General features: G+C 65.9%; 52 protein-coding genes and 1 other RNA gene (1 of these 53 only partly in view). 27 read left to right on the top strand and 26 right to left on the bottom strand.

All coding sequences use genetic code 11. The features are described from left to right. Nucleotides 1-311: type II toxin-antitoxin system HicB family antitoxin (locus BW970_RS12260; RefSeq protein WP_083701254.1), on the bottom strand; the 311-nt coding region annotated here is incomplete at its 3' end. Between the two features lie 37 nt (nucleotides 312-348). After that, nucleotides 349-1,257 (bottom strand): glycosyltransferase, encoded by a 909-nt coding sequence (locus BW970_RS12255; protein WP_159441437.1) that lies wholly within the window; start codon nucleotides 1,255-1,257, stop codon nucleotides 349-351. A 332-nt stretch (nucleotides 1,258-1,589) separates the two neighbouring features. Between BW970_RS12255 and BW970_RS12250 the strand changes: the two genes are divergently transcribed. The 4 genes from BW970_RS12250 (at nucleotide 1,590) to BW970_RS12235 (ending at nucleotide 3,544) form a co-directional block, all read left to right on the top strand. Continuing rightward, nucleotides 1,590-2,024, top strand: coding sequence for a hypothetical protein (locus BW970_RS12250; protein ID WP_076531670.1), 435 nt, complete (start codon nucleotides 1,590-1,592; stop codon nucleotides 2,022-2,024). Between the two features lie 228 nt (nucleotides 2,025-2,252). Next, entirely contained in the window at nucleotides 2,253-2,540 is a 288-nt protein-coding gene (rpmB, locus tag BW970_RS12245; RefSeq protein WP_076531667.1) for a 50S ribosomal protein L28, read from the top strand. Between the two features lie 115 nt (nucleotides 2,541-2,655). Continuing rightward, nucleotides 2,656-3,003: a hypothetical protein gene (locus BW970_RS12240; RefSeq protein WP_076531664.1), complete on the top strand. Its 348-nt coding sequence runs from the start codon at nucleotides 2,656-2,658 to the stop codon at nucleotides 3,001-3,003. Between the two features lie 64 nt (nucleotides 3,004-3,067). Further along, entirely contained in the window at nucleotides 3,068-3,544 is a 477-nt protein-coding gene (locus tag BW970_RS12235; RefSeq protein WP_076531662.1) for a copper chaperone PCu(A)C, read from the top strand. Nucleotides 3,545-3,606: 62 nt separating this feature from the next. Here BW970_RS12235 and BW970_RS12230 read toward each other — a convergent pair whose 3' ends face one another. The 4 genes from BW970_RS12230 to moaA form a co-directional block, all read right to left on the bottom strand. Beyond that, a complete protein-coding gene (locus BW970_RS12230; RefSeq protein ID WP_076531660.1) occupies nucleotides 3,607-4,827 on the bottom strand; it encodes a multidrug effflux MFS transporter in 1,221 nt (406 codons plus the stop codon). Between the two features lie 218 nt (nucleotides 4,828-5,045). Then, nucleotides 5,046-5,687, bottom strand: a complete 642-nt coding sequence (locus BW970_RS12225; protein WP_076531658.1) for a DsbA family oxidoreductase — start codon at nucleotides 5,685-5,687, stop codon at nucleotides 5,046-5,048. Further along, the gene (locus BW970_RS12220; protein WP_076531656.1) at nucleotides 5,687-7,222 is read right to left on the bottom strand and encodes a class I adenylate-forming enzyme family protein; all 1,536 of its coding nucleotides are present in this window, start codon (nucleotides 7,220-7,222) and stop codon (nucleotides 5,687-5,689) included. Before BW970_RS12220 ends, BW970_RS12225 begins: the two co-directional genes overlap by 1 nt. A gap of 203 nt (nucleotides 7,223-7,425) precedes the next feature. After that, nucleotides 7,426-8,430, bottom strand: coding sequence for a GTP 3',8-cyclase MoaA (moaA, locus tag BW970_RS12215; RefSeq protein WP_076531655.1), 1,005 nt, complete (start codon nucleotides 8,428-8,430; stop codon nucleotides 7,426-7,428). 94 nt (nucleotides 8,431-8,524) lie between these two features. On the opposite strand from moaA, the gene BW970_RS12210 reads away from it, so the two are divergent. Then, nucleotides 8,525-8,995, top strand: a complete 471-nt coding sequence (locus BW970_RS12210) for a hypothetical protein (RefSeq protein ID WP_076531652.1) — start codon at nucleotides 8,525-8,527, stop codon at nucleotides 8,993-8,995. Nucleotides 8,996-9,099: 104 nt separating this feature from the next. Here BW970_RS12210 and BW970_RS12205 read toward each other — a convergent pair whose 3' ends face one another. The 3 genes from BW970_RS12205 to BW970_RS12195 all read right to left on the bottom strand — a co-directional run bounded on the left by BW970_RS12205 (nucleotide 9,100) and on the right by BW970_RS12195 (nucleotide 11,639). Then, the gene (locus BW970_RS12205) at nucleotides 9,100-9,975 is read right to left on the bottom strand and encodes a branched-chain amino acid aminotransferase (RefSeq protein WP_076531750.1); all 876 of its coding nucleotides are present in this window, start codon (nucleotides 9,973-9,975) and stop codon (nucleotides 9,100-9,102) included. Between the two features lie 76 nt (nucleotides 9,976-10,051). Next, entirely contained in the window at nucleotides 10,052-11,191 is a 1,140-nt protein-coding gene (locus BW970_RS12200; protein ID WP_083701249.1) for an AI-2E family transporter, read from the bottom strand. Between the two features lie 58 nt (nucleotides 11,192-11,249). Then, a complete protein-coding gene (locus BW970_RS12195) occupies nucleotides 11,250-11,639 on the bottom strand; it encodes a MerR family transcriptional regulator (protein WP_076531746.1) in 390 nt (129 codons plus the stop codon). 157 nt (nucleotides 11,640-11,796) lie between these two features. Between BW970_RS12195 and BW970_RS12190 the strand changes: the two genes are divergently transcribed. The 3 genes from BW970_RS12190 to BW970_RS12180 are packed head-to-tail and all read left to right on the top strand — an operon-like array spanning nucleotide 11,797 to nucleotide 14,076. Then, nucleotides 11,797-12,234 (top strand): PaaI family thioesterase, encoded by a 438-nt coding sequence (locus tag BW970_RS12190; protein WP_076531650.1) that lies wholly within the window; start codon nucleotides 11,797-11,799, stop codon nucleotides 12,232-12,234. Further along, nucleotides 12,231-12,758, top strand: coding sequence for a PaaI family thioesterase (locus BW970_RS12185; protein ID WP_076531647.1), 528 nt, complete (start codon nucleotides 12,231-12,233; stop codon nucleotides 12,756-12,758). Before BW970_RS12190 ends, BW970_RS12185 begins: the two co-directional genes overlap by 4 nt. After that, on the top strand, nucleotides 12,751-14,076 hold the full coding sequence (locus BW970_RS12180; RefSeq protein ID WP_076531646.1) for an MATE family efflux transporter: 1,326 nt from the start codon (nucleotides 12,751-12,753) through the stop codon (nucleotides 14,074-14,076). The genes BW970_RS12185 and BW970_RS12180 overlap by 8 nt, the downstream gene beginning before the upstream one ends. Nucleotides 14,077-14,371: 295 nt before the next feature. On the opposite strand, the gene BW970_RS12175 is transcribed toward BW970_RS12180, so the two are convergent. From BW970_RS12175 to BW970_RS12165, 3 genes are all read right to left on the bottom strand, one after another. Next, nucleotides 14,372-15,001: a 3-oxoacid CoA-transferase subunit B gene (locus tag BW970_RS12175; protein WP_076531644.1), complete on the bottom strand. Its 630-nt coding sequence runs from the start codon at nucleotides 14,999-15,001 to the stop codon at nucleotides 14,372-14,374. Further along, nucleotides 15,001-15,705: a CoA transferase subunit A gene (locus BW970_RS12170; RefSeq protein ID WP_076531642.1), complete on the bottom strand. Its 705-nt coding sequence runs from the start codon at nucleotides 15,703-15,705 to the stop codon at nucleotides 15,001-15,003. The genes BW970_RS12175 and BW970_RS12170 overlap by 1 nt, the downstream gene beginning before the upstream one ends. 77 nt (nucleotides 15,706-15,782) lie before the next feature. After that, on the bottom strand, nucleotides 15,783-17,114 hold the full coding sequence (locus tag BW970_RS12165; protein WP_076531640.1) for an amidase: 1,332 nt from the start codon (nucleotides 17,112-17,114) through the stop codon (nucleotides 15,783-15,785). A gap of 267 nt (nucleotides 17,115-17,381) precedes the next feature. Here BW970_RS12165 and BW970_RS12160 point away from each other — a divergent pair, with 267 nt between their 5' ends. From BW970_RS12160 to BW970_RS12090, 15 genes are all read left to right on the top strand, one after another. Further along, nucleotides 17,382-19,349 (top strand): heme lyase CcmF/NrfE family subunit, encoded by a 1,968-nt coding sequence (locus BW970_RS12160; protein ID WP_076531638.1) that lies wholly within the window; start codon nucleotides 17,382-17,384, stop codon nucleotides 19,347-19,349. Then, nucleotides 19,349-19,798: a cytochrome c-type biogenesis protein gene (locus tag BW970_RS12155; RefSeq protein ID WP_076531745.1), complete on the top strand. Its 450-nt coding sequence runs from the start codon at nucleotides 19,349-19,351 to the stop codon at nucleotides 19,796-19,798. Before BW970_RS12160 ends, BW970_RS12155 begins: the two co-directional genes overlap by 1 nt. A gap of 67 nt (nucleotides 19,799-19,865) precedes the next feature. Next, the gene (locus BW970_RS12150) at nucleotides 19,866-20,642 is read left to right on the top strand and encodes an enoyl-CoA hydratase-related protein (RefSeq protein WP_076531743.1); all 777 of its coding nucleotides are present in this window, start codon (nucleotides 19,866-19,868) and stop codon (nucleotides 20,640-20,642) included. Between the two features lie 135 nt (nucleotides 20,643-20,777). Next, complete coding sequence (gene murB / locus BW970_RS12145) at nucleotides 20,778-21,701, top strand: UDP-N-acetylmuramate dehydrogenase (protein ID WP_076531636.1); 924 nt, start codon at nucleotides 20,778-20,780, stop codon at nucleotides 21,699-21,701. 67 nt (nucleotides 21,702-21,768) lie between these two features. Continuing rightward, entirely contained in the window at nucleotides 21,769-22,692 is a 924-nt protein-coding gene (locus BW970_RS12140; protein ID WP_144038945.1) for a D-alanine--D-alanine ligase, read from the top strand. Beyond that, nucleotides 22,680-23,555, top strand: a complete 876-nt coding sequence (locus BW970_RS12135) for a cell division protein FtsQ/DivIB (RefSeq protein WP_076531632.1) — start codon at nucleotides 22,680-22,682, stop codon at nucleotides 23,553-23,555. The genes BW970_RS12140 and BW970_RS12135 overlap by 13 nt, the downstream gene beginning before the upstream one ends. Nucleotides 23,556-23,560: 5 nt before the next feature. After that, complete coding sequence (gene ftsA, locus BW970_RS12130; protein ID WP_076531741.1) at nucleotides 23,561-24,895, top strand: cell division protein FtsA; 1,335 nt, start codon at nucleotides 23,561-23,563, stop codon at nucleotides 24,893-24,895. 184 nt (nucleotides 24,896-25,079) lie between these two features. Continuing rightward, nucleotides 25,080-26,771 (top strand): cell division protein FtsZ, encoded by a 1,692-nt coding sequence (gene ftsZ, locus BW970_RS12125; RefSeq protein WP_076531630.1) that lies wholly within the window; start codon nucleotides 25,080-25,082, stop codon nucleotides 26,769-26,771. A 253-nt stretch (nucleotides 26,772-27,024) separates the two neighbouring features. Beyond that, on the top strand, nucleotides 27,025-27,948 hold the full coding sequence (gene lpxC / locus BW970_RS12120) for a UDP-3-O-acyl-N-acetylglucosamine deacetylase (RefSeq protein WP_076531628.1): 924 nt from the start codon (nucleotides 27,025-27,027) through the stop codon (nucleotides 27,946-27,948). A 132-nt stretch (nucleotides 27,949-28,080) separates the two neighbouring features. After that, entirely contained in the window at nucleotides 28,081-28,923 is an 843-nt protein-coding gene (locus BW970_RS12115; RefSeq protein WP_076531626.1) for an outer membrane protein assembly factor BamD, read from the top strand. Nucleotides 28,924-28,963: 40 nt separating this feature from the next. After that, the gene (gene recN, locus BW970_RS12110) at nucleotides 28,964-30,625 is read left to right on the top strand and encodes a DNA repair protein RecN (RefSeq protein ID WP_076531624.1); all 1,662 of its coding nucleotides are present in this window, start codon (nucleotides 28,964-28,966) and stop codon (nucleotides 30,623-30,625) included. Between the two features lie 62 nt (nucleotides 30,626-30,687). Next, nucleotides 30,688-31,665 (top strand): threonine ammonia-lyase, encoded by a 978-nt coding sequence (locus tag BW970_RS12105; protein ID WP_076531622.1) that lies wholly within the window; start codon nucleotides 30,688-30,690, stop codon nucleotides 31,663-31,665. A 101-nt stretch (nucleotides 31,666-31,766) separates the two neighbouring features. Continuing rightward, nucleotides 31,767-32,090, top strand: a complete 324-nt coding sequence (locus BW970_RS12100) for a 5-aminolevulinate synthase (RefSeq protein WP_076531620.1) — start codon at nucleotides 31,767-31,769, stop codon at nucleotides 32,088-32,090. A gap of 60 nt (nucleotides 32,091-32,150) precedes the next feature. Next, nucleotides 32,151-32,990: a 3-oxoadipate enol-lactonase gene (gene pcaD / locus BW970_RS12095; RefSeq protein WP_076531618.1), complete on the top strand. Its 840-nt coding sequence runs from the start codon at nucleotides 32,151-32,153 to the stop codon at nucleotides 32,988-32,990. Then, complete coding sequence (locus BW970_RS12090; protein WP_076531616.1) at nucleotides 32,990-33,736, top strand: alpha/beta fold hydrolase; 747 nt, start codon at nucleotides 32,990-32,992, stop codon at nucleotides 33,734-33,736. Before pcaD ends, BW970_RS12090 begins: the two co-directional genes overlap by 1 nt. Here BW970_RS12090 and BW970_RS12085 read toward each other — a convergent pair. Next, on the bottom strand, nucleotides 33,691-36,585 hold the full coding sequence (locus tag BW970_RS12085) for a hypothetical protein (protein ID WP_076531614.1): 2,895 nt from the start codon (nucleotides 36,583-36,585) through the stop codon (nucleotides 33,691-33,693). The genes BW970_RS12090 and BW970_RS12085 overlap by 46 nt on opposite strands. Before the next feature lie 158 nt (nucleotides 36,586-36,743). Here BW970_RS12085 and BW970_RS12080 point away from each other — a divergent pair, with 158 nt between their 5' ends. Further along, a complete protein-coding gene (locus tag BW970_RS12080; protein WP_144038944.1) occupies nucleotides 36,744-37,466 on the top strand; it encodes an SIMPL domain-containing protein in 723 nt (240 codons plus the stop codon). Between the two features lie 63 nt (nucleotides 37,467-37,529). On the opposite strand, the gene BW970_RS12075 is transcribed toward BW970_RS12080, so the two are convergent. The 3 genes from BW970_RS12075 to ssrS form a co-directional block, all read right to left on the bottom strand. After that, nucleotides 37,530-38,006 carry a DUF6869 domain-containing protein gene (locus tag BW970_RS12075; RefSeq protein ID WP_076531612.1) on the bottom strand — a complete coding sequence of 159 codons (477 nt, stop codon included), beginning with the start codon at nucleotides 38,004-38,006 and terminating at the stop codon, nucleotides 37,530-37,532. Next, nucleotides 38,003-39,601, bottom strand: coding sequence for a peptide chain release factor 3 (locus BW970_RS12070; protein ID WP_076531737.1), 1,599 nt, complete (start codon nucleotides 39,599-39,601; stop codon nucleotides 38,003-38,005). The genes BW970_RS12075 and BW970_RS12070 overlap by 4 nt, the downstream gene beginning before the upstream one ends. A 187-nt stretch (nucleotides 39,602-39,788) precedes the next feature. Continuing rightward, a non-coding RNA gene (gene ssrS, locus BW970_RS12065) (6S RNA) lies at nucleotides 39,789-39,945 on the bottom strand. 245 nt (nucleotides 39,946-40,190) lie between these two features. Here ssrS and BW970_RS12060 point away from each other — a divergent pair. Then, nucleotides 40,191-41,066, top strand: coding sequence for a DMT family transporter (locus BW970_RS12060; RefSeq protein ID WP_076531610.1), 876 nt, complete (start codon nucleotides 40,191-40,193; stop codon nucleotides 41,064-41,066). A 68-nt stretch (nucleotides 41,067-41,134) separates the two neighbouring features. Here BW970_RS12060 and BW970_RS12055 read toward each other — a convergent pair whose 3' ends face one another. The 4 genes from BW970_RS12055 to BW970_RS12040 form a co-directional block, all read right to left on the bottom strand. After that, nucleotides 41,135-42,463 (bottom strand): omega-aminotransferase AptA, encoded by a 1,329-nt coding sequence (locus BW970_RS12055; RefSeq protein WP_076531608.1) that lies wholly within the window; start codon nucleotides 42,461-42,463, stop codon nucleotides 41,135-41,137. A gap of 113 nt (nucleotides 42,464-42,576) precedes the next feature. Then, nucleotides 42,577-43,878, bottom strand: coding sequence for a histidinol dehydrogenase (gene hisD, locus BW970_RS12050; RefSeq protein ID WP_076531606.1), 1,302 nt, complete (start codon nucleotides 43,876-43,878; stop codon nucleotides 42,577-42,579). 154 nt (nucleotides 43,879-44,032) lie between these two features. Then, nucleotides 44,033-46,585 carry an aminopeptidase N gene (pepN, locus tag BW970_RS12045; RefSeq protein WP_076531604.1) on the bottom strand — a complete coding sequence of 851 codons (2,553 nt, stop codon included), beginning with the start codon at nucleotides 46,583-46,585 and terminating at the stop codon, nucleotides 44,033-44,035. Between the two features lie 63 nt (nucleotides 46,586-46,648). After that, entirely contained in the window at nucleotides 46,649-46,939 is a 291-nt protein-coding gene (locus BW970_RS12040) for an HNH endonuclease family protein (protein ID WP_076531602.1), read from the bottom strand. Between the two features lie 71 nt (nucleotides 46,940-47,010). Here BW970_RS12040 and BW970_RS12035 point away from each other — a divergent pair, with 71 nt between their 5' ends. Next, nucleotides 47,011-47,382: a hypothetical protein gene (locus tag BW970_RS12035; protein WP_076531600.1), complete on the top strand. Its 372-nt coding sequence runs from the start codon at nucleotides 47,011-47,013 to the stop codon at nucleotides 47,380-47,382. Nucleotides 47,383-47,403: 21 nt separating this feature from the next. On the opposite strand, the gene BW970_RS12030 is transcribed toward BW970_RS12035, so the two are convergent. Both BW970_RS12030 and glyA read right to left on the bottom strand, forming a co-directional pair. After that, nucleotides 47,404-48,093: a class I SAM-dependent methyltransferase gene (locus BW970_RS12030; protein WP_076531598.1), complete on the bottom strand. Its 690-nt coding sequence runs from the start codon at nucleotides 48,091-48,093 to the stop codon at nucleotides 47,404-47,406. Between the two features lie 77 nt (nucleotides 48,094-48,170). Continuing rightward, nucleotides 48,171-49,460, bottom strand: coding sequence for a serine hydroxymethyltransferase (glyA, locus tag BW970_RS12025; RefSeq protein ID WP_076531596.1), 1,290 nt, complete (start codon nucleotides 49,458-49,460; stop codon nucleotides 48,171-48,173). A 167-nt stretch (nucleotides 49,461-49,627) separates the two neighbouring features. Here glyA and BW970_RS12020 point away from each other — a divergent pair, with 167 nt between their 5' ends. Continuing rightward, the gene (locus BW970_RS12020; protein ID WP_076531735.1) at nucleotides 49,628-50,389 is read left to right on the top strand and encodes an NAD kinase; all 762 of its coding nucleotides are present in this window, start codon (nucleotides 49,628-49,630) and stop codon (nucleotides 50,387-50,389) included. 39 nt (nucleotides 50,390-50,428) lie between these two features. Here the strand turns inward: BW970_RS12020 and BW970_RS12015 are convergent, their stop codons facing one another. The 4 genes from BW970_RS12015 to BW970_RS12000 form a co-directional block, all read right to left on the bottom strand. Further along, complete coding sequence (locus BW970_RS12015) at nucleotides 50,429-51,436, bottom strand: calcium-binding protein (protein ID WP_076531594.1); 1,008 nt, start codon at nucleotides 51,434-51,436, stop codon at nucleotides 50,429-50,431. A 103-nt stretch (nucleotides 51,437-51,539) separates the two neighbouring features. After that, complete coding sequence (locus BW970_RS12010) at nucleotides 51,540-52,958, bottom strand: nodulation protein NodH (RefSeq protein ID WP_076531592.1); 1,419 nt, start codon at nucleotides 52,956-52,958, stop codon at nucleotides 51,540-51,542. A 3-nt stretch (nucleotides 52,959-52,961) separates the two neighbouring features. Further along, nucleotides 52,962-54,659, bottom strand: a complete 1,698-nt coding sequence (locus BW970_RS12005) for a DUF5927 domain-containing protein (RefSeq protein WP_076531590.1) — start codon at nucleotides 54,657-54,659, stop codon at nucleotides 52,962-52,964. Nucleotides 54,660-54,662: 3 nt separating this feature from the next. Beyond that, nucleotides 54,663-55,096, bottom strand: partial view of a glycosyltransferase family 2 protein gene (locus BW970_RS12000; protein ID WP_076531588.1) — the 3' portion only. Its footprint extends 577 nt past the window's final position; only the last 434 of its 1,011 coding nucleotides appear in the window; the start codon falls outside the window, past its right edge; it ends in the stop codon at nucleotides 54,663-54,665.

The raw sequence follows: 55,096 nt of genomic DNA, 5'->3' as shown, positions 1-55,096 counted from the left end.
GCCCGCAGTAGGCCGCGCTCCATCGAAACGTTGACGCGCTCCAGCGCCGTGTCGGCCGGAATGTAGGGCACCGGCAGCAGAACCGCTCCGGCGGCAATCGCTGCAATCACATCGGCGCGCTGTCGGATCGCATCCAACGGCGCGGGGGCAACGTTTGGTTGGTCGTCGAACCAGAGGTCAAGCGCCTCGGTCGCGGCGGCAGGAATGCCGTTCCAGTCATCAGCGGCGGCAAAGCAGCCGGGCAGGTCGGGGAAGGACAGACCAAAGGCGCTGTCTCCATCCTGGTGAACGATAGCGATGTAGTAGCGCATGGTCAGGGTCCACTTGTTTGCCGGTGTGGTCGGCAGATCAGAAGATTTGAAATCCACCATCTGCATCGGCGCAGATCGAAATGCCGAAACTCTTCGTTACGAGCGCAGCAAGCTCGCGGGGGTCCATTCGGCCTCCTTCGGCCTTGAACCTTTCCCATCGGTCCCCGCTGTCATTGTTGGCGTGGAAGCTACGGATAAACATCGGCCGCCTGGTCGCCAGAAGACATGGGTGTTTCTTCCAGAAGCGATAATGATGGAAGTGAAAGAGCGACAGCCGCGACGGTGACTTCTGGAAGATCACCTGCCCACAGTTCCAGTGTGGGGCGACGACCTCCTTGAGTACACAGGAACTCTCACTGATCCGGGCCGCATATCCGCGGCTGAAGTCAAGTTCTGCGCGTCCTGCTTCGAGCACGAGGGGCTGCAAGGCGCGGAAGTGCCGATGGACCTCGGCTATGAAGTCCAGCGAGACGGTGTCGTCATCGTCGAGCCCGAACTCGCCGATAAAGTCGACATCCGATCGTCGATACAGGCGGAGAACCTTGTTGCAGACCTCGTTATGGATCTGCCCGTCCGCCTCCTCATGGATCACGATCTGCGGGCAGTCTGATACAGCGTCGACGAGCGCCGTACGGATCTCATCTGGCAAGCTGCTGCCGATCAGAACGATGATGGTGAACCGCTTGTCGGTTTGGCCGAGCATCGCTGGAACCCAGAGCTTCTTGAACAAGGTCATCCGCGTTCTCAGGCGGTCGAGATCGCCGACACCGGACTTTACAGCGAACCCCGAGCCATCGCCGGTCGGATAGGAGAACCGGCACAGGCCAACGAGATGAAGGCTATCTGACGCCACGTCAAAATCCACTTCAGGGAACACCGGGTCGAAATCTGTCCAACGGGCGACGTGCCGTAGCTCAAGTTTGCACTGAGCAACACGGCGCTTCAAGGTGCTGCTGGGGGGGCCAATCCACTTTATGCTCCCAGGTTCATTGAACCTGTCGGCATCGGATGCTACTGGAATAATTGGTGGCTAGGTCCAATGCGATCCGCGCCTTTGGCCATTTTTCCGTAGTTTGGCGGGTGCCGGGGTTCTTTACACCGAGAATGTCGGCGGTTCGAGCCCGTCATCGCCCACCATTCCCTCCTTTCAGGCGTCGCTGGATGTGTTCGGTGCTTTTTCGCTGACATTTCCGGCTTTTATGGAACCAGTCGGCCGCTTGCTGCGTTGTCTGGGCATAGTTCCGCTGTCTTGACGCGGACAGGTGAAAGAGGTGTGACATGAACAAGTTCCAGATCGCAGTTGTTGCTGCAACCTTGTCGTTTTCCGGTATTCCGGCGATGGCTCAGGACGCAACGGAAGTTCCCGCCGCAGGCGACGAGATGCGCGCCACGCTGTGCAGCCAGCAGCTTGGATATGCCAATGCCGTGACCGACAAGATCGTGGTCGTCCCGATGGGCGCCGCAGATGTCGGTATTGCGCGCCTTGAAACGGCGACCGCTGGCCCGGTGCAGATCCGTGCCTTTGACATGGCGTCCTGCCAACCCGTCGCGGTGAAGGTCTGGGTCCAGGACCAGATGGGCACAGTCACCGATGAACAGGCCAGCGACATGGCCAGCTTTTCCGCGGCCCGCTTTGTCGAAGGCGTGAATTACATTCGTGCCGAGCGTGCGCTGGACCGCGATCTGGGATTCGTCATTTCCGGCGTGGAATAACAGAATCGGGCCGTGACGCCTCGTCGGCCCGTGGCAGGGGGAACAGGAATTGGTGTCCGTCCAACCGGAAAACCGCCGGTTCCCCCTGAATTCACGGCGAATCCGGCGGGGCGGGCGTGGTCGACGGCTTGACCTTGGCCCGGAATGCCCCTAAACGCCCCCATAAGGAATTGGCGCGCTGCCCTCTCTGGGCGGCGCGGTTCACTGTCGGATCGAAGGATAATCAAGATGTCGCGCGTCTGCGAACTGAGCGGGAAAGGCCCGATGACGGGCAACAACATCAGCCACGCCAACAACAAGAGCCGTCGCCGCTTCTTGCCGAACCTCAACGAGGTGACGCTGCTGTCGGACGTGCTGGGCCAGTCGTTCCGGCTGCGCATCTCGGCACATGCACTGCGCACGGTGGATCACCGTGGCGGTCTGGATGCGTTCATGGCAAAAGCCAAGGATGACGAACTGTCGGAGCGCGCGCTGAAAATCAAGCGCGACATCCAAAAGGCCCAGGCCGCGGCCTGATCCGCCCACGGACCCAAGGTTTCAAGGCCCTGCCAGGTTTGGCAGGGCCTTTTCCGTTTTGCCTTGTATCTGGGCTTGTGCTTGGCCTTGGCGCCGTGCGGTGCTATTCGGAGGCATGAGTTCGCGGTTTAACCTGATCCCATGGCTGCTGTCGGTCGTTCTTGTGCTTGGCACGGGCACGATTGCACAGGCGCGTGGGCAGATGGCGGCTGCGGCATTCATGGAGATCTGCGCCGGTCAGGGCGCGGCGATCATATTGGTGGATGCCAAGAGCGGGCAGCCTGTGTCCGTCCACTCTTGTCCCGATTGCATGGCAGGCCACGGTATTGCGGTATTGCCGGATCCGGTGCCGCCGGTGCGGGCAAGTGGCTGGTCGCGTGTTGTCGGATCGGGCCGTGCGCAGGTGGTGGCCTGTGCGGTATGTACTGGACCTTGGGCGCGTGGGCCGCCGCGTGTGGCGTGATTTCAGATGCCACCCGATACCGCCGGCAGGCCAAGGCCGTCGGCCTTTTCTCCAAGGATAGCCCATGTTTCCGAAATTCCTTCTGACCGCCGCAGTTCTGGCGTTTGCCGCCCCTGCCATCGCCCACGACGCTGTGCATGTTGTCGATCCCTACGCCCGTGCCATGGGGGCGAACGCCCGGACAGGGGCCGCTTTCATGGTGATCGAAAACCATGCTGCAACCGATGACCGCCTGATTGCGGCGGTGTCCGATGTGGCAGAGCGGGTCGAACTGCACACCCACAAGGCCGATGCCAACGGCACCATGAAAATGATGGAAGTCCCCGAGGGCTTTGTCGTTCCGGCCCATGGCAACCATGCGCTGGCGCGCGGCGGGGATCATGTCATGTTGCTGGGGTTGAAACGGTCGCTGGCCCATGGCGACACCTTCAGCCTGACCCTGACCTTCGAGAAGGCAGGCGAGATGACGGTGGAGATCCCGGTTGATCTGGAACGCAAGCCCGATCACGCCGCGATGGGCGCCCAGAAACACTCTCACTAAGATGCAAGGGGGGCGGGCCAGTCTCTGGCCCGCCCCCCTTTGATCCTGCGATTGGTGCGGCCCTATCGCTCTTGCGGAGGCAGGGCCGTCTGGAACAGCACCGCCAGACCGGCCAGCGCCGCAACGCCCAGTGCCAGCGGCCCGATCGTGCCGTCGAAGGCCAGCCCCAGCGGCACGGCCAGCGCCACACCCGCAACCGTCGCAAGCGCCGAAATCAACGAGGCGGCCATGCCCGCCACCCGCCCGAGCGGTTCCATGGCGATGGCGTTGATGTTGCCCAGCGTGAAGCCCGTCATGAAGAACACGCCGCAGACCCACAGCAGGAACAGCGGAAATCCGGCGGCACCCGGCAACAGCCCCCCCAGCGTGACAGCGGCGACTCCTCCCGAAACCACCACCTGTGCCAGCAGCGCCACCCGCACCATGCGACGCATCCCCAGGCGCATCACCAGTTGCGCATTCATCAGGCTGGCCGATCCTGATGCAAGTGCGATCCCGGCGAACCAATAGGGAAAGGTATCGCCATGGCCAAAGGTCTGATCGAACAGAAACTGGATCTGGGACAGCGTGCCGAACAGGGCAGCAAACAGCATGGCCTGCATGGCAATCGACACCTGCACCACGCGATGGCCCATCACCTCGCGCGCTGCCGCAATCAGCGGTGCGGCACGCAACGGGCTGCGCGCCGCCGGCGGCAGGGTTTCAGGTTGCCGGATCACCAGCCATAGCACCGAGAGTGCAGAGAACAGGATAAAGGCCGGAAAGATGCCGCGCCAGCCCCCAAGGGCGATGATCCATGTGCCGATCAGCGGCGCCACCGCCGGTACCAGCGTGAAGATCATCATGGCAAAGGACATGATCCGCGCCATCTGCCGCCCGGCATAGAGATCCCGGACCATGGCCACCGCGACAATCCGTGGCCCTGCGGCGCCCAGCCCCTGGACAAGCCGGCCGATCAGCACCCCTTCCAGCGTCGGCGCGGCCCAGGCGATGGCAGCGCCGACGCAATACAGCGCCGAGCCCGCCAGAATCATCCGCCGCCGCCCGAAGCTGTCCGACAAGGGGCCGGTGATGAAGGTGCCGATTCCCATGCCCAGCACAAAGCTGGTCAAGATCAACTGTGCCTTGTTCGGCGCGTCCGGCGAAAGCTCTGCCGCGATTTCGGGCAGGGCAGGCAGCATGGCGTCGATGGAAAAGGCAATCGTCGCGAACAGCATCGCCATCAGGGCGATGAATTCCGGCAAGGGAAGGCGGGGCGCAGAGGCGGCAACGGGCTGGGTCATGTCCGGTCCTTACGCCCGTTGCGCAACCGGGACCAGAGGGGTTGACGCGCGCTGTCCGAGTAATTTAATCAGGTATTTCCTGATAAAAGGAGTCGGATATGCGCGTCTTCCTTGTCGCCGGTGTTCCGGTGGTGCTGCCCCCGCCACCGCAGGCCACGGCGAGTGCCCCGGACCAGCCGCCACCGGCGGCGCCCGCCCGCTGATCTGGGGCTTAGCCCTCAATCCTGCCGGGCCTGGGCGGCGATATCCGCCGCCACCTTTTCCCACAATTCGGGCGGCTGGGCGCCGGACACCACATATTGCCGCGCAATCAGAAAGGTCGGCACCGCGCGTACGCCCTTTTTCCGGGCATCCAGATCGCGCGCGGCGATGTCATCTGCATCGGCCCCGGATCCCAGCAGGCGCAGGACGACATCGCGGTCCATTCCGGCCTCGGCCGCAATGTCGGCCAGAACCTCGGCCTGCCCGATATCGCGGCCATCGCGGAAGTAGGCGCGGAACAGGCCCGCCACGACCGGGGTCTGCGCACCTTCCAGCCCTGCCCAATGGATCAGCCGATGGGCATCCAGCGTATTGGGTTGCCGTGCGATCCTGTCGATGTTGAACTCCACGCCTGCCGCCTCTGCGGCCTGCTGGACAGTCAGATAGGCCTTGGCCGCCGCCATCTGGCCGCCGAACTTTGCCTCCAGATATTCGCGGCGGTCTGCCCCGCCCTTGGGCAGATCGGGGTTCAACTGGAATGGGTGCCATTCAATGCGGAATGGATGGTCGCCGATACGTTCCAGCGCCCGGTCCAGATGGGCCTTGCCGATCATGCACCAGGGGCAGACCGGATCGGAAAAGATATCAAGCGTAACCATCAGGCGCCTCCTTCGGGCATGATCCATCCCTGACGCAACGCCTTGCGCGCCAGCTTGTTGTTGGCCCCCTTGGGGATCGCGGGCAGGGGGATGAACAGTCGCGGCTGTTTGTAACGGGCCAGTCGAGTTTCGGCAAAGGCGGCCAGGTCGTCGGCCGATGTGTCTTGCCCGGCATAGAACAGCGCGATCACGCCAACACCGGGCCGCACCTCGACCTCGACAGCGGCGGACTCCTCGATCGCCGGATGTCCGTTCATCACGCGTTCGACTTCCAGTGGCGACACGCGATAGCCTCCTGCGTTCATCATGTCGTCGTCGCGCCCCAGATAGGCAATGGCGCCGTCCTCGGCCATGGTAACGGTATCGCCGGTCACGAACCAGTCACCGGCAAATCGCGCGGCGGTCTCGGCCGGCTGGTTCAGATAGCCCAGAAACAACCCCGGATCGCTGCGATGCACGGCAAGCGTTCCGGGTGCCCCGCGTGGAACCGGGATCCCCATGTCGTCCAGTACCGCCAGCCTGCGTCCCGGCTGCGGATATCCGCTGGCGCCGGGCGGTGCAGGGTGGCCGGGCGCCGCCGAAACAAAGGTCGAGACCTCGGACATGCCGAGCGCCTCGCAGATCACCGTTCCTGTCACGGCTTCCCAGCCCTGGCGCACGGCATCCGGCAGCTTTTCCCCGGCCGACAATCCATGGCGCAGCTTTGGCAGGGCTGGCATCGCTGCCCGCAGCATCTGGCGGTACACACCGGGGGCTGCGGCAAAGATCGTCGCATCGAACCGCCGGAGCAGCAGCGGCAAATGCGCGGCGGCCACACCTTCGGCGGGGATCAGCGCCTGCGCCCCGACTGACCAGGGATCCATCAGCCCGGTCCCCAGCGTATAGGTCCAGTTGAAGGCGCCTGCATGCATCAGCCGGTCGGTTTCACGCAGGCCGTACCAGCCCGCATGCATCATGCGCCGGGCCCAGATCGCGCGATGCGCATGGGCGACGGCCCGCGCCCGCCCCGATGTGCCGGATGTATAGATCAGATAGGCCAGCCGGTCAGGATCGCCCATATCCCAGTTACAGGGCGCATGATCGCGCAAGGCGCGCAGCGCCTCCAGCCCCAGCACCGGGCAACCGAGGGTGTCCGGCATTGCGACATCCGGGGCTGCCACCACAAGATCCGGCTCGATCTCGGCCAGGATCCGCTCCACTTCCGGGCGGGTCAACTGGCTGGAGGTCGGCACGGGCACCAGCCCTGCGGCAATTGCCCCGAGGAACACCACGGGAAAATCGACGGTATTGCCCAGCCGCATGACGATACGCGCGCCAGGGCGCAGCCCCATGGCCAGAAACCCCGCCCCCGTCCCGCGAACAGCCGCCGCGAGCCGCGCATAGGACCATCGCTCTGCCCCGGCTGGCCGCACCACCTGAAGCGCGATTCGATCGGGCACCCGATCCGCCGCCGCCAGCACATGCGCGGCCATGTTGAATGGCGCAGGGCAGGGCTGCGCTGTGCCTTCTTCCCAGACCGAGGGTTGCCCGCTCATCACATCCTCTCCGTGATCCCGGCCCCCGCCTACCCAGCCCGGCCTGCCAGCACAAGATCCCGCGCCAATTCGCTCTGCCCGGATAGCCCCGGTCAGAGGCATTCACGGCCTGCCATCCTGTGGGGTCCGGAAGGGGTGGCCCGAGACCGGAAGCTCATCGCATTCGGGGGCGCCGGGCCGCCGTGCCGGGACTGCGGGAAAGGTCAGCCGCCGGTATGGCTCATATGGCGCGACATCTGACCGGCCACCGCCTGGCGGGAATAGTCGAAATCATGGCCCTTGGGCTTGCGGGCGATTGCGGCCCGGATCGCGGCTTGCAGCGCCGCATCGTCGGGGCTGGCCCGCAGGGGCGCGCGCAGGTCGGCCATGTCTTCCTGGCCCAGGCACATGTAAAGCTCCCCCGTGCAGGTCAGCCGCACGCGGTTGCAACTTTCGCAGAAGTTATGGGTCAGCGGGGTGATGAAGCCGATCTTCTGCCCCGTTTCCTCCAGCCGGACATAGCGGGCCGGGCCGCCGGTGCGCTCCGCCAGATCGGCAAGGGTATACCGCGCGGCATAGCGGTCCCGCAGATCACGCAGCGGCCAGTATTGGTCCAGTCGATCCTCGGCGCCCAGATCGCCCATCGGCATGACCTCGATCCAGGTCAGGTCATGGCCTTCGCGCGCGCACCAGTCGGTCAGGGTGAACTGCTCGTCCTCGTTGAACCCTTTCAGGGCGACGGCGTTGATCTTGACGCGCAGCCCCGCCTCTTTGGCGGCTGCGATTCCGTCCAGAACCTGCGGCAGGCGGCCCCAGCGGGTGACGGCGGCGAATTTCGCATCGTCCAGCGTGTCGAGCGAGACATTGACGCGCCGCACGCCGCAATCCACCAGATCGCGGGCAAAGCGGCGCAACTGGCTGCCATTGGTTGTCAGCGTCAGCTCTTGCAGCGCACCCGTTTCAAGGTGCCGCGACATCGCGCGAAAGAACGTCAGGATTCCGCGCCGAACCAACGGTTCCCCCCCGGTGACGCGCAGTTTCTGCACCCCCAGACCGACAAAAGTGCTGCACAGGCGGTCCAGCTCTTCCAGCGTCAGCAGCTCGGCCTTGGGCAGAAAGGTCATATGCTCTGCCATGCAATAGACACAGCGGAAATCGCAGCGGTCCGTGACCGAGATCCGCAGGTAGCTGATAGGGCGGGCAAAGGGGTCGATCAGGGGTGCGTTCATGCCCACAAGGTAAGCCCCGGCAGCAAGGCGCGCAAGTGAGCGCCGATGCGCGCAGGTCGTTGCGCAGCAGGATGCGACAGGGTTAATCTGCGGCATGACACATGTACATGCGCCTGTTCTCGTTCTCTGCGCCGTGGTTGCCTTGGGCGGGTGTGACCGCCTGCGCTCTGTCGGGGACGATCCCGTCGCTGCGGCGCCTCAGGGCACCCAGCCATCTGCTGGTGCTGCCAGCCCAGGGCTTGCGCCCCAGGTTGCCCGGACTGCGACCGCATTTGACCGCACGACCGAGGCGGAAAAAGCCGCAGCCCTGGCCCGGCCAGTGGCGGGGGCCGAACTTGGCAGGCTGGTGGTCAGCCTGGGCAATCCGGCAGAGCAGGGGTTCTGGCTGCGGTCATCGCTGGTGGAGACCGCGCGCCCCGGCGTTGTTCGGCTGGCCTCGGGCAAGACGGCGCAGGTAGAGTTGCTGCCGGCATCCGGCGGCGGCGCGCAGCTTTCGCTCGCGGCCTATCGTGCGCTGGGGCTGGGGCTGACCGATTTGCCGACCGTCACCGTCCTGACGCGCTAGGCGGTGTGCTGCGGCGCCCGGCATCCCGCGGCTTGGGGGGCTGAGCACCGGATGCAGCCCCGCGGATCGGGGCTGCATATGCGCCAAAACCTTGCGGCGCGGCCTTAGCGACGGGCGGCGTCGGTGCGCGCCCAATCCCAGTACAACTCGCGGACCTTGCGCGTGACGGGGCCGGGTGCAGGGTAATGCGTGCCGTCGAATTCCCGCACGGCCAGCACCTTGGCGAAATTCCCTGACAGGAACACCTCATCCGCCTTGTGGAAATCGTCAAAGCTCAGCACGGTTTCATGCACCTTGTAGCCATCGGCCCGCAGGTTTGCGATGTGGCGCGCGCGGGTGATCCCGGCAAGGAAGGTGCCATTGGCGATCGGAGTGAAGATCTCGCCATCCCGCACCATGAACACGTTGGCGGTGGCCGTCTCTGCGACATTGCCCATGGCATCGGCTGCCAGCGCGTTGCCATAGCCCTTTTGCTGGGCCTCAAGCAGCATCCGCGCATTGTTGGGGTACAGCGCCCCCGCCTTGGCATTGCAGACCGCATTTTCCAGGACCGGACGGCGAAACCGGGTCCGGGTCAGGGTCGTGCTGTCCTGCGGACCCGGCAGGGCCACTTCCTCAAGGCACAGGGCAAAGACGGTCGAGGATTCAAGCGGGGCGACACCCAGTTCCGAGCCATGTGCCGCCCAGTACATTGGGCGGATGTAGACGGCGGCATCCTTGGCGTAGGGTTTCAGGCCGTCCAGGGCCATCTGCACCATCGTCTCGGGGGCGATGGTCGGGGTCATCATCATCGCTTCGGCCGAGCGGTTCGCGCGGGCACAATGGCTGTCGAGATCCGGGGCCATGCCATCGAACCACCGCGCACCATCGAAAATGCTTGATCCTTGCCAGATACCGTGGTCGGCCGCGCGCATGACCATGACGTCGCCGTCATGCCACTTGCCGTCGAACCAGGTGCGGATATTCGTGCCGAACGCCATGGCGCCCTCCATTCCCTACTTGCGCGCTCAAAAAATCACCCTTGAGCGGAAAGGTCCAGAGGGTGCGGCATCGTCGTCAGGCTGCGTCTGTCACCGGCGTCTGGTGTGGCTGGTCGATGTCCACTTCGGGAAGCCCCTCGCGCGACAACAGGACGGCCACAGGGCGCAGGCGCGGGATATGCGAGCAGACGATCATGATCGATACCATGATCGGCACGGCAAGGAACATGCCCGGAATGCCCCAGACCGCCGCCCAGAAGGCCAGCGACGCGATGATACCGAAGGAAGACAGCCGCAGCGTCCGGCCCAGGAACAGCGGATCAAGCACCTGCCCGACCACGAACTGGATGGCCACCACAATGGTCAGGACGGCAATCCCGCTGACGGCATCGCCGGTTTGAACATAGGCCACAAGGCCCACGGCGATCGTTGCAAGGATGGAGCCGATGTTGGGAATGAAGTTGAGCACGAAAGTCAGAACGCCCATCGCCATCGCAAGTTCAAGCCCGAAGGCGCTCATCACCAGATAGACCAGCGCGCCAGTCACCAGGCTGACCACCGTCTTCACGATCAGATACCTGTTCACCCGGTGCACGATGGACGAAATGATGCGTTCGACCCTGAGCGCGCTTTCCGCATCGCCCATCAGGCTTACCAGTTTCGGGCGGAACCACAGCCGTTCCAGGAACAGGAAGCCGACGAACAGCGTGACCAGCACGGCCCCCGACGCGATGTTGCCCGCCTGTCCGGCCATTGCCGCCAGCCATGGGCCGATCTGTACGCCCTTCAGCCAGTTGAGCACGGCTTGTTCCACATCGGCGCCCATCCACGAGAACAGGGTGGCCAGTGCCTTTTGTGCCGGGTCGGCATATTGCATCACGGTGAACACGACCGTATTCGCCTGCGACAGGATCAGCACGGACACCGAAATCAGGACCGTTGCGATCAGGATCACGGCAAGCAGGCTGGCAAACCAGACCGATGCCTTGGCCTCGCCAAAACGAAGGCGCTGGATATAGCTGATCGCATCCGAGGTCAGCGAGAACAGCATGATGGCGATCGCCAGCGAGATCAGCAGGAACTTGGCTTGCACCAGCAGGAACAGGATCACGGCAAAGGCGATGATCCCCAGAAACCATACCTCCAGGCGGCGCGAGTCCTCTTTTGGCGGGGGCAGGGGCATTGCCGGAGGAACCTGATTGGTCGGCTCGGTCATCGTGTCTGGCCTGCTTGGGGTGGTTTTCGCCGGACACTAGGGGCGCCCGGCACGGCAATCAAGACTCGGTTGCAGAAATGGCGGCCAGTTCACGCAGGGTTTCCGCGCGCAAGGCCTCCAGATCGGCGCGGGCGGCGGCCAGCTCTGCACTCTGCCGGTCAATCTCGGCCATTTGCCGATCCGCCATGGCGACGAATGCGGCCAATTGCGCGGCGGTCCCGTTCTTTTGGTAGATTTCCAGCCATTGCCGGATTTCCTCCAGGCCAAAGCCGAAGCGGCGGCCGCGCAGGATCAGGGTCATGCGGGCCACCTCGCGCGGGCCGTACAGCCGCGCGCGTCCATCCTTCTGCGGCGCCAGCAGCTCGATATATTCGTAGTACCGCAAGGTGCGGGGCGTCACGTCGAAGCGGGCGCACATCTCTTTGAAGTTCAGGTGTGTTTCGGCCATGCCGGTTTCCTCCACCCCGGCAAGGTAGGCCGATTGCTGCGCCTGCGCAATCGGGCGCGGCACCGGGACGCGCGCATGGTGCCAGCCGCGCATTGGGGGCTTGCGCTGGACTGCGCGCCGATGCTCAATTGCCGGCAGGACCAGCAGGAGCCCCGTCATGGCCAGCCCATTCACCCCGCAGCAGTTTCTGGACGCGCTGCCCCATGCCCGTGCCCTGTCGATGCGCCTGGACAGCGTGACAGAGGATGGCCACGTCACCCTGTCGATGCCGTGGGATGCCCGGCTGGTGGGCGATCCGGCGACCGGCGTCTTGCACGGTGGTGCGGTCTATGCGCTGATGGATACCGCTTGCGGTCTTGCGGCAACGCTGCATCCCAACAGCTCTGGCGGAACGGCCACGCTGGATCTGCGGATCGACTACATGCGCCCGGCCACCCCAGGCCAGCGCGTGCGGGCCGAGGCGTTCTGCTACAACATGACACGCTCTGTCGCCTTTATCCGCGCCGTTGCGACCGACGATGACACTGCCCGCCCGGTTGCCAGCGCAACCGGGGCCTTCACCAACGAACCCAGCCGCAGGAAAGCCGACGCATGACCGCGCGCACTCGCCCCGAACCCGTCCAGGTCGTCAAGCAGCGCCGCGATGCCGCGCTGCGCGCGCTGGTCAACGGCGTGCCCTATATCCAGTTCATGGGCTTTCAGTTCGACCGCCGGGGGGACGAACTGACCGCAGTGATGCCATTCGACGAAAGCCTGATCGGCAATCCGATCCTGCCTGCGCTGCATGGCGGCGCGACAGCGGGGTTTCTGGAAACGACCGCCCTCATCGAACTGGCCTGGCAATCGCTTTGGGAAGATATGGAGCAGGGGCGCCTCGACCCGACGACGCTGCACCCGACGCACCTGCCGCGCCTGCCCAAGACCATCGACTTCACCGTCGATTACCTGCGCTCCGGCTTGCCGCGCGATGCCTATGCGCGCGCGCGGGTCAACCGTTCGGGGCGCCGCTACGCCAGCGTGCATGTCGAGGCATGGCAAGACAACCGCGCGCGGCTGTTCGCACAGGCGACGGGGCATTTCCTGATGCCGGAACGGGGCGAGCCGACCGGCAATGACTGACATCACGCACCGCCGGGTGCTGAAAATCGCGCTGCCCATCGTGCTGTCGAATGCCACCGTCCCCATCCTGGGGGCTGTCGATACAGGTGTTGTCGGCCAACTGGGGCAGGCGGCGCCGATTGGCGCGGTCGGTGTGGGGGCCATCGTGCTGGCCTCGGTCTACTGGATTTTCGGCTTTCTGCGCATGGGCACATCCGGGCTGGCGGCGCAGGCCCATGGAGCGGGCGACACTGCCGAAACCGGCGCCATCCTGTTGCGCGGGCTTGGGATAGGGGCCGCCGCAGGATTTGCGTTGATCCTGCTGCAAGCACCGCTGGTCTGGGGCGCGTTCCAGCTTGCGCCCGCCTCGGCAGAGGTCGAGGGGCTGGCACGGCAATATCTGACGATCCGCATCTGGGGCGCCCCGGCGACGATTTCGCTCTATGCGGTGACCGGCTGGCTGATCGCGCAGGAACGGACGCGCGCCGTTCTTGTCCTGCAACTGTGGATGAACGGCCTGAACGTGGTGCTGGACCTGTGGTTCGTCCTCGGGCTTGGCTGGGGCGTTCCGGGCGTTGCCATCGCAACGCTGATCGCGGAATACAGCGGGCTGGCCCTTGGCCTGTGGCTGTGCCGTGGCGCGTTCGCGGGCGGGGCCTGGGCCGACCGGCACCGCCTGCTGGCGCGGAGCGCGTGGCAGCGGATGCTTGCGGTGAATGGGGACATCATGCTGCGCTCGGTGCTGTTGCAGGGCAGCATGACGACCTTCCTCTTCATCGGCGCAGGGTTCGGGGATGTGACGCTGGCCGCCAACCAGATCTTGCTGCAATTCGCCGAAATCACCGCCTATGCACTCGATGGATTTGCCTTTGCCGCCGAGGCGCTCGTAGGGCAGGCCGTTGGCGCCCGCCGTCCGGCCCAGGTGCGTCAGGCGGCCTGGCGGTCGTCGCAATGGGCCATCGGGGGCAGTGTTCTGTTGGGGGCGGCATTCCTGATCTTTGGGCCTGCCATCATCGACGTGATGACGACTGCGCCGGATGTGCGGGCCGAGGCGCGCGCCTATCTGGCCTGGCTGGCCGTGGTGCCCGCCATCGCTGTGGCCAGCTATATGTTCGACGGCATCTTCATTGGCGCCACGCTGACCCGCGAGATGCGCAACACGATGGCGCTGTCGGTGACGCTTTATGTGCTCGCGCTCCTGATCCTTGTCCCATGGGGCGGAAATCATGGCCTGTGGGCGGCGTTCATGGTGTTGAACCTTGCGCGCGGCGCCACCATGGCGCGCTATTACCCGCGCGCCGAACGTGCGGCGGCCCCGTCGGATGCGTTCGCCCGCTGAGACCGGGACTGGGGCTGCCTCCTCTGGGCCGTGCCAGAGGGTCTGATCGCAGCGATCAGGCCAGGGGGGACGGCCAATCGGTGCAAGGCTGTGGCCAGGGCGCGGGCGGGGGCAACGCAGCGCCTCTGCCTCTCTCGTACGGCTGGATCCAAGGGGGGCTGTCGTCGCTGTGCATCGGGCCGTGATGACGCGCCCGCGGGCAGGCTCCCGCACCTGTCATGCGCGCAGGCGGGGCCTGAATGCAAAAGGGGGCCGCACGTGCGACCCCCCGGAGCGGTTCACGCCAATCCCGTGCTCAGTTGACGATGGTGGCCTCGGTGGCCTTGCGCAGTTCGTCCTCGGTCACGCCATCCGCACATTCGACGATCTTCAGCCCGCCCGGCACAACATCCAGTACGCCCAGATTGGTGATGATGCGGTTGACCACACCCTTGCCGGTCAGCGGCAGGGTACAGTCCTTGAGCACCTTGGAATCGCCGTGCTTGGAAGTATGGTCCATCACCACCACGACGCGGCCGACACCGGCGACCAGATCCATTGCGCCGCCCATGCCTTTGACCAGCTTGCCGGGCACCATCCAGTTCGCCAGATCCCCTTTTTCCGAAACTTCCATGCCGCCCAGAATCGCCATGGCGATCTTGCCGCCACGGATCATGGCAAAGGATTGCGCACTGTCGAAAAAGGCGGTCTGCGGCAGTTCGGTGATGGTCTGCTTGCCTGCATTGATCAGGTCGGGGTCTTCTTCGCCCTCATAGGGGAAGGGGCCCATGCCCAGCATTCCGTTTTCCGATTGCAGCGTGACATTCACGCCATCCGGAATGTAGTTCGACACCAGCGTCGGGATGCCGATTCCAAGGTTGACATACCAGCCGTCCTGCAGTTCCTGGGCGGCGCGTGCCGCCATCTGGTTCCGGTCCCAGCCCATCACACGGCCTCCCGCTTGCGCACGGTGCGCTGTTCAATGCGTTTCTCGTGCTGCCCCTGGATGATGCGATGCACGTAGATGCCGGGCAGGTGGATATGGTCGGGGTCGATCGAACCGAGCGGCACGATCTCTTCGACCTCGACCACGCAGATCTTGCCGCAGGTGGCCGCAGGCGGGTTGAAGTTCCGCGCGGTCTTGCGGAAGACCAGATTGCCCGAGGGGTCCGCCTTCCACGCCTTGACGATGGAAAGATCCATCACAAGGCCGGTTTCCAGAATGTAGGTCTTGCCGTTGAAGTCCTTGTGGTCCTTGCCTTCGGCAATCACCGTTCCCACCCCCGTGGCGGTGTAGAAGCCGGGGATTCCGGCGCCGCCAGCGCGCATCCGTTCGGCCAGCGTGCCCTGGGGATTGAATTCCAGCTCCAGCTCGCCCGACAGATACTGGCGCATGAATTCTGCATTCTCGCCGACATAGGACGAGATCATCTTGCGGATCTGGCGTGATTCAAGAAGGACGCCCAGACCAAAGCCATCTACACCGCAGTTGTTCGACGCAATGGTAATGTCTTTGGTCCCCGCCTCGCGGATTGCCGCGATCAGCAGTTCCGGAATACCGCACAGGCCAAAGCCGCCAGCGGCGATTGTCATCCCGTCGAACAGAAGACCGTCAAGCGCCTCTGTCGCGGATGCATAGACTTTGCTCATAAGTCCTCGCTCCCCAAGTCACTTGTGATGTTGTGACGCGGGGGCAGGCGTTAGTCAATCGCCGCGCTGCGGAAAGCTCAGCGCAGCGCGGCTTCTGCGGCCATGCCAAGGCGCAGCAGGCGCGGTTCGGCCATCGGCGGTGCCAGGAGTTGCAGCCCGCAGGACGGTTCGGAGGTTGGCAGGCTGAGCGCACAGCAGTTCATCAGGTTGCCGATCCGGGTGTTGCGCAGGGTCAGAAGGTTTTCCGTGACGTAATAGTCCGCATCGGCCAGCAACCGCGCGGCATCGGGCGGCATGATCGGCGCAGTCGGCGTCAGGATCGCGTCATATCCAGCGGTGGCCGCCGCCCATTCGACGCGCAGCGCGTTCAGGCGCCGCCAGCCGGCGACGTAATCGGCGGCGCTTACGCCTGCACCGCCACGGAACCTGTCGAGGATTTGCGGGAACATCTTGTGCGGCGCGCGTTCGATGGTGTCGCGCCAGATGCCCCAGGCCTCGCCGGTAAAGAGGGTTGGCGACAGGCTCATCGCCTCGGCAAGGGCAGGAAAGCGGATACGCTCGATCCGGGCGCCTGCGCGGGTCAGCCGGGCAAGCGCATCGTCGAAGCCGCGCGCAGGTTCGGGGCGCAGGTCGTCCAGCGCCACGGTTTCCAGCACGGCAAAGCGGGCGCCGACAAGGCTGGCTCCGGCCAGATCGGGCGCCTTGCCCCCCTCCATCACGGCCAGCAACAGGGCGCAATCCTCGACCGTGCGGCACAGCGGGCCGATGGTGTCGAAGGTTTCGCACAAGGGGACGGCGCCGGTCAGGGGCAGGCGGCCATGCGTGGTCTTCAGGCCGACCAGGTCGTTCCAGGCCGACGGGATGCGCACCGATCCGCCGGTGTCCGACCCGATGGCCGCCGGTGCCAGCCCGAAGGCCACCGAGGCGGCGGCGCCCGAGGACGAGCCGCCCGGCACCGCACGCGGATCGTTGATATTGGGCGGTGTCGCTGTGACGGGATTCAGCCCCAGCCCTGAAAAGGCGAGCTCTGACATATGGGTCTTACCCAGGCACACAAGGCCCGCGCGGGTGGCGCGTTCCAGCACCGTTGCATCGCGGGCCGGGGTGCGGCCCTGAAGCAAGGCGGATCCGGCCTCTGTTGCCACGCCTGCGGTGTCGAACAGATCCTTCCAGCTGAGCGGCACGCCATCCAGCAGACCAAGCCGCAGCCCGGCCTTGGCCCGGCCATGGGCGGCCATCGCCTCGGCCCTTGCACGGTCAGGGGTGGTGCGCGCGTAGATGCGGCTTGTGTCGGGGTGCTGTTCGAGCGCCTCCAGAAACGCCTCGGCCAGTTCGACGGCATGGATCGAGCCATCGCCGATTCCGCGCCCCAGATCGCCTGCCGACATTGCCAGCCATTCGGTGCCCATATCCGTCCCCCGTGCCTGAATGCCGGGCATCTGACACCGGCAGGGCCAAAGGCTCCCGCCCCGGCGGCGGGCAGAGTATGGGCGGACGGATCGCAGGGCAAGGCGGATTGCCGCAGGTCGCAAGGGGCGCGCCTGATCCCCGCAGGTGCGGTCGCGCAGCGGGCTGGCAGCCGCCCGGCGGGCGCCACACGGCGGCGTGAATGCGGGGGGCGCGACACGGGCGCGCAGGGCATTGGCGGGCGCGTATTCCGCAGATATGATCGGCGCATGATCGCAGAACTCGGACATTTCGCCCTGACCCTCGCCCTGGCCGTCGCGCTGGTGCAGACCGTGATGCCGTTGATCGGCGCCTGGAAGGGCTGGCCGGGGTGGATGGCGGTGGCCGATCCGGCCGCCACCACGCAATTCCTGCTGGTGGGCTTTGCCTTTGCCGCACTGACCCATGCCTTTGTGACGTCGGACTTTTCCGTCGCACTGGTGGTCAGCAATTCGCATACGCTCAAGCCGATGATCTACAAGATCTCGGGCGTATGGGGGAATCACGAAGGCTCGCTGCTGTTGTGGGTGCTGATCCTGGCGCTGTTCGGCGCCTGCGCCAGTTGGTTCGGTGGCAATCTGCCCCCGACACTCAAGGCGCGGGTGATCGCGGTGCAGGGCTCTATCGGCGTTGCCTTCCTGATGTTCATGCTGTTCACGTCGAATCCGTTCGACCGGATGCCCTTGCCGCCGATGGATGGGCAGGATCTGAACCCGCTGTTGCAGGATCCGGGTTTGGCGTTTCATCCGCCGTTTCTGTACCTGGGCTATGTGGGGCTGAGCATGGCGTTCAGCTTTGCCGTGGCCGCGCTGATCGAGGGGCGCGTCGATGCCGCCTGGGGCCGCTGGGTGCGGCCCTGGACGCTGGCGGCCTGGGTGTTCCTGACCATCGGCATCGCGCTGGGATCCTGGTGGGCTTATTATGAACTGGGCTGGGGCGGGTTCTGGTTCTGGGATCCGGTCGAGAACGCCAGCTTCATGCCCTGGCTGATCGCCGCGGCGCTGCTGCATTCCGCCATCGTGGTGGAAAAGCGCGAGGCGCTGAAAAGCTGGACGATCCTGCTGGCGATCCTGGCTTTCGGCTTTTCGCTGATCGGCACGTTCATCGTGCGCTCGGGCATCATCACGTCGGTTCATGCCTTTGCCAATGATCCCGAACGCGGCGTGTTCATCCTGCTGATCTTCGCGTTCTTTGTCGGCGGTGCGCTGATGCTGTATGCGATGCGGGCCGGGGTGATGGAGGCCAAGGGCGTGTTCTCTACCTTCAGCCGGGAATCGGCGCTGGTATTGAACAACGTGTTGCTGGCGGTGTCGGCGTTTGTGGTCTTCATCGGCACGATCTGGCCGCTGGTGGCTGAAATGCTGTGGGACCGCAAGCTTTCGGTCGGCCCCCCCTTCTTCGACGCGGCGTTCACGCCCTTTGTGGTCGCGCTGGCGATGCTCTTGCCGCTGGGCGCCAGCCTGCCGTGGAAACGGGCAGAACTGGGCAAGGCCATGCGCCCGCTGTGGGGGGCACTGGCCTTGTCGGTGGCCGGCGGCGCGCTGACCTTTGCGGTGCAGACCGGGCAATCGGCGCTTGGGCCGGTTGGTCTGGCGCTGGGCCTGTGGGTCGTGCTGGGCGCGGCGTCGGATCTGTGGCTGCGTTGCGGGCGTGGCAGCATCGGGCAGCGGCTGGGCCGCCTGACCCGTTTGCCGCGTGCCGATTGGGGCAAGGCCGTGGCCCATGGCGGGCTGGGCATCACCATCTTTGCCGTTGCCGCCCTGACCGCCTGGCAGGTCGAGGATATCCGCGTTGTCAAGCCGGGCGACAGTTTCGAGGTGGCGGGCTATGACATCACCTTGCAGGGTGTGCGCGAGGTGCAGGGCCCCAACTACCGCTCGACCATGGCCGAGATGCGGGTCCGCGACGGGTCGCGCAATTTTACGCTATTTCCCGAAAAGCGGATCTATCCCGTGGCGGGAATGCCCACGACCGAAGCCGCCATCGACTATGGGTTCCTGCGCGATGTCTATCTGGTGCTGGGCGATCCGCAGGCGGATGGGGGTTGGGCGGTGCGCAGCTATATCAAACCCTTTGCCAACTGGCTGTGGGGCGGGTGCATCATCATGGCCCTGGGCGGGTTCATCAGCCTGTCGGACCGGCGCTACCGCATCGCGGCCGGATCGCGCAAGGCGCCGCAGGGGGTGCCCGCAGAATGATGCGGCTTGCCCTGATCCTGATGATGCTGGCCGGACCTGCGGCAGCCGTCCAGCCGGATGAGGTGCTGCCGGACCCCGTCATGGAGGCGCGGGCCCGCGAGATTTCGCGCGATCTGCGCTGTCTGGTGTGCCGCAATGAAAGCATTGACGAGTCGAACGCCGAACTGGCCCGCGACTTGCGGCTTCTGGTGCGCGAGCGGCTGGTCGAGGGCGACAGCAATACCGAGGTGCTGGAGTTCGTTGTCGCACGATACGGCGAATATGTCCTGTTGCGGCCGATGGCCACGGGCTCGACCCTGCTGTTGTGGATCGCCGGGCCGGTGATGCTGCTGGCCGGGTTGGGCACCGCTGCGCTGTATCTGCGCCGTCGCCGAGGGGGCGATCAGGCCCCGGTGGACGCCCTGACCGAAGCCGAGCGGGCACGGCTGGACGAGATCCTGAAAGGCTGACGCGAAGTCGGGGTTTTCCCCGGTGGCGCGTGCGCTAAGACTGTCGCCGTTCAGGACGGAGGGGATGATGGACAGTCAGGTGATCCGCTATGCGGTGCAGGACGGTTTGGCGGTGATCACGCTGAACCGACCCGAGGTGATGAATGCGCTGAACGCCCGCGTGTGCGCGGATCTGGCCAGCGCCCTGCGCCGCGCGGCACAGGAGGCGCGGGCGGTCGTGTTGACGGGGGCGGGGCGCGCGTTCTGTTCGGGCCAGGACCTGTCAGAGGCCGCTGGCGCCGGCGCGTTTGATGCCGAGAGCGTGTTGCGCGACACCTATGATCCGATGATGCTGGCCTTGATGGAATGCCCCGTGCCGGTGATCGCGGCGGTCAATGGACCGGCGGCCGGGGCGGGCGCCAGTATCGCCCTGTCGGCCGATGTGGTGATTGCCGCCGAAAGCGCCTATTTCCTGCAAGCCTTTGCCCGGATCGGCCTGATCCCGGATGCCGGGGCGACATGGTGGCTGCCGCGTCAGGTAGGCCTGCCGCGCGCCATGGGGATGGCGCTGTTCGCCGACCGAATTCCCGCGCGACAGGCTGCGGACTGGGGCCTGATCTGGGAGGCGGTGCCGGACGAGGCATTCGCCACGCATTGGCAGGCCCGCGCGCGATCGCTCGCGCAGGGGCCGACCGAGGCCCTGCGGCGGACAAAGGTCGCGCTGCGGGCGGCAGACGTCAACAGCCATGCCGAGCAACTGGCGCTGGAGGCGCGGTTGCAGGGCGAAAGCGCGCGGACCTGGGATTTTGCCGAAGGTGTTGCGGCCTTTGTGCAGAAGCGCCCCGCGCGGTTTGAGGGTCGCTGAGGCTTGTGGCGGGGCGCGTGCGGGACTAGGTCTGCCGCGCCCCTGGCCCTTGGCGCAGCGGGGGCTTCGCGCCCCCGCACCCCCGCGGGGTATTTGGGGCAAGATGAAACCGCCGGGGTGGCGCAGGAGGGCGATATGGCCGGATTTCCGCAGGTGCGGGGCAGTCTGATCAAGGGCAAGGCGATGTCGGATCTGACATGGCTGCGCGTGGGCGGCCCGGCGGATGCTGTGTTTCTTCCGGCTGATGAGGCGGATCTTTGTGCGTTTCTGGCCGGGCTGGAGCGCGCGGTTCAGGTGTTTCCGCTGGGGGCGGGATCGAACCTGATCGTACGCGATGGCGGGTTGCGGGCCGTCGTGGTGCGTCTGGGGCGGCCCTTTGCCGGTATTGATGTGCTGGGGGATCGCGTGAGTGCCGGTGCGGCGGCGCTGGATGCGCGCGTTGCGCAGGCCGCAGCCGAAGCCGGGCGCGACCTGACCTTTCTGCGCACCATTCCGGGCACCATCGGCGGGGCGGTGCGGATGAATGCCGGGTGCTATGGCAGCTATGTCGCCGATGTGCTGGAGGAGGTGCGGGTGGTGACGCGGGCAGGCGAGGTGATGACGCTTCCTGCGGCGGCGCTGGATCTGCGCTATCGTCATTCCAGTTTGCCGCAGGGGGCTATCGTGGTCTCGGCGGTTTTCCGCGCACCACCGGGGGAGCCGGGCGTTCTGCAAGCGCGGATGGTCGAGCAACTGGCGCGGCGTGATGCCAGCCAGCCGGTCAAGGACCGGACTGCCGGGTCCACCTTTCGCAATCCGGCCGGGTATTCCAGCACCGGCAGGGCGGATGATACCCACGACTTGAAAGCGTGGAAGCTGATCCAGGATGCCGGAATGCAGGGCGCGCGGGTTGGTGGCGCCCAGATGTCGGAGAAACACGCCAACTTTCTGACCAACACCGGCGGCGCGACGGCGCAGGATCTCGAATCACTTGGTGAGCAGGTGCGAAATAGGGTTTTCCAGACGGCGGGAATCTGGCTAGAATGGGAAATCATGCGTGTCGGTGAACCGTCGGCGTGATACGGCACGGCAAGGGGCCAAGACCCCGGTGATATAACAAGGGCCGCAAAGGCCCCAGAGGCAGAAGATGGCGGGCAGTTCGGGCAGGACAGCCGCCAGAGTGGCAGTTCTGATGGGTGGCGCCTCCGCGGAGCGGGACGTGTCGCTCTCCAGTGGGCGCGAATGCGCCACCGCTCTGCGTGCGGCAGGCTATGATGTGGTCGAGGTCGATTGCGGCCCGGATCTGGCTGCGCGGTTGGCGGCGATCGGGCCTGATGTCGCCTTCAACGCCCTGCATGGCCGCTGGGGCGAGGATGGCTGTGTTCAGGGCCTGCTGGAATGGCTGCGTCTTCCCTATACGCATTCGGGTGTGCTTGCTTCGGCTCTGGCCATGGACAAGCAGCGCACCAAGGAGATCTATCGCGCCATCGGTCTGCCGGTGGTTGCCAGCCTGCTTGCGGACAAGGCGAAGGTGGAGGCAAGCCATCTGTTGCCGCCGCCCTATGTGGTCAAGCCCTATAACGAAGGATCCTCGGTCGGGGTCTATATCGTGCCCGAGGGTGCGAACCGTCCGCCGCGGCTTGCCCCCGCGATGCCGGCGCAGGTGATGGTCGAGGCGTTTGTGCCGGGGCGCGAGCTGACCTGTTCCGTTCTGGGCGACCGGGCCTTGACGGTGACCGATATCCTGACCGACGGCTGGTATGACTATGAGGCGAAATATACCCTCGGCGGGTCGCGCCATGTGGTGCCCGCCGAGGTGCCGCCGGCGATTTTTGACGCGTGCATGGACTATGCCTTGCGCGCGCATCGCGCCTTGGGCTGCCGGGGGCTGAGCCGCACCGATTTCCGTTGGGACGCGGCGCAGGGCCTGGCAGGTCTGATCGTGCTGGAAACCAACACCCAGCCGGGCATGACGCCGACGTCGCTTGCGCCCGAGCAGGCCGCGTGCTGTGGCATGTCGTTCCCCGACCTGTGCGCCTGGCTGGTGGAGGATGCCTCATGCGACCGCTGAGAGAGGCGGCCCAGCGTCGTGATCCGGCGCCGTCCCGTTGGGCCTATCGCTGGCACAGGCTGTGGCTGACGCCGATGTTCCGCCTGACCGTCAGGGTGGGGATGCCACTTGCCCTGATGGCCAGTGTGGCGGGGCTTTGGCTGGCGGACGAGGGGCGGCGCACGGCCCTGCATGACACCTATGTGGATCTGCGCAGCCAGTTCCAGAACCGCCCCGAATTCATGGTCAATCTTGTGGCCATCGAAGGCGCCTCGCCGCTGTTGGCAGAGGCGATCCGGGCCGGTCTGGGCTATGGCCTGCCGCTGTCGTCCTTCGAGATCGACCTGCCCGCGACGCGGGCGCGGGTCGAAAGCTATGATGCGGTGGCGCGGGCCGATGTGCGGATCGTTTCGGGCGGCGTGTTGCAGGTGAATGTGACCGAGCGCCTGCCTGCACTGGTCTGGCGTGCCCCGGATGGTGTGTGGCTGGTGGATGCCGGTGGTCATCGTGTGGCGCAGATCGGGGCGCGGTCCTTGCGCGGGGATTTGCCGCTGATCGCCGGGCAGGGCGCGGCGGCCAGGGCGGCCGAGGCGTTGGACCTGGTGCAGGCCGCGGGCCCGCTGGTGCCGCGTCTGCGCGGGTTGGTGCGCATGGGCGAGCGGCGCTGGGACGTGGTGCTGGACCGTGATCAGCGCCTGATGCTGCCCGAAGACAATCCCGTCCGTGCGCTGGAGCGCCTGATTGCGCTGGATCAGGCCGAGGGCATTCTGGCGCGCGACATCACGGCGGTCGATCTGCGCAACGACCGTCGCCCGACATTGCGCCTGTCTGCCGAAGGGGCCGATACCCTTCGCCAGATCCGTCTTGCCCAAACCGGAGGATGAGTGCCGTGACCGACCTGTATCAGTCCCAGCGCGCCATGCGGCAGATGCGAAAGGCCGCCATGCAGCGCGGCGTCATCGCCGTTCTGGACGTGGGCAGCACCAAGATTGCCTGCCTGATCCTGCGCTTTGACGGGCCGGACCAGTTCCGTAGCGATGATGGCGTCGGGCCGATGGCCGGGCAGTCGCAGTTCCGGGTGATCGGTGCGGCCACCACCCGGTCGCGCGGGATCCGCTTTGGCGAGATCGAAGGCGTGCAGGAGGCCGAGCGGGCGATCCGCACCGTGGTGCAATCGGCGCAAAAGGCGGCGGGGCAACGGGTGGATCATGTGATCGCCTGTTTCTCGGGGGCCGGGCCGCGCAGCTATGGCCTGGCCGGGCAGCAGACGCTTGCCGACACCGTGGTCACCGAACAGGATATTGCCCGTGTGCTGGCGGCCTGTGAAATTCCCGACCTTGGCGACGGGCGCGAGGTGCTTCATGCCCAGCCGGTGAATTTCCAGTTGGACAACCGCACCGGGCTTGCCGACCCGCGCGGGCAGATCGGCCACAGCCTGTCGTGCGACATGCATCTGCTGTCGGTCGAGCGTGCGGCGGTGGAATGCCTGCTGCATTGCCTGAAACGCTGCGATCTGGAGGTGGCGGGCATTGCCTCGTCTGCCTATGTCGCGGGGTTGTCGGCGCTGGTGGAGGATGAGCAGGAACTGGGGGCGGCCTGTATCGACATGGGCGGCGGCGCGACGGGCCTCTCGATCTTCATGAAAAAGCACATGATCTATGCCGATGCGGTGCGCATGGGCGGCGATCTGGTCAGCCGCGACATCGCCATGGGGTTGGAGATCCCGCTCGCCATGGCCGAGCGGATCAAGACGTTTCATGGCGGGGTTCATGCCACGGGCATGGATGACCGCGAGATGATAGAACTGACCGCCGATACCGGCGACTGGGAAAAGGACCGTCGCCGTGTCAGCCGGACGGAACTGATCGGCATCATGCGCCCGCGGGTCGAGGAAATCCTGGAAGAGGTGCGGGCGCGGCTGGATGTGGCCGGGTTCGACCATCTGCCCAGCCAGCAGATCGTGCTGACTGGCGGGGGAAGCCTGATCCCCGGCGTCGATGGCCTGGCCGCCCGCATTCTGGGCCAAAGGGTGCGTCTGGGCCGTCCGCTCCGCGTGCAGGGGCTGCCGCAGGCGGCTGCGGGCGCGTCGTTTGCCGGGGCGGTGGGGTTGTGCCTGTTCGCCGCGCATCCGCAGGACGAGTGGTGGGATTTCGAGGTGCCGCCCGAACGCTATCCCGCACGTTCGTTCAAGCGGGCCTTGCGGTGGTTTCGTGACAACTGGTAACCGCAATATCCCGTGTCAGACGGCGAAATCCCGCTGATTTGCCCAGGAATGGCGCAATATTTGGGGGTGTCGGGGCGTTTTTCGCGTGACGCGCCGTGTGGCTGTGGATAGAATCAGACCAATCGCGGCCCGTCGGGACAGGGTCGGGGCTGGCAAGGTCGAAACAAGGGCAGGCGGCAGGACAATGGCTTTGAATCTTATCATGCAAGACGACGGGGCCGAGCTGAAACCCCGGATCACGGTGTTCGGTGTCGGTGGCGCTGGCGGCAATGCGGTCAACAACATGATCGACCAGCAGCTTGAGGGGGTCGATTTCGTCGTTGCAAACACCGACGCCCAGGCGCTGGCCCAGAGCCGCGCCCCGCATCGCGTGCAACTGGGGGCCCGCGTGACCGAAGGTCTGGGGGCCGGTGCCAAGCCGCAGATCGGTGCCGCCGCGGCAGAAGAATCCATCGAGCAGATTGTCGATCACCTGGCCGGTGTGCACATGTGCTTCATCACCGCCGGAATGGGCGGGGGCACCGGCACCGGCGCGGCCCCGATCATCGCCCAGGCGGCGCGCGAACTGGGCGTGCTGACCGTGGGGGTCGTGACCAAGCCCTTCGCGTTTGAAGGCGCCAAGCGGATGCGGCAGGCCGAAGATGGCGTCGAGGCGCTGCAAAAGGTTGTCGATACGCTGATCATCATCCCCAACCAGAACCTGTTCCGGCTGGCGAATGAAAAGACCACCTTCACCGAAGCCTTCGCCATGGCCGACGACGTGCTGTATCAGGGCGTCAAGGGCGTGACGGATCTGATGGTGCGGCCCGGCCTGATCAACCTGGACTTTGCCGACGTGCGCTCGGTGATGGACGAAATGGGCAAGGCCATGATGGGCACCGGCGAGGCCGAAGGCGCCAACCGCGCCATCGAGGCTGCCGAGAAGGCGATTGCCAACCCGCTGCTGGACGAAATCAGCCTGCACGGCGCCAAGGGTGTGCTGATCAACATCACCGGCGGCTATGATCTGACCCTGTTCGAACTGGACGAGGCTGCCGGCCTGATCCGCGAAAAGGTGGACCCGGACGCCAATATCATCGTGGGCTCGACCATGGACCCGACGATGGAAGGCCGGATCCGCGTGTCGGTCGTGGCAACAGGGATCGACGCGACCGCAGCGAATGCCGCGCAGCCCCGCGCCAGCGGTACGCTTGCCCAGCCGCGCGCGGCCGCCAGCTTCGTGGCTCCGACGCAGGCGCCTGCACCGGCCCCCGCGCCGCAACCGGCTGCTCCGGCGGCATTCCAGCCTGCAGCGCCTGCGCCGCAGCAGTACCAGCCGCAGGTCGAGGACGACCTGCCTGCGCAGGATCTGTTCCACGCCGCTGCCGCCCCCGCGCCGCGTGCCCAGCCGGTGGCCCAGCATGTCGAACCCGATGTGCCAGAGCCGGTCTACCGGCCCGAGGCCCGCGCGCCGCAACCGCAACCCGTGGCCCGTCCGGCCCCGCCGTCGATCGAGGCCGATGCCGGTACCTTTGTGGCGCCGCGCCGGTCGCCTGCCGGGACGCCGTCGCCCGAAGCCCTGGCCCGTTTGCGCGATGCCGTCTCCAAGACGCCCGCCGCCGCGCCGATGCAGCAGGCCCGCATGACCGCCGCAGCGCCGCAACCCAGCCAGCCGCGCGTCGAAGAACCGGCCCGGTCGCGCTTTGGGCTTGGGTCGCTGATCGGTCGCATGGCAGGCCAGGCCGGAGCTGCGCCCGAACCGGGGCAGCCGCAATCGGCCCCGCAGGCGGCCCGCGTGCAGCCGCAGCCCCCTGCCCATGCCGCCTATGATGACGAGCAGGACCATGAACAGGACCGGATCGAAATTCCGGCCTTCCTGCGCCGACAGGCCAACTAAGCCAGTGGTGCACCTTGTGGAAAGGCCGGGTTTTCCCGGCCTTTTTCTTTTGAAAACAAAGCGTTGGAAGCGGCCTTGCCAAATGTTTCAGCCCTGTTACACACCGTCGCAAAGCGTGAGTTGCTGACAGAGCCGCTGCAAATTATCTAACATTGGCGCAATAGGTTCGTGGGGACGACCAAGGGCGCGATGCCGGGCCATGCCCGTCGCATCAAGGGATTGAGCGGGCCATCCGGCCCATATGGGGTGTAACGTGCAGAGCAGCCTTATCTCGGCAGTCGTGTTCGACGGTGTCGGCCTGCATTCCGGCGCTCCGGTCCGCATGGTTGTGCGGCCCGCTCCGACCGATCATGGCGTGGTTTTCCTGCGGACCGATCTGCCCGTCGGACAGGCCCGCATTCCGGCGCGGTGGAACGCGGTGGTGCCGTCGAAACTGTGCACCTTGCTGGCCAATTCACAGGGTGCAACCGTTTCCACCATCGAACATGTGATGGCCGCACTGGCGGGCTGTGGCATTTCCAATGCGCTGATCGAGATTGACGGGCCCGAAGTGCCGATTCTGGATGGCTCTGCCGAACCGTTCGTCCGTGGCTTTCTGGCGTCGGGTGTCGCGGCGCAGTCTGCTCCGGTGCTGGCGGTCAAGGTGTTGCGCGCCGTCGAGGTACGCGAGGGCGAGGCCATCGCGCGGCTGGAACCGTCTGACAGCATCGAGATGGATTTCACCATCGACTTTACCGACGCTGCCATCGGCCGTCAGGAAAAACACCTGAATCTGTCGAACGGCACGTTTGTGCGCGAGTTGTGCGACAGCCGCACCTTCTGCCGCCAATCCGATGTGGATGCGATGCGCGCCAGTGGTCTGGCGCTTGGTGGAACGCTGGAAAATGCCGTGGTGGTCGAGGGCGACCGCGTGCTGTCGCCCGGCGGCCTGCGGCACAGGGATGAGCCGGTGCGCCACAAGATGCTGGACGCGCTTGGCGACCTGTCGCTGGCCGGCGGCCCGGTGCTGGGGCGCTATGTCGGTGTCCGTGCAGGCCATGCCATGACCAACCGTCTGTTGCGGCAATTGTTCGCGACACCGGGCGCCTGGGCATGGGTGGAATGCAACAGCCTGTCGGGCGGCAAGCTGCCCGGTGTCGGCGTGACGCCTGCCGACCTTCCCCGCATCACGGCCTGAACCCGCCCGACAAGGCGAAAGGCGTTTTGCGCCCCGGATTTTTATGTGCTAGGGAACGGCAAGAGGCAGCGGCAGGCCCGGTGCAACCCGCGTTTTCCAAAGGGTTGCCTGGCCGCAGGAGCAGACGATACGATGACAGGGCGGGCCAACAGGGCAAGGCTGATCGGTGCGGTGCTGGTGGTGGCGGTTCTTGCGGGCTGTGCATCCTCCAGGCAGCGGCAGGTCGAAATCGAATCGATGTCGGCGCAAGAGATCTTTGCGCTTGGCGAGCAGGCGCTGGAAAGCAGCCCGCGCCAGCCGACCGCCACGCGCTATTTTGCCGAGGTCGAGCGGCTGTATCCCTATTCCGAATGGGCCAAGCGGTCTGTGGTGATGCAGGCCTATGCCGAACACAAGCGCAAGAAGTACGAAGACGCCCGCGCAGCCGCGCAACGGTATCTGGATCTGTATCCCGGCGACGAGGATTCGGCCTGGGCGCAGTATATCCTCGCCATTTCCTATTATGACGAGATCGACGAGATCGGCCGCGATCAGGGCCTGACCTTCCAGGCGCTTCAGGCGCTGCGCGTGGTCATCGAGGAATATCCCGACAGCGAATATGCCAAATCGGCCATGCTGAAATTCGACCTTGCCTTTGACCATCTGGCTGGCAAGGAAATGGAGATCGGGCGCTTTTACCTGCGTCAGGGGCATTATACCTCTGCCATCAACCGTTTCCGCGTGGTGGTGGAACAGTTCCAGACCACGACGCACACACCCGAGGCGCTGCACCGGCTTGTCGAAAGCTACCTCGCGCTGGGTTTGACCGACGAGGCGCAGACAGCGGCGGCGATCCTGGGCCACAACTTCAAGGGCTCTCCGTTCTATGACGACAGCTATCGCCTGCTGACCGGCCGTGGCCTGAATGCCGAAGCGCGCGGACAGGGCTGGCTGAGCCAGATCTACCGCCAGTCCGTTCAGGGCCTATGGCTGTGATGCAACAGGGGCGGGGGGCGACCCTCGCGGGCTGACAGAAATGCTGCGCGCCTTGATGATCCGCGACATGCTGCTGATCGACCGGCTGGACCTTGTGTTCCAGCCGGGCCTCAACGTGCTGACCGGAGAGACGGGGGCAGGCAAGTCCATCTTGCTGGATTGTCTGGGCTTCGTGCTGGGCTGGCGCGGCCGTGCCGATCTGGTGCGGCAAGGCGCCGATCTGGGCGAGGTGGTGGCGGAATTCGACCTGCCGCCAGGGCATCCGGCCCATGCCGTGCTGGAGGATGCCGGGATTACGGTCGAGGATGGTCTGATCCTGCGCCGCACCGTCACGCCCGAAGGCCGCCGTCAGGCTTGGGTCAACGATCGCCGCGCGGGGGCAGAGCTGCTGCGCAACCTGTCCGACGGTCTGGTCGAATTGCACGGACAGCATGATGACCGTGGGCTGCTGGACCCGCGCGGGCATCGCCAGTTGCTGGATCAGTTCGCGGGCAGCGCGGATCTGTTGGTGCAGGTGCGCGCGGCCTGGCAGTCGCTGTCGCAGGCCCGCAAGGCGCGGACCGAGGCAGACGCCCGGCTGGCCGCCCTGCGTGCCGAAGAGGAGTTTCTGCGCCACGCCGTGGCCGAACTGGACAAGTTGAACCCTGAACCCGGCGAGGATGCCGTTCTCGATACCCGCCGCCGCACCCTGCAAGCCGCGGCGAAGGTGCGCGAGGATGTGGCGCGCGCCGTGCAGGCGCTGTCGATCCAGGGGGCCGAGGGGGCGATGCGCGATGCACAGCGTTGGCTGGAAGGCGCGTCGGATCGTGCGGCCGAGGCGCTGGAAGGGCGGCTTGATGCCCCGCTTGAGGCTTTGGCCCGTGCCACCATCGAACTGGCCGATGCCCAGGCCGGCGTCGAACGTGCTCTTGATGCGCTTGATATGGATCCGGCGGAACTGGAACGTGCCGAGGAACGCCTGTTCGCCATTCGGGCACTTGCCCGCAAGCATTCGGTTTTGCCCGACGATCTGGGAGGGCTGGCGCAGGACCTGCGCGCGCGCCTTGGCGCGCTGGACGGGTCTGCCCGCGACATGGCCGCCTTGGAACAGGCCGAGACGCAGGCGTCAGATACACACCGCGCCGCCTGCGCGGCGCTGACGGCCTTGCGGACCGAAGCGGCGGGGCGGCTTGATGCCGCCATGGCAGGCGAGCTTGCGCCGCTCAAGATGGAGCGGGCGGTGTTCCGCACCGTGATCACGCCCGACGCGCCAGGCGGCGATGGGGCGGACACTGTTGCCTTTACCGTGGCCACGAACCCCGGTGCGCCGTCGGGTGCGCTGAACCGCATTGCCTCTGGCGGGGAACTGTCGCGGTTCCTGCTGGCGCTGAAAGTCTGCCTGACCCAAGGCGCCGCAGGGCTGACGTTGATCTTCGACGAGATCGACCGGGGCGTCGGCGGTGCGACGGCAGATGCCGTTGGCCGCCGCCTGCGCCGCCTGGCGGACGAGGCGCAGGTCTTGGTCGTGACCCATTCGCCGCAGGTCGCGGCCCTGGGCGCGCATCACTGGCGGGTGGAAAAGCGGGTGCAGGGGGAAACGACGCGGTCTACCGTCGTTCCCTTGTCGCCGCCCGAGCGGGTGGACGAGGTGGCGCGAATGATTTCGGGCGATCACGTGTCCGATGCCGCGCGCGAGGCGGCGCGCAGTCTGCTGAACGCCTGACACTGGCCCCTGCCGCAAGAGGGATGTAGCCTGCGCGCGAGACTCGCGCAAAGGAACCTGCCATGACCGATATCGCTGCCATCGAAGCCGCCGCAAAGCGGCTGAAGGGCGTTGCGCGGCGCACGCCGCTGCTGTCCTCGCCGTTTCTGGACGAGATCGCGGGGCGGCGTGTGTTCGTCAAGGCAGAGTGTCTGCAACATACCGGATCGTTCAAATTCCGTGGCGCATGGTCCGCCGTATCGGCCTTGGCGCCCGAGGTGCGGGCCAGGGGGGTGCTGGCCTATTCCAGCGGCAACCACGCGCAAGGGGTTGCCATGGCAGCGGCGCGGCATGGGGTTGCTTCGGTCATCATCATGCCCAAGGATGCCCCTGCGCTGAAAATCGCCAACACCCGCGCCCTGGGGGGCGAGGTCGTGCTGTATGACCGCGCCGGCGAGAACCGCGAGGATATCGGCCAGCGTATCGCCAAGGAACGCGGGCTGACGCTGATCCGCCCCTATGACGAGCCCATGGTGATTGCCGGACAGGGCACCTGCGGCCTTGAAATCGCCGAACAGGCGGCAGAGGAAGGGATCGGTCAGGCCGATGTGCTGGTCTGCTGCGGCGGGGGCGGGCTGACCAGCGGCATCGCCCTGGCACTGGAGGCGCGAGCGCCCGGCCTGCGGGTTCGCCCGGCAGAGCCTGCGGGATTTGACGATACCGCCCGCAGCCTTGCCGCCGGGGCACCGCAGCGCAACCCGCGTATGGAAGGCTCGCTTTGCGACGCCATCGTCACGCCAGAGCCGGGCAAGATCACGTTTCCCATCCTGCAACGGCTTGCAGGGCCGGGGCTGGTGGTCTCGGATGCGCAGGCGCTGCACGCCATGGCGCTGGCCTGGCAGCGGCTGAAGATCGTGCTGGAACCCGGTGGGGCGGTGGCACTGGCCGCAGCCCTGTTCCTGCCCGACCAGGTGCAGGGCGACACGGTGATCTGCATCGCTTCGGGCGGAAACGTGGATGTAGAGGTGTTCAATCGCGCCTTGGCGCTGCTTGACGGCTAGGCGCCAGGTCACGAAACCCCACCTTGACGCCCTGTCGCCCCCCGACCTAGCCTTTCCGCATTGGAATGGCAGGCCGCAGATTTGGCGGCGGGGTGGGGTTCATGTCTGTATTTCAACCGGCCACTTTGGCGCTGATCCTGCTGGCAGCACTCGGCTATTCAGGTGCCACGATCGGGATGAAGATGGGGTCCAGCGCGGTAACGGTGCTGGCCATCGTGGTAGTGGCCGCGGGCTTTGTGCTGGCGGCGGTCTCCGAGGTCATCATCTTGCGCAGCGCCGATCTTGGCATCGTGTATATTTCGATCATCGGGGTCGAGACGCTGATCGTGCTGACCTATGCATGGTCCATCGGCGAGGGGTTGAACCTGCGTCAACTGGGCGGTGCGGGGCTGGTGTTGGCGGGGCTTGCGGTCGTGTCGCACTGACCGGGTTGCGCCCGGCGCGGAAACGCGCAGAACTGGCCCCCTGTGGAACGGAGAGGACAGATGGACATCTGCGATCTGGGCGATATCCGGTTGCATTGGCGTCAGGATGGCGATCCTGCCGGGGCACCGGTGGTGTTTGCCAATTCGCTGGGCACCGATCTGCGGCTGTGGGACAAGGTGATCCCGCTACTGCCGCAAGGGTATCGCTATATCCGCTATGACATGCGCGGGCACGGCCTGTCGGATTGCCCGCCCGGCCCCTATGCGATGGGGGCCCTGGTGCGCGATGCGGAACGCCTGCTGGATGCCCTGTCGGTGAAAGCCTGCGTGTTCGTCGGCCTGTCCATCGGCGGCATGATCGCGCAGGGGCTGGCGGTCAAGCGGCTGGATCTGGTCCGCGCGATGGTGATCTCGAACACGGCGGCCAAGATCGGCACCGCAGAGATGTGGCAGGCGCGTATCTCTGCGGCACGGGCAGGCGGGCTGGAGGCGTTGGCAGAACCTGTCATGGAGCGCTGGTTCTCGCGGCGGTTCCGGCAAGAGGCGGAACTGGCGGGCTGGCGCAACATGCTGACCCGGACACCGCTGGAGGGGTATGTCGGCTGTTGCGCCGCCATTGCGGGCACCGATTTCTATACGCCGACCTCTGGTCTGACGCTGCCGACCCTGGCGATTGCCGGATCCGAGGATGGATCGACCCCGGCCGATCTGGTGCGGGAAACCGCCGATCTGATACGGGGCGCCGAGTTCCATCTGATCCGTGGCGCAGGCCATCTGCCTTGTGTCGAGGCGCCCGACGCCTTTGCCGCGCGAGTGACGCAGTTTCTGGAACGGGTCGGGCATATGCAGGGCGGTGGCTGCGGCCACGATCATCACCCGCATCATGGGCATCATCACTGATGGCACGGTTTCTGTTGATTCACGGCTCTTGCCATGGCGCATGGTGCTGGCGCGATACCATTCCGGCGCTGGAGGCTCTGGGCCATCAGGTGCAGGCCATCGACTTGCCGGGCCATGGTCTGGATCCGACCCCGCGCGAGGGGGTGACGCTGGATGCCTATGCCCGCGCGATCTGCGCTGCGCTGCGCGAGCCGACCATCGTGCTGGGCCATTCGATGGGGGGCTATCCCATCACGGCGGCGGCCGAGATGGACCCGACCCATGTTCAGGCGTTGGTCTATCTGTGTGCCTATCGTCCGGTGTCTGGCATGTCGCTGGGGGATATGCGGCGGGCAGGGCCACGCCAGCCCTTGCGCCCGGCAATACGGGTGGATGGCGCCGTCTTTACCTTTGATCCGGCGATGGCGGGGCTGTTCTATCACGATTGCGCGCCCGACACGGTGGCATGGGCCCTGTCGCATCAGACACCGCAGCCCATAGCGCCGCAGGAGACGCCGCTGATGCTGACGGACCGCTCGGCAGCCTTGCCGCAGTTCTATATCCGCTGTGTCGAAGACCGGGCCATTCCGCCAGAGTACCAACTGACCATGGCCGAAGGGCTGCCAGAGGGGCATCTGAGCGATATGGATGCGTCGCATTCCCCGTTCCTGTCGATGCCGGGGGCGCTTGCTGCGCGGCTGGACCGGATCGCCGCTGCGCTTCAGGTGCGGGGCATGGCCAGCCGAACGGTGTTGCTGCCACGCTGATAGGAAAGATCGGCTTGGCCAATGGCGACAACGCGGCCACCGTCCAGCCGGTCGCCGACCTTGACGCGCACCAGACGGCCACTGCTTTCGCGCACCAGCGCATAGCGGCTGTTCGACGTGCCGAACACACCGATCAGGTTGATACGGCCAAGATTCAGCGCCCCGGTCACGGTCGCCTGTCGGGCCACCGACGCCCGCGTCGGGATGCTGGGCGCGGCGCGCGGCGTGTCGGGCTCTCCATCGTCAAAGGCATCGTCGCTGCGGCTGGCCACGGCGGGCGCCACGCGGGGCTGCGCCACGGCTGCGGCCACGGCGGTTTGCACCGTGCTGGAGAAATTGGCCGGGCGCGCTGGTGGGCGACGGGTCGGCGCAAGGGCAGATACCGTCTCGATCTGGGCTGCGGTCGACGCGGCGGCGGCAGCCGCTGCTGCGGCTTCGGCCAGACGGCGGGTCTGTTCTGCCTCTGCGGCTGCGGAGGCTGCGGCAGCGATCGCCGCCGGTCGTGCCGGCGGGCGGCGGCTGGCGAACCCGGTGCCCTCGTCGGTAAAGGCGGGAAGCGCCCCCTCTTGTGCCGCAGGATCGCCGGTCTCGGGCGCGGGCTCAGGGGCCAGACCCGCAGGGCGCGTCCGCGGACGGCTCCGCGCAACAGTGTCGTCGGGCTGAAACGCCCCGGCGACTTCGGGGGGCTGCGACGGCGGGGGCTCTGTTGGCGCGATAACGATCTCTGCAGGCGCGCTGGACGCGGCGTCCGGCTCTGGTTCTGGTGTGGCGGACGCAGGGGCCGGTGGATCGGTTTCAGGACGGGCCGGCGGGATGATTGCCGGGCGCCCTGCAACCAGACGCACCCCATCCGGGGTGATCACGCCTTCGGCTGTGGGCAGGATATTGCCCTCGGCATCGAACTGATACAGCGCCCCATAGGCCGGAAGCACGACCGGAGCTGATGGGGGAAGGTCCGCATTCGCGGCAGAGGTCGCGGCCAGCCGGGCCCGTGGCGTCGCATCCAGCGCCTGATCCGGCAGCGGCAGTGTCAGCTCCTCGACATCGCCGCCATCCGGGCCACGCACCGAGGTGGCGACATCCAGTGCCGCATCGGCCCCTGCGGGCGCGGGATCCGGCGTGGCGGTCTCTGTCGTTGGGGCGCTCTCGGCCTCCGGCTCGGGGGCGGCGACGGGTTCCGGCTCTATCGTCGCGGCCAGCGTCTCGGGGGCGGGATCCTCGGCAGAGGCGGTGGCGGGTTCGGTGACATCCGGGTCGGCCGGGCTGTCCGGGGCGGGATCGGCCGCAATGACTTCGGCCTCTGTCTCTGGCGACAAGGCCGCGTCTTGCGGAGCATCCAGCACCATGGCGGCCCAGACTGCGACCACCAGCAGGATCACCAGAAGCAGCGCCGTCAGGGCCAACCCCAGAAAACGCGGCTTGCCGCCGATGCGGGCCTGTCGCTGGCCAAAGACGGTCATCGCCTCGGCTTCGGACTTGGGATGCGGCACATTCGGCTGGGTCGCCGACGGCGGAAGCGGCGGCGGTGGCGGTGCGCTGACAGGTCGGGCAACCGGGGCTTTGGATTTGCCTTTTGCCGTGCGGGACGACTTGCCAAGCGCCTTTTGCACCTTGTCGCTCAGCGCGGGGGCTGCGCCCCGGTCGGACCGGGCTGCCGCTGCTGCGCGCAGGACCGATTTTGCCGGTGCAGGCGGCACATCATCGCCAGCGGTCGAAACGCCAAGCCTTGCGGGCCATCCGCTAGAGACCGGGGCAGGGGACACATCGGGTGCCTTTGGCGTCAGCGAGGCTGCCAAGGCCGCCTTGGCCGAGGCAAGCGGATCGGGGTCGGTTTCGCCTTGCCAGCCATTCACCGGATCGACGTCTTCGATCATCGGCGCTTCGGGTACCGGATCGGGTGGCAATTCCTGCGGCGCCGGTTGCGGTTGGGGATCGGTCGCCGGAGGCACCATTTCGGGCTCTGGCTCCGGCAGCGGGTCATGCACCGGCGGAACGGCGACAGGCTCCGGCACGGGTGCCGGGTCGGCGGGTGGATTTTCCGGGACAGACGGGGCCGGATCGGGAACCGGCTCTGGCACAGGATCGGCCGGAAGGGGCGCTGGCGCGGGTGCGCCCGGATCAGGCAGATCGGCGGGGGTCGGTGCGTCGGGCGGGCTGGCTGCCGGGCTGGGCGGCGGCCCCTGATCCTCGTCGCTATCCGTGGCTGGGAGGTCGGCATCCCCTGTTGCGTTCGTCGCGGCGCTGATGGCGCCTTCCTCGACCTGTGGTTCGGCAATGGTCGCGTCGTCCGCTACGGGGGACAAGTCGGACACGACCCGGATCGGATCCTGATCGCGCACAACCTTGTCGCCCTCTGCCACGATGGCGGGCGCGGCATCTGTCAGGCCGAACCAGGGTTCCGCGGCGAATCCGCCCGGATCGGGCATCGCCACAAAGGACACGGGGTTGAACCCGTGTTCCACCGCGAATGCCTCTGCCTGTGCCAATGTCTCACGGGCGACGGCCGCAACATGCACCATGTCGCCGGTGCCCGACCAGTCGAAGGCGAGTTCTGACAGGTCATAGGGCGTCTGCCCGTCCAGCGCGGCGGCGATCTGGGCCCGGCGCTGTGCAGCTTTGGGGCCGGGCGCGTGCACCGTCGAATACAGGATTTCGCTGTTCGGGATGACCACCTTGGTGGTGACCCCCTGCGGCTCCAGCTCCAGGGCAGAGCTGCGCAGAAGACCGAGAGCCTCGGTCAGCTCGGGATCGTCCTGAGCGACGGTCCCGATGGAAAGCCAACCGGATGGCGTGCGGTGCAGCAGGCCGATCATATCGTTGGCGAACGTCAAGGCGAAAGATGGCTTCATGCGTCCACTATTTACATGGTCGGGCGGCCTGGCGACAGCGTGAGGGTCGCATAGAGTGTTACCTATAGCAGGAATTCGCCGAATGAAAGGAATTCTGCCAGGGTTTCCTTGCGTATCGGCCTCACAACACTGAAATCCATCCGAAAAGGAGTATGAACATGCGATTGAAAACGGTTTCCGTGCTGGCAATGGGCCTGGCTGCGGCGCTGGCGGTGCAGATGGCCGCGAGTCCGGCGCTTGCCGATACGGCCAAGCCCCGCATCACCGTCATGGGCGAGGGGCGGGTCGATGCGCGCCCCGATATGGCCACGATCACGCTGGGGGTAACGACACAAGGCGATACCGCTGCCGCCGCATTGGCCGAGAACAGCACCCGGCTGGCGGCGGTTCTGGCACAGCTCAAGGCCGCAGGTGTGGCAGAACGCGATCTGCAAACCTCGGGCCTGAACCTGGGCCCCCGCATGGACTATAGCCGCGATGGCGAGCCTCCCAAGGTCATTGGCTACGAAGTCTCGAATCAGGTGACGGTGCGGGTGCGTGATCTGGCGGCGCTGGGGGGCATTCTGGACAAGGCCGTCGGCGATGGCGCGAACACCTTTCAGGGCCTGAGCTTCGGGCTGGCCGATGCCACCAGCGCATTGGATGCGGCACGGGTCAATGCCGTCACAGAGGCGGCACGCAAGGCCGCGATGATGGCCGAGGCTGCCGGTGCAAAGCTTGGCCCGGTGATCGAGATGTCTGAAACGGGCGGCATGGCCGATCCGGTTCCGATGTATCGCAGGGGGGCCGTGGCCATGGCCGCCGAAGCCGTCCCCGTCGAAGGTGGCGAAGTGACCTATACCGTCAACGTCACCATGACCTGGGAACTGACCGCGCCCTGACCCCGGCCCGATGCGGCGCCGGCCCCGGCCGGTTGCCGTATCGCCAGACCGGAACCTGATGGATCAGCCGGGCAGCGGTGCGCCGCTGTCCAGGCCGGGGCCGCTGCGCGCGGCCTCTATCCGTTGCCACAGTGGCGTTCCGGCCGAACCGTCGGCCCAGACCCCGGTCAACGCATAGCGAAAGCGCGGAGACCGGGCGGCCTCGTGCTCGATCCGTTCAATCACCCTGCTGCCGTTTGCCGTGATCACATCTTCAAGCGGGCCGGCGGCGATCAGTGCGGCCTCTTCGGCGCTGGTCGCCAAGGCAAGGCACCCCAAGACCGCGTCCAGGCACAAGTCCGGCGCGTGCCGCGCCAGGGCGCCGAACAGCGCAAAGGTCCAGAACTCTGCATGGCTTTCAGGCGCCTCGGCAGATTGCGTGGCGCGCAGCCAGCCCATCCAGCGTTCGGCAAACCGCGCGACCGGCAGATCGCCCGGCGGCAGGGCATCGGGTGCCACCCCAAGCGCCTCGGCCACCAGGTCGCGCGGAATGGCGCTCACGCCATCATCTCCTTGGTCGCGGTCAGTTTCAGCGCCGGATAATCGCGGATCACGCGGTCGATGTCCCATTGCAGGCGGGTCAGAAAGACCATGTCGCCGTCATTGTCCACCGCGATATGCTGCTTGTTGACGTTGATCAGCTTGTCCATCTCGTCCTGCGGACCGGCGATCCAGCGGGCGGAGGTGAAGCCAGATCCCTCGAAGCGCACCGGGATGCCGTATTCAATTTCGATCCGGCTGGCCAGCACGTCGAATTGCAGAGCACCGACCACACCGACAATGAAGCCGGACCCGATCATCGGCTTGAACACCTTGGCCGCGCCTTCCTCGGCGAATTGCATCAGCGCCTTTTCCAGATGCTTGGCCTTCATCGGGTCGGTGGCGCGCACCGATTGCAGCAACTCCGGCGCAAAGCTGGGGATGCCGGTGAAGCGCAGCGCCTCGCCTTCGGTCAGGGCATCGCCAATGCGCAACTGGCCATGGTTGGGGATGCCGATGATGTCGCCCGCCCATGCCTCTTCGGTCAACTCGCGGTCGGCGGCCAGGAACAGCACCGGGTTGGTCACGGCCATCGGCTTCTTCGACCGTACATGCAGCATCTTCATGCCGCGCTCGAAATGTCCCGATGCCAGGCGGACAAAGGCCACGCGGTCGCGGTGCTTGGGGTCCATGTTGGCCTGCACCTTGAAGACAAAGCCGGTCACAGGCGTTTCCTCGGCGCCCACCATACGCTCGGACGCCTTTTGCGGCTGCGGCTCGGGACCGAAATTTCCGATCCCCTCCATCAGTTCCTTGACGCCAAAGGAATTGATGGCCGACCCGAACCAGATCGGCGTCATCGACCCGTTGAGGAATGCGGCACGGTCAAAGGCGGGCAGCAGCTCGCGCGCCATCTCCACCTCTTCGCGCAGCTTCGCCAGCAGATCCGCGGGGATGTGGTCGGCCAGCTTCGGATCGTCCAGCCCGGTGATCTGGACGGTTTCCGCCACCTTGTTGCGGTCGGCCCGGTCCATGAGTTCCAGCCGGTCGTTCATCAGGTCATAGGCGCCCAGAAACTCGCGCCCCGATCCGATGGGCCAGCTTGCAGGCGCCACGTCGATGGCCAGATTCTCCTGGATCTCGTCGATGATCTCGAATGTATCGCGGCTTTCGCGGTCCATCTTGTTGCAAAAGGTCAAGATCGGCAGATCGCGCAGGCGGCAGACCTCGAACAGTTTGCGCGTCTGGCTTTCCACCCCCTTGGCGCCGTCGATCACCATGATCGCGGCATCCACGGCGGTCAGCGTGCGATAGGTATCTTCCGAGAAATCCGAGTGGCCGGGCGTATCGACCAGATTGAACCGGAATTCGCGGTAGTCGAACGACATGGCCGAGGCCGAGACCGAGATGCCCCGGTCCTGTTCCAGCTTCATGAAGTCCGACCGCGTGCGCCGCGCCTCGCCCTTGGCGCGCACCTGACCGGCCATCTGAATGGCGCCGCCGAACAGCAGGAACTTTTCGGTCAGTGTGGTTTTCCCCGCATCCGGATGTGCGATGATCGCAAAAGTCCGGCGGCGGGCGATTTCGGGCGGAAGGGGGGGGCGATTGTCCAGCATGGCCGGGATATACGGTGCGTGCGCCCACGCGGCAAGATCGCTTGCGCCCTTTGGCTGATGCGGCACGGGCGCAAGCACGCCCCGGCGCGAAACGGCGCATGGCGCACATGGATCGAACATCCCCGGTGCAGGTGGGCGGCATCAGGCCACGCCAGGGCGGATAGCCCCCTTTTCCGGGCGGAATGTGGCGGAAACCGCAGCAACCGTGAAGGCGTGAATTTCCCGAGAGCCTGAGTGATCAGGTGGGCGCCAGATACCAGGACCAGGATCCTGGCAGAGCCAGCCCCCTCGGAAATGCTTATCGGCCACTGGAAAAGGGCCTCGCACGCGAAGAGCAGTAACCGCCACCCCAACAGGTAAGGCGGTGCCTGCCGTGATGCAAGGGGATCGGGGCGCAATATGACGGCTGTCGTCGGCCCGGCGCTGGTCCGGCCGGGCCGGCCGTGATCCGTCACGCTCTGGCGTAGTCAGTCGTGTGGCCTGGCCTGCGTAGCCGGGGCCTGATCTGGCCGCGTCGTGCCGCGACTCCGGCGCTGGTGTCCCTCAGATGAACCGGCTATGCCAGAGCCGAACCGGCAAGGAGGCTGCCTTGGACATTCGCGCAATCCTGATGGGTCTGGTCTTTGCCTTGATGTGGTCCTCGGCCTTTACTTCGGCGCGGATGATCGTGGTGGATGCGCCACCGCTGACCGCACTTGCATTGCGGTTTCTGCTGTCGGGGGTGATCGGCGTGGGGCTGGCGCTGCTGCTGGGCCAGAGCTGGCGGCTGACGCGCCCGCAATGGCGTTCGACGATTGTCTTCGGCCTGATGCAGAACGCGGCCTATCTGGGGCTGTATTTCCTTGCGATGCAACGCATTGGCGCCTCTGTCGCGGCGATCATCGCCTCGACCATGCCGCTGATGGTGGCGCTTGCGGGCTGGGCCGTCTATCGCGACCGGCTGCGCCCGATGGCGGTGGCGGGCCTGATCGTCGGTTTTGGCGGGGTTGTTCTGATCATGGGCGCCCGATTGCAAGGCGGGGTGGATGCGGTCGGCATCGCCTTGTGCATCATCGGTGCGATGGCGCTGACCATTGCCACGCTGTCGGTGCGCGGTGCCTCGGGGGCGCCGGGAAACCTGCTGATGATCGTGGGGTTGCAGATGCTGGTCGGGTCTGCGGCGACCGGCGTTTTTGCCCTGCTGTTCGAAAGCTGGGAGGTGCGCTGGTCGATGCGGCTGGTGCTGGCCTTTCTCTATACAACGCTTGTACCGGGGTTGCTGGCGACCTGGGTCTGGTTTGCCCTTGTGGCCCGGATCGGCGCGGTCAAGGCCGCGACCTTTCACTTTCTCAACCCGTTCTTCGGCGTGCTGATTGCCTGGGTGCTTTTGGGCGAGCGGATCGGCCTGATGGATGTGATGGGGGTTGCCATCATCGCCGCTGGCATTCTTGCCGTGCAGCTGTCCCGTCAGACGGCGGCGCGCTGACCGGGCGGCACCTGGTCCCAAGTCGTGGGGTGGCTCGGGGGCATTGCGGGAATGCCCCCTGCCTTGTGTCAGTCCAAGGCCTTGAGCACATCGCCGAGCGTGCCGATCAACTCGTCGATCTGCGCTTTCGAGATGATCAGCGGCGGTGACATGGCGATGATATCGCCCGTGGTGCGGATCAGGATGCCCTTGTCATAGGCCGCCAGGAACGCGGCAAAGGCGCGTTTGGTCGGCTCGCCCGCGATCGGCTCAAGCTCTACCGCGCCGATCAGGCCCGAGTTGCGGATGTCGATGACATGCCGCACCCCTTTCAGCGAATGCAGCGCATCCTCCCAATAGGGGGCAAGCTCGGCGGCGCGCTCGAACAGGCCCTCTTCCTTGTAGGTTTCCAGCGTGGCGATGCCTGCGGCGCTGGCAATGGGGTTGCCCGAATAGGTATAGCCGTGGAACAGCTCGATCATATGCTCGGGGCCTTGCATGAAGGCATCGTGCACCTCGGCCGAGGTCAGGACGGCGCCCATGGGGATCACGCCGTTCGTCAGGCCCTTGGCGGTGGTCATCATGTCGGGAACGACATCGTAATACTGCGCGGCGAACGGGGCGCCCAGGCGGCCAAAGCCGGTGATCACCTCGTCAAAGATCAGCAGGATGCCGTGCTTTTTCGTGATGGCGCGCAGTTTTTCCAGATACCCCTTGGGCGGCATCAGCACGCCGGTGGAGCCGGCCATCGGCTCGACGATCACGGCGGCGATGGTTTCCGGGCCATGCAGCGCAACGATGCGTTCCAGATCATCCGCCAGATTGGCACCATGTTCGGGCTGGCCGCGGGTAAAGGCGTTCTGGTCGGGCAGGTGGGTATGGGGCAGGTGATCGACCCCGGCCAGCAGCGTGCCAAAGAACTTGCGGTTGTTGACGATCCCGCCCACCGAGATGCCGCCAAAGTTCACGCCATGATAGCCGCGCTCGCGCCCGATCAGCCGGGTGCGGGTGCCCTGACCCTTGGCGCGGTGATAGGCGATGGCCAGCTTCAGCGCCGTTTCCACCGACTCGGATCCCGAGTTGGTGTAGAACACATGCTCGATGCCCTTGGGGGCGATGTCGATGATGCGGTTGGCCAGTTCGAAGGCCGAAGGATGCCCCATCTGGAACGCAGGCGCATAGTCGAGTTCGGCGGCCTGTTTCTGGATGGCCTCGGTGATCTTGGGGCGGCAATGACCTGCGTTGCAGCACCACAGCCCGGCGGTGCCGTCCAGCACCTGCCGCCCGTCGGCGGTGGTATAGTGCATGTCCTTGGCCGCAACGAACATGCGGGGCGATTTCTTGAACTGCCGGTTTGCCGTGAACGGCATCCAGAAGGCGTTCAGGTCATTCGGGGTCTGCTTGCGGTCAAGCGCCATGTGGTCCCTCCGTCGGTTCCGGGGGCGCCCCGGTCAACCGTGCTGCAATCTGACCATGCGGTCAGAACGAGCCTAGCAGAGCCCCCCGGACGCCTCAAGCGGCGCTCAGCCGTTCACCCGTTCAGCCGGTCGAGCCGCGCCCGGACAGAAAGCCCATGGGCCGACAGCGATTCCGATATGGCAAGGCGTTCGGCCGATGGCCCGATGGCCGCCAGCGATTCAGGTGTCATCCGCGCCAGAGTGGTCCGTTTGAGGAAGTCCATCACCGACAGGCCGCTGGAAAAGCGGGCCGAGCGGGCCGTGGGCAGGACATGGTTCGGCCCGCCGATATAGTCGCCGATCGCCTCGGGGGTCCAGGCGCCCAGAAAGATCGCCCCGGCATGGGCGATCTGCGGCACCAGTGCCTCGGGGTCGGCCACGCAAAGCTCCAGATGTTCGGGGGCGAAACGGTTCGAGATCTCGACCGCCTCGGCCAGATCGCGGGTGGTGATCACGACGCCGAAGTCGCGCCAGCTGATACCGGCAATGGCCGCGCGGGGCAGGGTTTCCAGCCGCTTTTCCACGGCAGCGACGACCCGGTCGGCAAAAACGGGATCGGGCGTGACCAGAATGGCCTGGGCGCTTTCGTCATGTTCGGCCTGGCTGAGCAGGTCGAGTGCGATCCAGTCGGGATCATTGTCGCCATCCGCGATCACAAGAATCTCGGACGGGCCGGCGATCATGTCGATGCCGACCTTGCCAAAGACCCGCCGCTTGGCGGCGGCGACAAAGGCATTGCCCGGCCCGGTGATCTTGTCGACCGGCGCAATGGTGGCGGTGCCATAGGCCAGGGCGGCAATCGCCTGTGCCCCACCGATCCGGTAGACGGTATCCACCCCCGAGAGGCGCGCGGCCAGCAGGACCAACGGATTGACGGTGCCGTCCGGCGTGGGGCAGGCGATGACCAGCCGCGCGACGCCTGCGACCTTGGCAGGAATGGCGTTCATCAGCACCGACGAGGGATAGGAGGCAAGCCCGCCCGGCACATAGAGCCCCGCCGCCGAAACCGGCGTCCAGCGCCAGCCCAGCGTTGCGCCGGTGGCATCGGTCCACTGGGCATCCTCGGGCATCTGGCGGGCATGATAGGCCCGGATACGGTCGGCGGCCAGTTCCAGCGCGGCGCGATCTTCGGCCGTGACGCTGGCACAGGCGGCGTCGATTTCGGCCGCACTGAAGGCCAGCGTGCCGGGCGTCAGATCCAGCCGGTCGAACCGGGCGGTCAGCTCTGTCAGCGCGGCATCGCCGCGGGCGCGCACATCGGCGATGATCGCGGCGACAGTGGCATCGACATCGGACGAGTCTTCCCGCTTCATCGACAGGATGGCGGTCAGGCGCGGTTCGAAATCGGCATCGGCGGTGGTCAGGAACTGTGGCATCGGCACCCTCCGGTTTGGGCAGCGGGATAGCGGGGGGGCGGGCGTTGCGCAAGGGGAACGGCGGGGGGCCAGCCCCCCGCACCCCCCGCCAAAGGGGGCCGTCTGCCCCCTTTGGAATCCCCCGAGGGTATTGGGGGCAAGATGAAAGCCCGGATCAGCCCAACATGCGCGCGGTCATTTCGGACAGATCGCGGCTGAGGCCGGGTGTGACCTGGAGGCGGGCGAGTTCCTCGCGGATCAGGTCCTGGCGGTCGGCATCGTAGCGGGCAAGCGTCTCGAAGGCGGTGGACATGCGCGCGGCGGTCTGGGGATTGACCGGATCGAGCCGGATCAGCCAGTCGGCCACCAGCCGGTATCCGCTGCCGTCGCCCTGGTGGAACCCGGCGTGATTGGCGGCCAGCGCGCCGATCACGGCACGGAAGCGGTTGGGGTTTTTCCAGTCGAAATCGGGGCGGCTGGCCAGCCGGGCCGTGGTTTCCACGGCCAGATCGGGTTTTGCATGGCTGATCTGGACGGCGAACCATTTGTCCATCACCAGCCGGTCATGGGCCCATTGCGAGGCAAATTCCGCCAGTTCTGCGGTGCCACGACCGGATTCGATCAGGCAGCCCAGGGCGGCGATGCGGTCGGTCATGGTGCTGGCCTCTGCCCAGGCTGCGGCGGCGTGCCGGCCATCGTCGATCCGGTTCAGCAGGGCCAGAACAGTGTTGCGCAAGGCGCGCGCGCCCGCCGCTTCGGCCGTGGGGGAGAAGGGGCCGCTCTGGCGCAGGGAGGCCCAGAGGGAGGGCAGATCCGCCGACAGATGGCGGGCCAGGGTTTCGGCCATCCGGGTGCGCGCGCGATGGATGCGGTCAGGGTCGGGCACCAGCCCGGCGTCGTGCAGGGTCTGGGCCATGTCATCCTCGCCGGGCAAACGCAGGGCGAGGGCGCGGAAGGCGGGGTCGAGCGTGTCGTCGCGCAGCACGCGGGCCATGCCGTCCAGCCAGTCGGCGGCGGGGCTGGTGCCTTCGGTGATCATCCGGGCCAGAACCTGCTTGGACAGGGCGCGTCCAGCCTCCCATCTGGTGAACGGATCGGTGTCATGCGCCAGCACGAAGGCGCGGGCGGCATCGTCTTGTGGATGGTCCAGGATCACGGGGGCAGAGAAGTCGCGCAGGATGGAGGGGATGGGTCGCGCCGCGAGGCCGTCGAAGACAAACTGCTGTTCCACCTCGGTCAGCTCCAGGATGGTGGTTGGCACAACCTCGTCGCCGTTGGGGCCAAGCAGCCCCACCGCGACCGGGATGTGCAGGGGGCGCTTTTCCGGCTGTCCGGGCGTTGCGGGCAGATGTTGGGACAGGGTCAGCGTGAAGCGGCCATCGCGCCAGTCCTCGCGCACGGAAACGCGCGGCGTGCCTGCCTGTTCGTACCAACGTTTGAACTGTGTCAGGTCGCGGCCCGTTGCATCCTCGAACACCTTGAGCCAGTCCTCGATGGTGCAGGCCTGACCGTCGTGGCGGGAGAAATAGAGATCCAGCGCGCGGGCATAGCCCTCGTTCCCCACCAGCCGACGCAACATGCCGATCAGCTCGGCGCCTTTTTCGTAGACGGTTGCGGTATAGAAATTGTTGATCTCGACAAAGCTTTCGGGGCGCACCGGATGGGCGAGCGGCCCGGCATCCTCGCGGAACTGGCGGGCGCGCAGCACAAGGACATCCTCGATCCGCTTCACGGCGTGCGAGCGCATGTCGCCGGTGAACTGCTGGTCGCGGTAGACGGTGAGCCCTTCCTTGAGGCAGAGCTGGAACCAGTCGCGGCAGGTGATGCGGTTGCCGGTCCAGTTGTGGAAATACTCATGGGCGATCACGGCCTCGATCCGTTCATAATCGGTATCGGTGGCTGTCTCGGGCGAGGCGAGAACGAGCTTGGAGTTGAAAATGTTCAACCCCTTGTTCTCCATCGCGCCCATGTTGAAGTCGTCTACGGCGACAATGTTGAAAATATCCAGATCGTATTCGCGGCCATAGACCTGTTCGTCCCATTCCATCGAGCGGATCAGCGATTGCAGCGCCCAGTCGCAGCGCCCTTCGTCGCCTGGGCGGACCCAGATGTTCAACGCCACATCGCGCCCGGAGCGGGTGGTGAAACGCCCCGAATGCGCCCGCAGATCCCCCGCCACCAGAGCGAAGAGATAGGCGGGCTTGGGCCAGGGGTCGAACCAGTCGGCCCAGCCCGGTCCTTCGGCCAGCAGATTGCCGTTCGACAAGAGCACCGGCATGTCGCCCTCGACGCGGACCCGGAACGGGGCCATCACATCGGGACGGTCGGGGTAGAAGGTGATCTTGCGAAATCCTTCGGCCTCGCATTGGGTGCAATACATGCCGCCCGACATGTACAGCCCTTCGAGCGCGGTGTTCGCCTGTGGTGCGATCTCGACCTCGGCTTCCCACAGGAACGGGCCGGACGGCAGCGCAGTGGCGGGAATGCGCAGGCCGGTGGAGTCGGGCGAAATGGCCAGTGCCGTGCCGTCGATCCTGGCCGAGATCAGCCGCAGCCCTTCGCCATCCAGCCACAGATCGGCCCCCGCCTCCAGCGGGACGAAGCGGATCCGCGACAGCACGCGCGTGGCGCCCGGTGCAAGGCGGAAGGTCAGGTCCACCTCGTCCAGCCGGAACGGATAGGGGCGGTAATCGGCCAGGTGAATGGTCTGGGGCGCGGCGTCCTGCATCATTGTCTCCTTGCGGTCGTACAAGATGTAAGGGCAGGCGCGGGTCTGGGCAACTCGGGCGGTTCAGCGCCGCCGCCTGCCGGGTACGCGCGAGGTGAAGCCGGGCGGGCGCCGGGCGACCCATTCGGCAAATTTTGCCAGCCGGGGGTGGGTGCGCAGCGCCTCGGGTGTGGCATAGCTGCGGGCCAGTTCCGCCTCGGACAAGGCCGCGTGGATTTCGCGGTGGCAGATGTGGTGCATCAGCACGACCGGCCCCCTTGCGCCACCTTTCAGCTTGGGCACCAGATGGTGCAGCGATTGCGGCACGTCGGGCGGGATGGGGCGCAGGCACAAGGGGCAGATCGGGTCGGTCACGCGGGCGGTCCATCCGGCTTGAGCGCCACGCGGCGCCCCTGTAGGCTGCACCGAAAGTTCAGGAGCAGGCAATGGGCGTGACGACCGTGCAGCAGATGGCCGACCGCGTGGCCATGCTGATGGAACAGCGGCTGAAGGTGGGCGGCGCCGACCTTTCGGCCAAGCTCAAGCGCGGGGGGCGCAAGCTGCCGCGCAAGATCCGGCGCGAGGCAGAGTACCTTGCCGGGGTGGCCGAACTGGCCCAGCATCCGCGTGTGCAGATGATGCTGGATGATGCCCGTACCGCGCAGGCCTATGATGCCTGCGTGCGCTATCTCAATCCCTTGGGGGCAGGCGACCGGCTGGCCGGGCGCCTGTTGGGGATTGCCGGGTCGATCGCCTTTGCGCTGCTGGTGGTGGGCGGAGGCCTGATCGGGGTTCTGGTCTGGCGCGGGTATCTGTAGCGGTGTGGCGCTGCGCCGGGCCTAGGCGCGGCCCGTCAGCACGGCAAAGCGCCAGAGTTTGAAGGGGCAATCCACCTCGGAAAACCCTGCCGCGCGCAGCCAGTCAAGCTGTGCGGTGTCGGTTGCGCAACGGTCATGGCGCTGCCGGTCCAGCGAGGCGGCAAGCCCCGCATCGTCGACACCTGCGGCGCGGACATCGGCGGTCCAGAACCGGATATAGCGGTCCTCCTGGTCCGGGGTCGGGCCTGCCACCTGTTCGGCGTTGACGAACCGCCCGCCGGGCACCAGCGCCTTGTGGATCCGGGCGTAAAGGTTGCGCTTGTCGTCGTCGGACAGATGATGGATCGCCAGCGCGGACAGCACCACATCCCACCCGGATCCCAGATCCATCGTGACCAGATCGTCCAGCGCATAGCTTACCCGCGCATCGCCTGCAAAGCGTTGCCGCGCGCCATTCAGCATGGCGTCCGACGCATCGACGAGATGCAGCGCCGAGACATTCAACGCCTCGAGCGCCATGCCGGAAAACAATCCCGTGCCCGCGCCCAGATCCAGCACCCGCAACGGGCGGCCCTGCGCCTCGTCTGCAATCAGCCGCAGGCCGGTGCCATAGAGCGCGTCATAACCGGGCACAAGCGGCCGACGGTCGGCATCATAGACCTGAGCATATTTCGAGAATGTGCCACTGGTGGCGGCGGTGGTATCGGTCATGGCTTGACCTCCTGGAAATGAAACGGCGCGCGCAAGGTGCCCCCCGCGCGCGCCGTCTGGTCAGATGTCTGATCAGATCACAGCGTGGGGTAGAGCGGGAACCTTGCGCAAAGCGCCGCAACCTCGGTCCGGACCTTGGCTTCCACCTCGGTGTTGCCAGCCTCGCCATGCGCGGCAAGGCCATCGACAACCTCGACGATCCAGCGGGCGATCTGGCGGAATTCGGCTTCGGCGAAACCGCGGGTGGTGCCGGCCGGGGCGCCCAGGCGGATGCCGCTGGTCACAAAGGGCTTTTCCGGGTCAAAGGGCACGCCGTTCTTGTTGCAGGTGATATGGGCACGGCCCAAGGCCGCCTCGGCCGCCTTGCCTGTCACCTTCTTGGGGCGCAGATCCGCAAGGCACAGGTGGTTGTCGGTGCCGCCCGACACGATGTCGATGCCGCCCTTCATCAGTTCGTCCGCCATTGCGGCGGCATTGGCCTTGACCTGTGCGGCATAGACCTTGAACGACGGGTCCAGCGCCTCGCCAAAGGCCACGGCCTTGGCCGCGATCACATGCATCAGCGGGCCGCCCTGAAGGCCAGGGAACACCGCCGAGTTGATCTTTTTCGCGATATCCTCGTCATTGGTCAGGATCAGACCGCCACGCGGGCCACGCAGGCTCTTGTGGGTGGTCGAGGTGACGACATGGGCATGAGGAACCGGCGAGGCGTGGACACCCCCGGCGACCAGCCCTGCGATATGGGCCATATCCACCATCAGCCAGGCGCCCACTTCATCTGCAATGGCGCGGAAGGCCGCCCAATCCCATTCGCGCGAATAGGCGGTGCCACCGGCCACGATCAGCTTGGGCTTGTGTTCCAGCGCCTTGGCGCGGATGTCGTCCATATCCAGAAGCTGGTCCTGCTGACGCACGCCATAGCTGACGACGTTGAACCACTTGCCCGACATGTTGACCGGCGAGCCATGCGTCAGGTGGCCGCCCGAGTTCAGATCCAGGCCCATGAAGGTGTCGCCGGGCTTGAGCAGGGCCAGGAACACCGCCTGGTTCATCTGGCTGCCCGAATTGGGCTGGACGTTGGCGAATTTCGCCCCGAACAGGTCCTTGGCGCGTTCGATCGCCATGGTTTCGGCAATGTCCACGTACTGACAGCCGCCATAGTAGCGCTTGCCCGGATAGCCCTCGGCGTATTTGTTGGTCAGCACCGACCCCTGCGCCTGCAACACCGCCAGCGAGACGATGTTTTCCGAGGCGATCAGCTCGATCTCGTCGCGCTGGCGACCGAGTTCCTTGGTGATGGCATCGAACAGGGCGGCATCGCGGTCGGCAAGCGCCTGGGTGAAGAATCCGGTATCGCGGGCGGTCATGGCATTCCCCTGACTTTGGACGGTTGCGCGTTGTCTATCCCGGTCGCGCGGCGCAGGAAAGCAAGGAAAACACGCCGGGCGCCGATTTGCGCGAAAAGGTGGCCCGGCGCCTTGCACCTGCGGCATCACCCGCGCAAGATGCCCCGACCAGACGCCCGGAGGCCCCCTTGTCCCGCAGTATCGCTTTCCGCGCCTCGCCCGTCGAACAGGCACAGGCCGCCCTTGCGGTGCTGAGCGCAAGGTATGGCCAGGCGCCGGAACAGGCGGCCGATGTCATCGTTGCATTGGGTGGCGATGGTTTCATGCTGGAAACGCTGCACGCAACCCAAAGACTGAACCTGCCGGTCTATGGCATGAATTGCGGCACCATCGGGTTTCTGATGAACGCCTATGCCGAAGAGGGGCTGGAGGACCGGCTGGCCGCGGCGGTCGAGGAAGTGATCAATCCGCTTGCCATGACGGCCACCACCGCACAGGGCCGCTCGGTGCAGGCGCTGGCGATCAACGAGGTGTCGCTGTTGCGCGCGGGTCCGCAGGCCGCCAAGCTGCGCATTCTGGTCGATGGGCGCGAACGGATGCCAGAGCTGGTCTGTGACGGGGCGCTGCTGTGCACGCCTGCGGGATCCACCGCCTACAATTATTCGGCGCATGGGCCGATCCTGCCGATCGGGTCGGATGTGCTGGCGCTGACCGCAGTTGCGGCGTTTCGCCCGCGTCGCTGGCGCGGTGCCTTGCTGCCCAAGACCGCCGTGGTCCGTTTCGAAGTGCTGGAGCCGGGCAAGCGCCCGGTGATGTCCGATGCCGATGGAAAATCGGTCCGTGATGTGCTGTCGGTGGAAATACGGTCGGAACCGGCGATCCGCCACCGCATCCTGTTCGATCCCGGCCATGGGCTGGAAGAACGGCTGATTTCCGAACAGTTCACCTGACACGCAGGCCACCCTGGGCGGGTGGCCTGCACCAGTGTGCTAGATGATGTCGATGGCGGCGTGGAAGCCGATCAGATCGTCGGCGTCGGCGGCAAAGATCCGCAGCTTGTCGCCTGTGTCGAAGGTCAGCACCACATTGGTATCGCCTTTGAAACGCGCGAACTGGTTGATGACCTCCATGACGGTCAGGTCGCCATCCCACAAAGAGGCGTCAAGGCGGATGCGGTCGCCGTCGGAGACATTCATGTCGGTGATCTTGTCGGTGTCATAGCCTGCGGCGAAGACAAAGGTGTCGGCCCCCATCCCGCCGGTCAGCGTATCGTTGCCCGTACCGCCATCCAGCCGGTCGCTGCCCTTGTTGCCGAACAGCCGGTCATCGCCATCGCCGCCGGACAGCCGGTCATTGCCCTTTTCGCCCAGCAGCCGGTCGTTTCCGACATCGCCGCGGATCTGATCGTTCTGATCGCCGCCGTACAGGGTGTCGTTCCCGCCGTAACCGCGCAGCACGTCGCGCCCGCCGTAGCCCATGATCACATCGTCGTTCTGCGCGCCGTTCAGCACGTCGTCCTTGTCGTCTCCGGCAATCTGCAAGAGCCCATCTGCCTCGGCCCAGCGGAACGCCCGTCCGGGGCGGAACAGGCCATCTGTCGGCGCGCTCGGCACCGCATCGTTGAGGATGAACTCGTCCCATTCCGCGACCGAGGCAAAGCTGGGCAGCGCCGCCCCGCCAAGCGCGATATAGAAGACGTCAAAGCCGATCACCGCATCGCCGGCGCGGACATGGGCGTCGATCCACAGAACATCGGTCACGCCACCCGACCAGGTCAGGCGCTGAACCTCGACCGGCTCGAATTCCAGCGCATAGGTGCCGTTCGGGCCGAACAAATACAGGCCCGTGCCATCGACATAGTCCCACGCATTGTAGGACACCCGCTCGGCGGTAGACATCAGCACGACTTCGGGCGTGCTGTAGCTGCGGTCGCTTGTGGACCAGTCCGGGCTGAAACGATCCATGATCAGATGGCTTGTGAAGACATAGTTCGTCATGGGAACTCCCCTTTGCTGCTGGCCGATCATCGACCGGACAGTCAGGGCGCGCCGTGATCCTGATCAACGCGGATCGCGGGCGCGCATGATAGACTGAGGGGGGTCAGTTTACCCAGGCACCAAACCCAAAGGCCAGATAGTCGCGCGCATAAGCCTCTTGTGCTGCGGCTTCGTGCTCGGGCGTCGCTATATCGGCCAGCGCGTGGCCTATCTGCACATGTTCGGGTGACAGGGCAGGGGAAACCGCTCCGATCTCTGCGGCCAGAAAGCCCAGCCCTTCGGCCAGCCGATCCTCGCGCAGCAGGGCATCTGGAGGCACCTGCGACGAAAAGCCCTGCACCACAGCCAACTGGCTGGCCCAGGAGGCATCGATTCGCACCGAGGTCTGGCCAGCGATATTGCCCTTGAGAAAGCCCAGGAACTTGAGAAACGCCTCGGCCTGCATCTCGGGCGTTAGCCGGTCCAGCCGGTCAGGCGGGGGCAGGTCGATTTTCCAGGCGCGTTTCAACACCCCGCGCACCTCGCCCGCCGCACCAGACAGGATGCGTTCGCAAAAGGCGGCATGGGCACGGGCCAGCGGATGGCGCAGGACAGTAAAGCTGCGCGCCGGGGCGTTGGCCTTTTGCCATTGCTTCAACGCCTTCTGGTTCATCCCCTCGATCAGGCCCGGCGCGCGGCCGACCTGCGCCAGCCACCCGCGCACCCGCGCCTCTGGCCCGCCCTTGATCGGCAGATACAGCAGCGGCGCCCCGGCCGCGGCCACAAAGCTGGGCACCGCCGCACCGCGCCGTGGTTCGAAATTGGGGGTGCGCGACAGGTTGAAACGGTCCAGCCGGGCCAATCCCTGTGCCATCTCGGCCGAGTTCTCGACCAGATCTTCCAGCGGCTCGGGGTTTTGCTTCTTGACGCTGTCGTCCGGCGCCTCCAGCCGCCCGGCGACGCCCAGAAAGGCGGCCAGCCCGTTCAGCACCGCCACATCGCCGACATCCTCGTACCCGATCCAGAAGGCGGATTGCCCGCTGGTCTGCAAGGCGCGCAGAATGTGCAACTGAAAATCCTGCAAGGCGGCCACATGCGCCTCGAATTCGGTGGCATCAAAGCGCGCGCGCCCTTCGCGGCGGCGGCGGGCGTCGCCCAGCTTCCATTGGCCCGTGGCCTGCGCGATCTTGAGCGAGACATAGCTTTCCAGCGGGTTGCGCGTCAGCACCACCTTGGCACAGCGCGGATCGGCCAGCATCCGGTCCAGAACGCGCGCGTCGTGATCGTGGAAAAAGCGAAAGCCCGACAGGCCATCGGTTGCGGCCTCCATGGCGCGGATCAGCGAGAGGGGGTCGGCCTCGCGCATGTCCAGGCTGATGCCCAGATACTCGCCGCGATCCTTCTTGCCGATGAAATGGGGGTTGAACGCCTCGCCATGGCAGGTGACGCCGGGCAGGGCGTTCAGGTTCGCTTCCAGAAAGTTCGATCCCGTGCGCATGTCAGCCAGCACGATGAAGCGGTCAAAGGGCCGGGCAGGGGGCATGGGTCATTTCACCAGATAGGGGCGGGCGCGGCGCGCGGTGGCAGGCGAGGGATCCTCGCCCAGCGGAATGTCGCCAACCAGCGTGGGTTGCATTCCCTGATTGCGCAGATCCTGGATGAAACGCCCGAACCCCGTCAGATCGGCCAGCCGAGGGGCCTCTGCCAGGCGGCGCAGCGCGTTGGGGCTGATCTCGTCGATGATGGTCTGCAAGGGTTCCATCGGGTTTTCAAGAAACTCCGCCAGGTTCCAGATGCGGATCCGCGCCTTGGCATGATGGCTGCGCAGGATGGTGATATGGTCGGACTCGACCTTTTGCAATCGCGCCGCCTCGCGCCGCAGGTCGGAAAAATCGCCCTTGGTGCGAAAGACCCGGACCGCCCAGGCGCCGGTGATGACCGAGATCTGCGCATTCGGATCCATCGCCATGACCCAACTGATGTCCTGCGCATCGCGGGGCCCGAACTGGAAACACTGACGCTCGCCCCGCGTGTTCCAGATCAACGACGTCAGGAACAGTCGCGCGTCGTAATCGCGCAAGGCGGCACTGTCGGACAGGCAGCCGTTGTAGATGGTCTCTCCCCCGGCGAAATGCACGCGATCGGGGGCGAACAGATGACCATGTACGCGCCCGCCGATGGTTTTCGACAACCAACTGTCGAAATCCTCGAACAGGTCGCCAAAGCCCTCGAACACCGAATAGGGCTGTGCGGTGCAGCCATTTTCCCAGCCATCGCGGGGAAAGCGGCTTTGCATGTAAAGACCTGCCCGTCCACGCACCCGCCGTTCCGTCGCCTTGGAAAACAGGCGGTCGATCTTGCCGGGGCTGGGCTCTGCGCGGGGCTGCTGGCGTTCGGCCGGGGCCAGAAATTCGCGGTACAGCCGGTTTGCCTGCGGCCAGATCTTGCGGGCGACAAAGCAATCCGACCGGCGCAAGAGTTGCAGGTGATCGTCGTAGAAGATGTGCGGCTTGCCCTGATGGTCGAATTTGGACAGCGTCAGCGAGCGGCTTTCCACCGTGGTGGAATGCACCCGGACCAACGTCTGGAAATAGCTTTCATCGGGGATCCAGACGCGGCGGAAATAGCGATCATTCCGGGCGCGGTGCGGATCGTTCAGAATGGCCGACAGCGTCGCGCGCGTCAGGCACCACCACTGGCTGCCCAGATGCGGCACCAGCCCCGCAGGAATGCGGCGGCGCAGCCGAAGACGGCGCTGAAGCTGGACAAAGGCGTCAAACCTCCAGCGTTGTTTGCGCCAGCTGAACGGAAAGCTCAGCGTAAAGCGTTCGTGATTCAGCCCCCCCACTGTCCAGCCGACATCGGCGGTGGTGACGCTTTCGATGAAATCGGTGCGCGGGCGGGCGGCAAGATACTGCTGCAATTCCGCAACTGGCCGCAACGGCAGGCAAGACCCCGACGCAAGGTAGACATGCTGGACTGCCGGAAACTCGGCCAGCATGGTTTCCGACGCATCCAGCGTGGCGGCGACCAGCCCCCAGGTGCCCCACTCGCAGGGATGGCGGCGGGAAAAGCGGATGTCCGCCACATCCGCAAGTTCCTTGACGAATTTGTCATACTGCCGGGCGTTCACCCGGCTATCGACATGGATGACGACCGGGCAGCCCGCTTCGGCCCAGTGCCGCGCCACCTGCGCGGCCCGGTTCAAGGCGGTGTGACACAGCATGATGAAGCCAAGGCTCATGCGTTACGCCCAGTTCCCTTTTGACATCAGCCCGAGGATCTCGAGCTGCCGCCAGTTGATGTATTTCTCCGACCATTTGCACCACAGGTCTGGCTGCGCCTTCAACCCGTCACGATAGGCAGCATATTCGGCACTTGCGGCAAAATGCTGGCGGCGCTGCATTTCTTCATCGGCCTTCGTGGTCATGGTATGCAGGAACTTGGCATGCAGCAGGCAGCCCGATGCCTTTTCGCCGCCCCATTCGTCATAGGCAAGGTTCAGCCCGCGCGGCAACAGCATATGGGTGGAGCTGACATAGACATACCTGCGGTGCCATCGCACCAGCGGGATCTTGTTCAGCGCGGGCGCATTCTGCGGCGCCCCGGCAAAAAAGGCGCGCGCGCGCGGTCCGCCCTGAATCCACAGATTGCCCAGCAGGGAATTCTGCTTGATCGTAT

It is taken from the genome of Gemmobacter megaterium (assembly GCF_900156815.1).
Lineage (GTDB): Bacteria > Pseudomonadota > Alphaproteobacteria > Rhodobacterales > Rhodobacteraceae > Wagnerdoeblera > Wagnerdoeblera megaterium.
This window is presented reverse-complemented; position numbering and strand designations above follow the sequence as displayed.

Bases quoted from the DNA above. Each gene is read 5' to 3' on its own strand.
- BW970_RS12165 (WP_076531640.1), bottom strand. From the start codon at position 17,114: ATGGGCACCGAATGGCTGGCAATGTCGGCAGGCGATCTGGGGCGCGGA.
- BW970_RS12200 (WP_083701249.1), bottom strand. From the start codon at position 11,191: ATGACCGAGCCGACCAATCAGGTTCCTCCGGCAATGCCCCTGCCCCCG.
- BW970_RS12210 (WP_076531652.1), top strand. From the start codon at position 8,525: ATGACACATGTACATGCGCCTGTTCTCGTTCTCTGCGCCGTGGTTGCC.
- recN (WP_076531624.1), top strand. From the start codon at position 28,964: ATGCTGCGCGCCTTGATGATCCGCGACATGCTGCTGATCGACCGGCTG.
- BW970_RS12250 (WP_076531670.1), top strand. From the start codon at position 1,590: ATGAACAAGTTCCAGATCGCAGTTGTTGCTGCAACCTTGTCGTTTTCC.
- BW970_RS12180 (WP_076531646.1), top strand. From the start codon at position 12,751: ATGACTGACATCACGCACCGCCGGGTGCTGAAAATCGCGCTGCCCATC.
- BW970_RS12230 (WP_076531660.1), bottom strand. From the start codon at position 4,827: ATGACCCAGCCCGTTGCCGCCTCTGCGCCCCGCCTTCCCTTGCCGGAA.
- BW970_RS12035 (WP_076531600.1), top strand. From the start codon at position 47,011: ATGGGCGTGACGACCGTGCAGCAGATGGCCGACCGCGTGGCCATGCTG.
- BW970_RS12135 (WP_076531632.1), top strand. From the start codon at position 22,680: ATGCGACCGCTGAGAGAGGCGGCCCAGCGTCGTGATCCGGCGCCGTCC.
- BW970_RS12170 (WP_076531642.1), bottom strand. From the start codon at position 15,705: ATGAGCAAAGTCTATGCATCCGCGACAGAGGCGCTTGACGGTCTTCTG.
- BW970_RS12175 (WP_076531644.1), bottom strand. From the start codon at position 15,001: ATGGGCTGGGACCGGAACCAGATGGCGGCACGCGCCGCCCAGGAACTG.
- BW970_RS12105 (WP_076531622.1), top strand. From the start codon at position 30,688: ATGACCGATATCGCTGCCATCGAAGCCGCCGCAAAGCGGCTGAAGGGC.
- BW970_RS12115 (WP_076531626.1), top strand. From the start codon at position 28,081: ATGACAGGGCGGGCCAACAGGGCAAGGCTGATCGGTGCGGTGCTGGTG.
- BW970_RS12240 (WP_076531664.1), top strand. From the start codon at position 2,656: ATGAGTTCGCGGTTTAACCTGATCCCATGGCTGCTGTCGGTCGTTCTT.
- BW970_RS12205 (WP_076531750.1), bottom strand. From the start codon at position 9,975: ATGGCGTTCGGCACGAATATCCGCACCTGGTTCGACGGCAAGTGGCAT.
- BW970_RS12015 (WP_076531594.1), bottom strand. From the start codon at position 51,436: ATGACGAACTATGTCTTCACAAGCCATCTGATCATGGATCGTTTCAGC.
- murB (WP_076531636.1), top strand. From the start codon at position 20,778: ATGGCCGGATTTCCGCAGGTGCGGGGCAGTCTGATCAAGGGCAAGGCG.
- BW970_RS12155 (WP_076531745.1), top strand. From the start codon at position 19,349: ATGCGGCTTGCCCTGATCCTGATGATGCTGGCCGGACCTGCGGCAGCC.
- BW970_RS12080 (WP_144038944.1), top strand. From the start codon at position 36,744: ATGCGATTGAAAACGGTTTCCGTGCTGGCAATGGGCCTGGCTGCGGCG.
- BW970_RS12030 (WP_076531598.1), bottom strand. From the start codon at position 48,093: ATGACCGATACCACCGCCGCCACCAGTGGCACATTCTCGAAATATGCT.
- pcaD (WP_076531618.1), top strand. From the start codon at position 32,151: ATGGACATCTGCGATCTGGGCGATATCCGGTTGCATTGGCGTCAGGAT.
- BW970_RS12185 (WP_076531647.1), top strand. From the start codon at position 12,231: ATGACCGCGCGCACTCGCCCCGAACCCGTCCAGGTCGTCAAGCAGCGC.
- BW970_RS12235 (WP_076531662.1), top strand. From the start codon at position 3,068: ATGTTTCCGAAATTCCTTCTGACCGCCGCAGTTCTGGCGTTTGCCGCC.
- pepN (WP_076531604.1), bottom strand. From the start codon at position 46,585: ATGCAGGACGCCGCGCCCCAGACCATTCACCTGGCCGATTACCGCCCC.
- BW970_RS12220 (WP_076531656.1), bottom strand. From the start codon at position 7,222: ATGAGCGGGCAACCCTCGGTCTGGGAAGAAGGCACAGCGCAGCCCTGC.
- glyA (WP_076531596.1), bottom strand. From the start codon at position 49,460: ATGACCGCCCGCGATACCGGATTCTTCACCCAGGCGCTTGCCGACCGC.
- BW970_RS12085 (WP_076531614.1), bottom strand. From the start codon at position 36,585: ATGAAGCCATCTTTCGCCTTGACGTTCGCCAACGATATGATCGGCCTG.
- BW970_RS12225 (WP_076531658.1), bottom strand. From the start codon at position 5,687: ATGGTTACGCTTGATATCTTTTCCGATCCGGTCTGCCCCTGGTGCATG.
- rpmB (WP_076531667.1), top strand. From the start codon at position 2,253: ATGTCGCGCGTCTGCGAACTGAGCGGGAAAGGCCCGATGACGGGCAAC.
- BW970_RS12160 (WP_076531638.1), top strand. From the start codon at position 17,382: ATGATCGCAGAACTCGGACATTTCGCCCTGACCCTCGCCCTGGCCGTC.
- BW970_RS12190 (WP_076531650.1), top strand. From the start codon at position 11,797: ATGGCCAGCCCATTCACCCCGCAGCAGTTTCTGGACGCGCTGCCCCAT.
- ftsZ (WP_076531630.1), top strand. From the start codon at position 25,080: ATGGCTTTGAATCTTATCATGCAAGACGACGGGGCCGAGCTGAAACCC.
- BW970_RS12150 (WP_076531743.1), top strand. From the start codon at position 19,866: ATGGACAGTCAGGTGATCCGCTATGCGGTGCAGGACGGTTTGGCGGTG.
- BW970_RS12195 (WP_076531746.1), bottom strand. From the start codon at position 11,639: ATGGCCGAAACACACCTGAACTTCAAAGAGATGTGCGCCCGCTTCGAC.
- BW970_RS12100 (WP_076531620.1), top strand. From the start codon at position 31,767: ATGTCTGTATTTCAACCGGCCACTTTGGCGCTGATCCTGCTGGCAGCA.
- hisD (WP_076531606.1), bottom strand. From the start codon at position 43,878: ATGCCACAGTTCCTGACCACCGCCGATGCCGATTTCGAACCGCGCCTG.
- BW970_RS12010 (WP_076531592.1), bottom strand. From the start codon at position 52,958: ATGCCCCCTGCCCGGCCCTTTGACCGCTTCATCGTGCTGGCTGACATG.
- BW970_RS12140 (WP_144038945.1), top strand. From the start codon at position 21,769: ATGGCGGGCAGTTCGGGCAGGACAGCCGCCAGAGTGGCAGTTCTGATG.
- BW970_RS12055 (WP_076531608.1), bottom strand. From the start codon at position 42,463: ATGGCGCTTGACCGCAAGCAGACCCCGAATGACCTGAACGCCTTCTGG.
- BW970_RS12070 (WP_076531737.1), bottom strand. From the start codon at position 39,601: ATGCTGGACAATCGCCCCCCCCTTCCGCCCGAAATCGCCCGCCGCCGG.
- BW970_RS12090 (WP_076531616.1), top strand. From the start codon at position 32,990: ATGGCACGGTTTCTGTTGATTCACGGCTCTTGCCATGGCGCATGGTGC.
- moaA (WP_076531655.1), bottom strand. From the start codon at position 8,430: ATGAACGCACCCCTGATCGACCCCTTTGCCCGCCCTATCAGCTACCTG.
- BW970_RS12005 (WP_076531590.1), bottom strand. From the start codon at position 54,659: ATGAGCCTTGGCTTCATCATGCTGTGTCACACCGCCTTGAACCGGGCC.